The organism is Bifidobacterium sp. LH_743, assembly GCF_056355775.1.
In genome coordinates this window covers 57,672-115,342 of record NZ_JBKESZ010000005.1, presented here as the reverse complement: position 1 = coordinate 115,342, position 57,671 = coordinate 57,672, and the positions used below count along the sequence as shown (strand labels likewise).

The following is a 57,671-nucleotide window of genomic DNA, read 5'->3' as shown; positions in this document are numbered from 1 at the left end:
TTCCTGATCGGATGCTCGGAGGGATTGATGCCGTATGGCTCACCGCCCGCCGGCGAGCTTTTGGAAGAGGAACGCCGACTCATGTATGTGGCGATCACTCGTGCCGAGGATACGCTCGACGTGTCCTACGCGCGCACCCGCGAAGGCGACGAGGGCGAACGCTGGCGCAGGGAATCACGATTCTTCCGGTGACCGTGGGCTGTCGGCTCCGCCGTCCGTAACGTCGCCGTCGACATCGGAGGATCCGTCCGTTCCGTCGGGCCCGGCTGCATCTGTTGTGCCGTCGTGCTTGTGCTCCTCCTCGTCAAGCAGCTTGGTCAGCTCGGCGTCCCAATCAATGGAGCCGGAAGCTTCCTGCGATGCGGCGGAGTCCTGTCCGTCGGCCCCGGCGGCGTTCGTTGCATCGGCCGTGGCGGTTGCGGCATCGGCGTTGTCCTGCGATTGCTCGTCCGGCAGCTGCGGCAGCAAATCGGGATGCGACCACTTCGCGTCGCGTGCTTCGGGACCTTCCTTCGCTCCGATGCTTTCCCACAACGCGGCCGCCTCGCGCATGCGCTTCGGACGGAGCTGCATGCCCACCAGGCTTTCGAACGTGCGCTCCGCCGGTCCTCCGATGGCGCGTTCGCGGCGGAGCATCTCACGAAGCTGTTCGATATGCGGGATGTGCGCCATGCCGGCGCGCCACACGACGGCATCCACCCAGCCTTCGACCAACGCCAGCAGATTCTCCAGCGAGGCCATGGCCTGCTTCTGCTCCGGTGTGTCCGGGAACGCCACCTTGGTGATGTTCACCGCGCTGGCCATGGAATCCGGGTCGATGGATTCGGCCTCGCGGATCTGCTCCTCCATGGCGTCCATGTCGATGGCGATGCCACGCGCGTACTTGCCCAGCAACGCCTCGAAACGGGGCATCAGCCACGGCACGGAGGCGAACAGGCGCGCATGAGCGAGCTCTTGTAATGCGAGATACCCCATCACCTCGCTTACGTCGATGTCCAGCGACTTCGCGTATTCGACCACATTCTGCACGATGAGTCCGCCTGCTGGATTCTTGGACAATGCGATGCCCTGATCGAAGCTGCCACGCACCTCATGCGACAAATCACCGGCCGCGCGTCCCAGCTGCATGGCGAACGACGTGTTGCCGACAAAACGCATCAGCTTGGCCGGATCCTTCATATCGTCCGGAATCGGAATTTCGACCGGGCCTGCGAAAATCCCCGAAATCTCAGGCTGGATTTCGCCGTCGCCGAAACGCTGCGACAAAATCGAAGCCAACGCGTCGTTCATCGACTCGGCTACGGGAGAGGCGAACTGCGCCCAGGAATCGAGAGTGCTTTCCACCCATCCCGCGCGGGTAAGCAGCTGCGTCTCGCCCTGCGCCGGATTGAATTCGCAGGCGGTGTCAAGCCACAGATTCGCCTCGCTGATGGCACGTCTGGCGATTTCACCGTTTTCCGCGCTGACGCTGGCGTCCGAGCCGGTGCCATTGGCCTTTTGCAGGGCGAGCGATTTCGCCAGTTTGATGTTGATCGGCCCCTGCTCGGCGACATGCTGGATGTCGCCCACGGTGTTGAGTCCGCCCGCGGTAAACGCCTGCATCATGGATTTGACTTCTTCGGGCTTGGGCAACGTGCTTGGATCCTGACTCATCAGCTGGTCGCGCAAGGCTTCCGGCATATTGGAAAGCTGGTTCCACGCCATTTCGCCCTGAATCGGTCCGAAGCAATCGATAAGCCACTGGCGGATCGCATTCTCGTCCATACCGTCCCCTGTCCTTGTTCCAAGCGATTGTTAAGTTCGTTTGCTTTCCATAGTATGGGAGGCATGGCCGATATGCAGGAAACACAGCGAGTTCACGCCAAAAGCACACGTACGGGGAAATCCCAAGGCGTTCTGCCGCGTCTCAAACGATGGTGGTGGCGTGTCGGACGATGGTTTAATGTTCGCCCATGGCGATATCTCGCCGGTCTGTTCACGGCCGTGCTCTGCGTGGTGATTCTCTGCCTTCCCAGCGCGTATGTGGTGCAGAGGCCCGGGCCGACCCAGAATGTGCTGGGCACGGTAGGCGGCAAGCAGGTCATCTCGGTGTCGGGCGTGAAGACACACAAGGATTCCGGCGAACTGCTGCTTGTCACGGTCAACGCCTCCGGTGTGCCGGGCTATCCGGTGTCCAACGCGCAGGCCCTGCTGGCATGGGCGAACCCGAAATCCACGGTGCTTCCGCAGGAGGCGGTGTTCCCGGTCGGACAAAGCGCCAAGGATTACGAGAAGGAAAGCAGCAAGGAGATGGCGTCCTCCCAGGACGCGGCCACGGCGGCGGCGAGGAAATTCCTCAAATCGCACGGATATGATGTGTCGGGCATGAAGGTGACCATGCACGTCGATGACATCGGCGGGCCATCCGCGGGCATGATGTACACGCTTGGTTTGATAGACAAGGTGAGCGGGGAGAAGCTTTCGGGAGGAAGGACCATAGCCGGAACGGGCACGATGAACGCCAAAGGTGAGGTCGGCGCCATCGGAGGCATCCGATTGAAGATGATCGGCGCGAAACGCGATGGGGCCACATGGTTCCTCGCTCCGGAGTCCAACTGTTCCGACGTCGTCGGCCATGTTCCGCAAGGCCTGCATGTGGTGAAGGTCGGCACCTTGGACGAGGCGTACAAGGCGTTGGTCTCCATCCGCGACGGCAAAGGCGGATCTCTGCCGAAGTGCGTCGCCGGGAAGTGACTGTTCCATTGGCCATGATCGGCAGGGGGATGCGACGAGACGCTGCCGAAAATCGCCATGGAATCTCGAAACGTGAGCAATTCCAGCGTCTGTAACATGTATTTCGAGCTGTGTTGGTATATTGGCGAACGTGAATCAAACGGCATCTGATAACGCTGAAGAATTCGGTTTCCACGCCGGCGACCTGGTACAGGAATGGTTGTGGGACGATGATGTGGATGACTCGATCCGCGCCAAGATCGAGGAACTGACCGGCGAGGAACTGGTCGACGAGGACTATGATTCCGCCGTCGATGGCGTGATCATCTGGTGGCGTGACGGCGATGATGAGGACGAGTTGTCCGACACCATCGTGGACGCATACGCGGTTCTCGGCGACGATGGTCCGTTGTGGGTGCTGACCCCGAAGCCGGGACGTCCAGGGGCGGCAAGCTCCAGCACCGTGCAGTCCGCGGCCAAGACCGCCGGCATGAACGCGGCCACTCCGTTGACCGTCAGCGCCGATTGGAATGGCGTCCGCCTGCGCGCTTTCGGCAAGGGCAGGTAGATTCCTTTATTCGTGATTTTCAAATCCCCTGATTCTTTCGATCAGGGGATTTTTTATTTTCGTTATGCGGGCAGAACGTGGATGAAATACGTGGAACCACCGTCGGCTCGACTGGAAATCCTTGGATTCATGGGGGATAAAGAAAGTGGGCGATGAGGGATTCGAACCCCCGACATCCACCGTGTAAAGGTGGCGCTCTAACCAACTGAGCTAATCGCCCGCAGCAATCCACTGTACCGTATGTTCGTAATGTTGGTCGCGCGTGTCGGCGATCCGAGACGAAATCCATGCCGACGGAGGGGTTTCGAAGATGCGGATTGCGGCCGATTCTCGCCGATTCGGTCTTTTATGACGGCTGCGTCGAATCAATCACGTAAAGTAGTGACGTTAATACGTGTAGCAGGAGGTTGAACGCCAATGGCACAGGAACCTGAAACCGAGAGGAACGCATCGGGGATCGCACGCGCCGCGAAGCGGAAGTGGGGATATGATGCGGAACAGGTGGATGCTTTCCTTGAACGCGCGCATAGGCTGTACGAGGGCGAAGGCGCACAACTCACCCAGCATGACATTCAGAACGTTTCCTTCGAACTGGTCAAGGGCGGCTATGTGATCGCCCAGGTGGACGCGGCGTTGGCCCGTCTGGAACGCGCCGTGGTGGACAAGCAGACCACTTGGGAGATCTCCCAGCATGGCCGTGTCGCTTGGAAGGCACAGACAGAGGACCTGTTCAAGAAGCTTGATGCCCACGCCGAGCGTGAGCCGGGCGAGCGTTTCAAGCCGGGCGAAGGAAAGAATCCCAGCTATGACCGTAAGCAGGTGGATCGCGTCATCGACAAGTGCCTGACCAAAGCCGCCGGCGAATTGGGCCTTGAACAGATCAGCGAAGAGGATGCCAAGGCGATTGCCGACATGAATGCGCAGACCATTTCCAACGTGGTCTTCACCCAGCGCAAAGGCAAGAAAGGGTACGACGAGCGGCAGGTCGATTATTATCTGGCCGCCTGTGGCCAGTTGCTGACCCGACTGGAATCGTATGCGCGCGTTGCCGATTTCGTCGGAGAACCTTCTGAAGAATCACAATCCAACATCGCGTCGGCATCCGCTGATGGTGGTTCTCCGATGATCACGCCGTTGTTTGCAGCCCCGGCATCCGCCGCACCTGCCGCTGCAAGCGCGCCGTCCGTCCCATCCGCACCAGCCGTTACGGTCGCTGCGGCGGGCAATGAGAAGGATTCCTTCGATGCGCTGAACAAGGCGGAGCATGAGATTTTCACGTCAGCGGTAACGTCCCCGGTGAGCGCGCCCACGGCGAAGACGGATGCACCGGCCGTCCCGCCGGTGGTTCCGCCGGTGTTCCGTCCGCAGGCAACTACGTTGCCCGCCAAGCCGAAGGCATCCGAGGAAACCCAGGTGTTCGATCCGATTGCCGACAGCGCTCCGCAGGCTTCCGCGCCGCAGACTCCGACCGTCCAGCCTGTTCCGGCGGAATCCGGAACGGGATCCGATCCTTCGCTTGCCGCCTTGGCTCATTTGGCGCATGCGGTTAATGCGGCGAGCGTTACGGAGAACACGTTCACCCCGCAGGTGCCAAATCTGGCCATGTCCGAAACTCCGAAGCCCGCCGCCCCATCGAGTCCGGGTCCGCTTGCTGCTCCGGTTCCGCCGTCCTTTGCTCCTGAGCCTGCCACGTCCGCCACGCCAGTGGCGGCAACGTCGGCCGCGCCGTCCGCGCCGACGGCACCTGAGCCCGCCACGTCGGCCCTTCAACCGGAACCGAAGCCAGCCACATCCGCCGTTCCGACCGCCAAGCCTGTCGTTCCGGCGCCTGAGCCGCCGGCAAAGGCAAAGCAGGAACAGGAAAAGAAGCAGGAAACGGACAAGCCTGTCCAAGCGCTTTTCCCGACGAGCATCGACAGCGCGAATCTTGATATTCCGGATTTGTCGTTCCCGTCCTTCGACTGACGTACTTCCGACGAACAGGCTGGCGTGACCGCCGGCCTGTTCTCATGTTCCACATAATCGCAAAACCAATGCCGAGCCATCGGCAACATATACGGAGAGCAAACGCATAACCCATGCAACCATCAACCGTAGTAATCCTAGGTTCCACCGGATCCATCGGCACCCAAGGCCTTGACGTCATCTCGCGTCATCTCGACCGCTTCACCGTGACGGGACTCGCCGCCGGTGGAGCGCACGTCGAACTACTTGCCCGTCAAGCCGCGAAATTCCATGTACCGGCCATCGCGATTTTCCATAAGGAAGCCGTTCCCGCGCTCCGTGAGGCGCTGGAGCAGGCCGGAGCCGGCGAAGTCGAAGTGACCGCCGGCCCAGATGCCGTGATCGGCATGGCCGGCTCCGGCGCCGATGTGGTGCTCAACGGCATCACCGGTTCCATTGGTCTTGAACCATCCATCGCCGCTCTTCAGGCGGGATCGCAGTTGGCGTTGGCCAACAAGGAATCCGTGGTGGCCGGCGGCCATCTGCTGTTCGATTCGCAAGTGCGGGACAAGCAGATCAATCCGGTCGATTCCGAGCATTCGGCCATCTGGCAGTCGTTGCGTGCCGGCACGCATGGCGAGGTCTCCAAACTCATCGTCACCGCATCCGGCGGCCCATTCCGTGGCTGGAAACGCGAACAGATGACCGATATCACCCCCGAACAGGCCCTCAACCACCCCACGTGGAACATGGGGCCGGTCGTGACCATCAACTCGTCCACGCTGATGAACAAGGGACTTGAGGTCATCGAGGCAAGCCGACTGTTCAACGTGCCGCCGAGCTGCATCGATGTGACCGTCCATCCGCAATCCATCGTGCATTCCATGGTGGAATTCCGCGACGGTGCCACCATCGCGCAGGCATCGCCGCCGGACATGCGTCTGCCGATCGCTCTCGGCCTGTCCGCGCCGGAACGTCTGGGGAACGTCGCCGCGGCCTGCGATTGGACGAAGGCTGCCACATGGACGTTCGAGCCGCTTGACGACGAGGCCTTCCCCGCGGTGAGCCTTGCCCGGCACTGCCTCGAATCGTCTGAAAAGCATACCGCCGTGCTCAACGCGGCCAACGAGCAGGCCGTCCATGCGTTCCTCGAGCATCGTCTGCCGTATCTTGGCATCGTGGACACCGTGCGTGAGGTCCTCGACGAGATGGACGCCGAACTGCGCGGCAATCCGCTGTTCGCTTCCGTGGAGGAAATGAGCCAACTCGAGCGTGAGGCGCGTGACCGCGCCGACAGGCTGATAAACAGGTAAAGACGAAAGCAATCGCAAGAACCATAGCGGGGCGTGTGAAACGCTCCGCACATGTCAAGGATCACGTATGCCAGAAAACGAAAAACCGTTCCGCAAAACCGGCGATGCGGACATCAGCGAAAGTCCGCTGCATCCCCGCCGCAAATCCCGCCGTATCATGGTCGGACCGGTGCCGGTCGGTGGGGGAGCACCGATTTCGGTGCAGTCCATGACCAACACGGTGACGGCGGATGTGCCGGCGACCCTGCGTCAGATCGCGGAACTGACCGCCGCGGGATGCGACATCGTGCGCGTGGCCGTGCCAAGCCAGGATGATGCTGACGCGTTGCCGGAAATCGTAAGGAAATCGCCGATTCCGGTGATTGCTGACATCCACTTCCAAAGCAAGTACGTATTCCAGGCCATCGATGCCGGTTGCGCCGCCGTGCGCGTGAATCCGGGCAACATCCGTAAATTCGACGAGGTCGGCCCCTCGATCTGCAAAGCGGCCACGGATGCGGGCATTTCCCTGCGCATCGGCGTGAACGCCGGTTCGCTCGACAAGGAACTGTACGCCAAGTACGGCGGACCCACACCGGAGGCGCTGGTGGCGTCCGCGCTGAAGGAAGCGCGCATGTTTGAAGACGTCGGCTTCCACGATTTCAAGATTTCCGTCAAGCACCATGATGTGGTCACCATGGTGCAGACGTACCGTCTGCTGGCGTCCAAAGGCGATTGGCCGCTGCATTTGGGCGTCACCGAAGCCGGCCCGACTTGGCAGGGCACGATCAAAAGCTGTCTGGCGTTCGGCGCTCTGCTGGCCGAGGGCATTGGCGACACCATCCGCGTCTCGCTGTCCGCACCTCCGGTGGAAGAGGTGAAGGTCGGATGCAAGTTGCTGGAATACATGGGACTACGCCCGCGCAAATTCGACATCATCTCCTGCCCGAGCTGCGGCCGGTCCCAGGTGGATGTGATTCAACTGGCCAACGCCGTGACCGAAGGCTTGAAGGATGTGACGGCGCCGATCCGCGTGGCCGTGATGGGCTGCATCGTCAATGGTCCCGGTGAGGCCCGCGAAGCCGATCTGGGCGTGGCATCCGGCAATGGCAAAGGGCAGATTTTCATCAAGGGCAAAGTCATCCAGACCGTGCCGGAGGATCAGATTGTCGAGACTCTGCTCGCCAAGGCACAGGAGATTGCCGCGCAGATGGAAGCGGACGGCCAGGTGCCTCCCTCCGTGACCGGTCCGGTGGTCGTGCCGGTGACTCAGAACGGCAATTGCTGAAAACGCATCCCCGTGCTCCGTTGCGTTGACGGCGGGGCACGGGAACAGGTTTCTCAGCGCTGGTCGGTAGAATGAACGGCGTGTCAGAACAGGATCGTCAATCAGCAATCGCCAGTCAATCCCCTCAGCAAGGGGAGGAGTCTTCTCGCTTCGCGGAGCCATATCGTCCATGGACAAGCGGTCGGCGGCTGATGGTGAGCCTGCCCATTTTCATTATTCTGCTGGGCATCTTGGTTTCCGTGGCCAATCTGACGGCATCCTCATGGAATTATGAGCCGACCGAACAGACCATTGAGACGCTTGACTCAGACACGTCCGTGACCTTCAACAACACCACCGGCAAGGCTTTGGCGAAAAAGGGCGATTACGAGGTGACGAAACGGTATGTCGTCATCAACGCGAAACGGCCTTCCACCGGTGAGGTACAGCGGATCAAAGTGCTGATCCGCGAGCCGAAAGGGGCTGGTGGCAACCGGCCCGGCGTGGTCTTCATGCATGGGGCCGGTTACGGAACCTGCGACAACTCCTTCGGAGACATGGCCACTGACCTGTCCTCCGCAGGCTTCGTGACGGCGGTGCTTGACAAGCCGGTCTGGTCCACCAACGACGCCACACGTGACTATCCGGGATCGGCGGCCATCTATGACCAGGTCATCGACCTGTTGAGGGACATGGATACGGTGAACGCCTCCGAAGTGGGCATCTACGCCACTTCTGAAAGCACCTGGATATCCTCGTACCTGCTGCAGCGGGACCCCGACGTGGCCTTCCAGGTGCTGCTCAGCCCCATGGTCTACGAGCCCAGATATTCATTGGGATTCCTTGCCGCGCAGGACTTCGCGCTCGTCGGCGCGCACGACGGTTACCAGTCAATCGTCCGCCGTGTGTTCGGTATCGACGCCTCGCTGTTCGGTCTCACCAACCTCGATATCGATACGCTGACGCCGAAAGCCTACGCCATTCCCACATTGGTGGCGTACGGCACGAAGGACGTCATGACCGCGCAGGTGGAAGGCACTGAGAAAATCGTCGATTTGGCGCATAAGGCCGGCAACCGGAACGTCACCATACGCACGTATCCAATCGCCAACCATGTGCTTCGGCTCGGCGACGAAGCCAATTCCGGCACACCGTTCGCCGACGCGTATGAGGATGACGTGGTCGACTGGGCCGTCGGTACCACGCAGGGGCTTACGCAAACCAGCGAACGCGTCGCCGGCACCAGAATGTACCAATCGATCGCCGTTCCGTTGGAGCTCAAAGCGAATCGCGGTCTGACCATCTATCTGGTGGCGCTGCATGCCGGCATGGTGCTGTTGCTGCTTGTCGTGGGATTGTTGTGGCTCGTCGTGCTGGCGCGCAAGATCTGGGCGCGTGCACATGGACGACGATATCGGCTGGGAATGGCACGGGGCTTCAAGAATTCGCTGGTCACGCTGACGATCGCCACCATGGCCACGTTCGTACTGTTCTGCGCGGGACTCGGCGACGTGATCATGGGCGTCGTCAAGCTTGCATGGGGCAGTGCGCCCGCCGAGGATCCGGGCGTTATGTATTGGAGTTGGCCTGTCATCCAGGTGGTGTGCATCGCCGTGGTATGGGCGTGGTCTCGGGTGTTCATGCGCCTGATTGAAGAGGCGTCCCATCGTGGCATCGTGCAGTGGCCGCCGCGCAAGGGAGCCATCGGCGAAATCGTCAGCGGCCGCCAACCGGTGCTGGCCTCCACACGTTTCGGCCGTGTGATGTTCTGGCTGACGGTGATGGCCATGTTCTCCGTACTGCTCGTTTTCGCATTCTGGGGACTGTTCATTTACTAAAGGTTTCCTGGCGGACTCACGCCGTGGAATCGTGGAGCGATCGCAGGAAAGAAGGCATGTATTGCCGCTATATCAGGACGAAGGCGTGGTGCTGCGCACCGTCAAACTTGGCGAAGCCGACCGTATCGTCACCTTGTTGACGCGCGGTCATGGCAAAATCCGTGCCGTGGCTAAAGGCGTAAGACGGACCAAATCGCGATTCGGCGGCCGTCTCGAACCGTTCATACGCGTGTCCCTGCTGATCGCGGAAGGCAGATCGCTTGATGTCGTGTCCCAAGCCGAATCGATTTCCGCGTATGCCGGACCAATCTGCTCCGATTTCCAAGCATATACGGCGGCGAATGTGATCTGCGAGACCGCCGACAAGCTGGTCGTGGCGGAAAAGGAGCCTGCGGCCGCGCAATATCGGTTGGTATTGGGTGCGTTGAACGCGCTTGCCAAGCATGCGCATGATTCGTCCGCGATCGGCGATTCGTACGTGCTGCGTGCGCTGGCGATCGCCGGCTGGACTCCGCGATTGCGCGCCTGCGTGGTGTGCGGAGAACCGATCTCGTCCTCACTCGGTTGGTATTTCTCGATTCCCGCTGGAGGATTGATGTGCGTCGCCGACCATACGCCTGAATCCGAAGCGGTTTCGTGGGATGCGCTTTGCCGGCTTTCCGCTTTGGTGGAAGGCGATTGGGGGGAGTTGGATGGCGTTCCCGTCACTCCGGCGATTCAGCGGGAAACCCACCAAATGGTGGAAGAATGGGGTGAATACTATCTGGAACGGCCGATTCGTTCCATGCGCTTGCTAGATTAGCGGTATGGCTTTTGAGAACGTGGATTACAAATCCCTTGACATTCCGGCGGCACCATTCTCCGATCCGTCGATTATTCCCGATTTTCCGAAGAACAAGGTTCCGCGCCATGTAGGCGTGATCATGGACGGCAACGGCCGTTGGGCCCAGAAGCGTGGTCTGATCCGCACCGACGGGCATCAGGCCGCCGAACCGGTGGTGTTCGACACTATCGCCGGCGCCATCGAGGCGGGTGTGCGCTACTTGTCGCTGTACACGTTCTCCACCGAGAACTGGAAGCGCAGCCCGCAGGAAGTGCGGTTCCTGATGGGATTCTCGCGTGACATCATCCATCGCCGCGTCGATCAGATGAACGAGTGGGGTGTGCGCGTGCGCTGGTCGGGCCGCCGGCCGAAGCTGTGGAAGTCCGTGATTGATGAGCTGGAAGTGGCTCAGGAGAAGACGAAGAACAACAAGACCATTGATGTGGTGTTCTGTCTGAACTACGGCGGCCGTGCCGAGATCGCGGATGCATGCGCGGCTATTGCGCGTGAGGTGCGTGACGGCAAGATCTCCGGCGATCGCGTGACGGAGAAGATGATTGCCGAACATCTGTACAACCCGGATATTCCCGACTGCGATCTGGTGATTCGTACTTCCGGCGAGCAGCGTACCTCGAACTTCCTGCCGTGGGAGGCCGCCTACGCGGAGCTCGATTTCGTGCCTGAGCTGTTCCCGGATTGCGGCCGCGAGGTGCTGTGGCGTTCCATCGACCACTACGTCCACCGTGATCGCCGTTTCGGTGGCGTGAAGAAGTAGGAATACCTGTTCACGCTAATGTGTGCTTGTTTTGGACGAAATCCGGCTTGGTTCCGTCCAAAACAAGCACACATCAACGTTGGATTCCGGCGATTCTGCGGGTGAAGTCGGCTACGAAACAGTCGTGATCGACGGTCAACGCGACGTGCACGCGGGGTACGGTTGGGTCGATGAGACCGGCCGGATCGCCGATGGTGCGACCACGCGTGCCGTGGAAATCACCCGTTTGCGTCTCGACCTTCATCGGCAGGTCGAAGCATTCCACCAAACTCGGGTCCAATGCGACGGCCGCGGCAAGCGGGTCGTGCAACGGCATGCCTGTCGAGAAGAGACGCGCATCCGCATGAAGGTTCGCTGTGATTGAGAAATCGGCGATATCGGCAAGGAACGTCCGCACATCGGTCGGTGCGGCTTGGCGCCATTGCGTGGTCGCGTCGGTTCCCAGCAGACACTGGTGTGTGACATCCAGACCGACCATGGTCACGTCCGCACCGGAATGGAACACGCGATCCGCCGCTTCTGGATCCTGGATGATGTTCGTTTCGGCGGTCGCATCCCAACAGTTGCCCTCTTGGGTGAGCGTCCCGCCCATCATCACCAGCCGTAATCCGTCCGCGATGTCCGGTGCCGCAGTGAGTGCCGCGTCGATGTCGGTCAGCGGGCCGGTCGCCACCACCGTGACGTCCCTGCCATACCGGCGGACCATGTCGACGATGAACCGCACGCCCTCCGGCAAAGCGACGCTTGCGCCTGCCGCGCGATCGCATGTGGTAAACGAAAGCGTGAACGAATCGGTGGAGGGATTCGCATGGCGGTCATGCACGTCATAGCCGCCTACGGAAATCAGCCTACGCGATGCCGACGTGTACATTTTCACCGAAGCGGACGTGAGTGACATGGGTGGGTCCGTGGCCGGCCCGAAGCCGCCTAAGCCATCCGTTCCATGGAATTGCGCGCATCCCGCGTCTGCGATGAAGGAATCGGCCCATGATGGATGCGTGGAGCCCGCTAGGACCGGCACATGCCGCAATCCCAGCCGATCCAACACGTATCGTGTGTTGCGCACGGCCGTGCCTGCTGCCACGTTGCCGTATGTGCCGATGGCACCCAGCATTTCGACATCGTCAAACGTGGAGACATATGCCAAAGCCAGCGCGTCATCGATGCCGGTATCGACATCGAGAATCAGCTTGCGTTTGACGGAGGATGGTGTGGACGTCATCGGATTCACCCCAGGAACTCGTCGGTCGAGATGTCCTTGGCCACCGGTGCGGTGTGCACCGTCTTGCCGTGCGAATCGGTGTAGGCGTCCTCTTTGGCGAGGAAATCGAAATACTGTTGCGCGCCTTTTGCATCGTTGGTGCCGAATATGAACGAGCCATCCTTGATCTTGGCCGGATCACCCCAATACTGGCCGTTCACGATCGTTTTCATGCTCTGCTTGACGAAATCGAGTTTGAGATTCGCGTCGGGAGCCTCTTTGACGAGGATCGCCGCGGCGTCATCGGGATGCGCATAGGCGTATTCGTAACCCTTTTTGGTGGCCTGCACGAACTTCCTCACCAGATTCGGATTGGATGAGATCGTCTTGTCGCTGGTGATCACGCCGATGGTGTCGGCGTTGCCGGGCACACCATAGTCCGGCTCGGTGAAGCAGTTGAGCTTGGGGCCGTACATATCGGCCTGCACGCCTTCCCAAGTGGCGTAGAAGCCGCCGAAGTCAGCCTTCTTGCTGGACAGCGTCTGGAATGTGGACGTGCCGACGGTCACCTTGTCGAACGTGCCTTTGCCTCCGTCGGTCTGGATCATGCGGCGAATCACCGCGTCGGATTCGTTGGAACCGAACGTGGCGAAGGTCTTGCCGTCGAAATCCTTCGGGGATGTGATGGCTTTATTCGAGGCGAGCGAGCACCAGATGGCGCTTGGTTTCTGCTGCACCTGCATGACCTGCTTGATTTTCGCGCCTTTGGTGGCATACATGCCCACATTGGTGAGATTGGACAACGCGAAGTCGGCCACGCCGTTGTTCACGGCCTGTTCGGCGCCGGCCTGCGCCACCGCCACGATGTCAACATCGAGCCCGACCTGCTTGAAATAGCCTTTGTTCTTCGCCACGTATACGCCGATATGGTTGGTGTCGGGCGCCCATGACAGCATGAACGTCACTTTTTTGAGGCCGTCGCCGTCGGTGGCGGTTCCTGCGGTGTTGTTGCTGTGCCCGCATGCGGCTGTGCCGGCAAGCATGGCGATTGCGCCGAGAAGTGCGATTGCTTTGCGGAGGACTGTCTTCTTCATTCCTTGCGATTTCCCTTGAATCCTGTTGCCTTATCGTTTTCTAGGGATTGGCGCTGCGGACGGAGTTCGGGCAGAAAACGATACGAAGGGTCCAGCCCCCGTTCGTCCAATGCCCCCGGCGAACCGGTTTGCCACACATTGGCTAAACAGCGATTTTCATTATACGGGTTGCTCTGACGTGGCAGACAGTGGATGTACGGATGCTGTTGTATCGCAAGCGGGTGTTGATTTGGATGAAAACCTCCCTGATTTCATCCAAATCAACGCCCATTGGATTGCGTTCACTGTCCGGCATCCGGATCCTCGTCCTCGCCGACGGGTCCGAGCAGCATGCGTTCGCTCAGATTCACGAGGCACATGAGTATTCCGGTGATGACGATGATGACCAGCGTGGCGGAGAAGATGAGCGGCGTGCGGAACGAGTTGTAGGCCGCCTGCAGCCAGATGCCGAGGCCCTTGCGCGCGCCCAGGTATTCCGCGGTGGCGGCGGTGGCGAAGATGTAGGCTGCGGACACGCGGATGCCGCCGTAAATTTGTCGTGCGGCCACGCGCAACTTCACATGCCACAGCGTCCATGTACGGGTCGCGCCGCAGGTCAGCGCGACATCCGAATAGAACTGGGGGACCGCCTCAAGACCACGAATCGTCTGCACTGCGATTGGGAACAGGCCGAAAACGGCTACGATCACGATTTTGCCGGACACTTCGAAACCGAACCAAATCAGGAATAGCGGTGCGATTGAAATCAACGGCATCGTCTGCGCGGCCGACAGCAGCGGGAACAGCGCTGCGTTCGCAATACGGGAGCAGTACAGCAGAATCCCAATCAGAATGCCGCATGTCACGGCAAGCAGGAAACCGACGGTGCCTTCCAGCAATGTGACCTGTGTCGCGGGCCAGAGCGTCGGCCAGGTTTCGACGGTGGCCTGCGCGATTTCACTGGGGGAGGCAATCATCGTGGACGGCACGTGTCCCAAGCGCACCCATGCCTCCCATATGACAAGCAACAGTACTATTGCGATCACCGTCGGCAGACGTTTGATGCATGCCGTCTTCAGTTTGCGCATCATGTGTTTCGTCATAGATGGCCGTTGTTTTGCCGGAAGTTGTTGAACGTGCGATTCCGCCATCGTTCACCTTGCTTTCTGCGTCAAAGTGGACGCGCACGTGACCGACAACGGGAAACCAGTAAGGTGAGGAGCCTGCCCGCCGGACGGTCAGAAAAGTCTGTTACCGGCTCGACAGTATAGACGGTGGTGCGGGACGTTTGTCTTGCCATAGGTACGATGCGTGATTCCGTCCATATGGTTTATATATTCCGTATATATGAAAGGTGTCCCCTTCATCCTGCGATGTGAAGGGGACACCTCATGCTTTTGCTACTTGGTTGTTTTGCTGCCCGTCATTCAAGTCCGATGGACTTCAGATGATGCAGCTTGAGCGACTTGACGGCAAGCGTGCCGGATTCGGATTCGAGCTTGATGGCGCGCGGTCCTTCGGACGCGTAGCTGTATGAGCTCAGCACCTGACGGCCATCGTTCACATACACTTCCACGCAGCCACGATCCACGAACACGCGCAGCTTCAGCTCGCCGGAAGCGAGCTCGGCTTCGGAAAGCGGCGCGGCGCGGTAACCGCGGTCGCCTCGGGCATTGGCCTGACGGTCCACCACCACACGGCCAATCTGGTCGTCGTATGCAACATACGTGTAGGCGCCGTCCTCGGTGGCGTGGATCTTCAAGCCGGCACGCTCCGCGGTGGAGGAGGCCAGATCGATGGTCATTTCGATTTCCACGGCTTCGGCATCATCCATGATGACGCTTTCCTCGTTGATGTCGAGCGAGATCGCGCCACAATCGATCGTATCCTCCCGCAGATTCTCCATTTCGACCACCGGGGCGGTGTGCAGGTCGCCGTCCGTGCCCAGCGTGATCTCGCGCGGCAGGGTCATGTTGCCGCACCAGCCGTCGTCCTCCATGCAGATCGGAGCCACGAACGGGCTCATCCATCCGTAGACGATCTGGCGCTTGCCGTCGTTGAAGGACTGCGGCGCGTAGTAGTTGTGGCCGCAATCCCACAGACGGAATTCGGTTTCCGGTTTGAACTGCTCGCCTGGGGTCCAGGTGCCGATCATATAACCGGCGTTGTTGACGTTGCGGTTCATGAAGCCGCTGGGCTTGGCGCCCATGGCGGAGAAGCCGATGACCCACTTCTCGTTGCCCTGCGCGTCGCGGATCGGGAAGAAGTCCGGGCATTCGAGCATGAACACGTCCGGATCCGGATGCTCGAACAGCACCTGCTCGTAGGTCCAGCGGACCATGTCGTCGGAGGAGAACAGCCACATCTGGCCGCGCTTGGCTGCGGAGGAGACGCCGAAGGTCATGTACCACTTGTCTCCGGTCTTCCAGACCTTCGGATCGCGGTAGTGGTGGTTCACCTTGTCGGTCGGGCAGTCGATGACCATGCCGCGCTTGGTGGCGCTGGTCAGCTCGTCGTTGTCCGGCTCGGCGAGCATCTGCACCTGCCAGTCGCCGCCGGTGTTGTCACGGCCATTGGCCCAACGGTGGCCTGTGTAGTAGAACCTGAGCTTGCCGTCGTCGCCGATCACCGCGGAACCGGAGAACACGCCATCCTTCTCCTCTTCCAGCGAAGGGGCGAACATGATCGGCTCGCGCTTCCAGTTGACCATGTCGGTGGAGGAGACGTGGCCCCAATGCATCGGGCCCCACTGCGTGCCGTAGGGGTGCAGCTGGTAGAACACGTGCCAACGACCCTTGTAGTAGCACAGGCCGTTCGGATCGTTGATCCAGCCGCCATTGGAGGCGATATGGAATTTCGGATACCAGCGGTTGTCACGCTTGGCGGCCATGGCGGCAACGCCGGCCTCGGCCTTGGCGAGTTCCTCGTCGTGGTTCTTGATTTCGTGGAGGACGGGTGCGTCCGGAGTGAAGCCGGTCATCGTTGAACGCCTTTCTCTTAAGTTTCGATTGCTGTGGTTGCCGTGTCGTATCGCGGTATTCGCGATTGAAGTGTTTTTAAAGATGGTGCCCGAAGCGGAAAAGGGGGACGCTTCGGACACCAAGATTTGTTGTTGAGCTGTGCTCGGTGCCTAGGCCTTCGTTTCCGTTCCGGCCGCCTTCATGGCCTTGAGCTGCTTGTCGGTGTAGAACGGGTCGCCGCCGACCTCCTGGTCGTCCTTCTTGATCACGAAGATGCCGTAGATCAGAGCGGCCAGCACGATGCCCGAGATGGTGAAGAAGGTCGGGCGGTCACCGAGGTGATCGTGCAGGGAGCCCAGCGGGGTGGAGAAGATCACCTGACCGACCTGGGAAGCGATCTGGAAACCAACCATGTAGAGGGTGGCGGACAGCTTCGTGTCGAAGTGCAGGGTGAAGTAGCGGAACGCCGGCAGGCAGAACAGCGGGACCTCGATGGAGTGGAACAGCTTGACGATGGAGACGGAGACCGGGTCGTGGAATACGCCGCACAGGCCGATGCGCAGGAACATGACGGTCGCGCCGAGGAGCAGGGAGTTGCGCACGCCGATCTTCTTCATGATGATCGGGACGACGCCCATCATGGCGGACTCGAGGAACACTTGGAAGGAGTTCAGGGTGCCGTAGGTGGCGTTGCCGATCTCGGTGGTCGGGAACAGGGAGGCGTAGTAGTTCGGGAACATCTGCTGGTCGAACACGGTGTAGAAGGTGTTGGTCAGCAGCATGAAGACGATGAGCACCCACAGGGTCGGCATCTTGAGGACGGAGACCATTTCCTTGAAGGACGGGTTGGTCGGAGCCGCGTTCGGATCGGCTTCCTTCTTGAGCTCCTCCTTCTGCTCGGCCGGAACCCAGAAGGCGTAGACGCACAGCATGCCGAGGCCGCAGATGGAGCCGACCCAGAAGTTCAGCATCGGGTTGATGTTGAACAGGAAGCCTGCGCACAGAGCCACGATGGCATAGCCGAAGGAGCCCCAGGCGCGGGACTGGCCGTATTCGAAGCCGAACTTACGAGAATAGCGTTCGGTGACGGCCTCGAACAGGGAACAGCCGGCCATGAAGCCAGCGGACAGCACGATGGAACCGATGAGCACGCCGATGAAACGGGTGGTGCCGCCGGCCTGCAGCATCGGGGCGTACACGAACTGCACGAACGGGCCGACGCAGGCTGCCACGGCGGAGATGAAGATGACGAGCTTGCGCTTGATGCCCAGCTGATCCTGGATGGTGCCGTAGACGAACATGATGACCAGGGTGGCCAGCGAGTTGATGGAGTAGATCTGGCCCTGCTGGGCGGAGGTCATGCCCAGGCCGTGGGTCGGGTCGGTGAGCCACCTGGAGAAGAAGGACCACCAGATGCCCCACGAGCAGAAGAACATGAAGATGCCGAAAGAGCTCTGCAGGTAGGAAGGATTCTTCCAAGCAGAACGTGTGTTGCTTGCCATTTTGATTCTCTTTTTCTCTTCGCGGTGCCGCTGCCACGCGGCATCGATCGCTTCTGATGTTGGTGTGGCTTTCGCCGGTTCGTTTTCAGCTGCCGTGCCGAAAGCGAACATGGCTATAAGATAACACATCGAGAACGTTTCGTCAAACGTTTGACGTCAATCGATTGACGTCAATGATTGCAACGCCTGAAGAGGCGTTGCAATCACAGGGAATCACAAAATGGACAGAAGCGCGGAACTACCTTTCGGCATGTCGGGTGCATTCCACGACAAGCAGGAGAGCGACGGCGGCTGCGCACAAGGCGATCACCCAGCGAACCATAACGGCGGAGCCGGTATTTGCCATAACGATCGGTGTGTGCGTACCGGTCTGTGCCGCATCGGATGTCGGCCGCTTGGAAGCGTTGCCGGAATCGGCAGGCTTGGCAGGCGTGGACGGCTCTGCAGGTTCGGACGGGTCATCCTTCGTGCCCGGGGATGAGGGATCGCCGAATCGGCTGGTGACGGTGTAGTGTCGATGCACTGTGTCGGATTGGTCGATATCGGTGCCGATGCTCATCCAGCGTCCGTCGACCCAATCGCCCCAGTCGCTGGTCCAATCGCAAAGCGTTGAGAGCTTGTTGTGATTGTTGTCGAGGAACAGCGTGTTGTAGACGGATGCATCATCCAGCCTGGTGATGGCCACGGCGCCGGTCGGGGAGATGCGCAGCAGCGCCTCTTTGGTTCCGACGCTGGAATTGTCGGGAGTGATGAGTTCGCTGGAATCGACGGTGTCGGACGTGACATTGCCTTTGGCGTCGAAGGTCTGGATATGCCAAACGAATCTCACTGCGCCCGAAGGCAGAGTCTGCCATTGCTGGGCATAGATGGCGTATCTCGTGTCCTTGACGTTGGCATTCGTATCGACGGCGGCGACCTGGACCATGCCCTTGACATGAAGCGTCCGCGTCGGGTTGAGGGCATCGAAGAACGAGTCGTCTATGCTGGCGATGGCGGACTGGTCGTCAATCGGCGTCCCGACTTCGATGAGATGGCGCTCCACTTCGTTTCCGTCGTAGAAACGCACGTCCTGGTTGCCATCCGCATCGTCTTTCACGGTATAGACCTGATTATCGCTGGTGGTCTGCAGCGGATAATACTGCCGCATGGTCCGACGTACCGAGAACGTGCCGTCGCCCTTGGGCGTGACCAAAGTCTGCATATAGGCCGTGGTCTCACCTGTCATCTTCTTATTCTGGAGGAGAAGACTGTGACCGATGCGCAGGTAATGGTCGTTGGTGTTGTCCGTTTCTATTGGTGTGGTGGTTTGCGCCGTGACCGATCCGTTGCGCGTGTCGACGATCAGGAATCTCCGCTCGGTCCAGTTGACGGTCAGAATGATGAAGATATGGTTCGCGTCGTACGGGACTACCTGTGGCTTGACGATGTCGTCACTGCCGAAGGAGATATCACGCACCTGCGTGCCGTCGGTCTTCGAATAGTCCGTGGTATCCACCTTGTGGATAGTCACCAATCCGTTCGATGCAGTCACGTAATAGGAGCCGTTGCCGTCGATTGTGGCCACATTCGATATGCTTGTTCCTTCCGGGAAATCATAGTCGCCGGCAAAGTCGATTGAGGCCAGGAGCGTTGGATGCACCGGCACATGGATCTCCTTGGAATAGATGGGATTCCCGTTCTGATCGGTATCGATGATGAACATGCCTGCCGGGAAGACGAACTCGCAGTCCGATTTCGGACCGATTGTTCCCGCCTGGATGGAGATTCCGCTGATGGACAGCTGCTTCATGCCGGGTTTGGCCTGGACGGATACTTTGTATGATTTGCCATCGACGACGAGTTTCGCTTCAGAATCGTCTGTGATTTGCGCCCCGATCGACGTTGACAGCCGGTAACTGCCGATATTGGACAGTTTCCCTGGCATGACGTCGTCTTTGATGGTGAAGTTCACTGTCGGCTTCGTTGTGAAACCGATGTGGATGCTGCCTGATGTGGCTTTGCTGTCAAGCACCGTCAGATCGATACCGGTATAGCCGGACGCGATGTTTTCGTGGAAATTGGTCGAGGGGATGGTGCTCGGCGAGAGATGGTCGCCTGTCACGAAGAACGGGTTGGCTCGGTCGACCGGACCGGTGACCGATTCGATGAGCTGATCGGTCCATACGCCGTCGGAAGTCGAATGCTGGAAATCGTCGTTGGAATCATTCAACTCGGCTTGGATACGGAACACGCGGAATCCAGGTGCCTTCTTGGCGATGTTGCCGCATGTCTGCGCGCCGGCGACGGCGTCATATTGCACGAGATAATACGACGAGAAAATGCCGGAGGCCGTCAACAGTGTTCTGTCGTTGGATATGACGACGAACCCTCCATGATCTTTCATCTCATCGGTGGACAGGGCCGAGAGTGCCACATCGAGCGTTGCCGCATGATGCTCGGCATCGGCAAGACCTTTCTTCCAGGTGACGCCGTCGCTGCTTACCACTGCGCGGGTGATGAGGTCATCATCCATCCAGCCGAGCAGCCATTTGGAAAAACCGGTGAAATCGGAGGTGTTTGATTCCATCATCGCGAACGTGCCTATGCCGCCTTTGTTGTAATAGCCACCTGCCGCTTTACCATAAGGATAATAGTCCGGCAATCCCAATGCGTGGCCGGTTTCATGACACATGGTCGTCACCGCCTGCGTCGCCTTTTCCGAGATCAATATGGTGTTCCACAGCTGCTTGCCATCGAACCGGTCATCGGCATGTCCGGGTGAATCCGCGATACTTTCATTGGACCACCAGGCGCTTCCCCATCCCGTGTCCGGGCCGGCGAAATGTATATACACCGCATCGATCTTGCCGTCGTTGTTGCCGTCGAACTGGCTGTAATCGATTTGATCGTCAAGCGCATGCAACGCCTCGTAGAACAGGCTGCGTGTGTCGTCCGTGTAGGAGCTCCGGGGTTTCGAAGCGGTGTAGTTGTAGGCTTTGCCGTCGATGTGCAACTTGCCATAGGAGCTGCGTTCGTAGAATGCCTTGAGGCTTTCGAACGGCGCCGTGCCGGCGGAGCCGTCAATGTCGGCCTGCAACGCTTCCAACGTGTCATCCGAATCGAAATGCATATCGGGGAAATCGACGCGCAGCACCAGCACATGGGCGTTGCCCTCGGACGGCATGCCGCTCGACATCTGCCAATCGTCCGGGAACACCGAATGTGTATCGATTCCCGCGTTCCGCTGTTCGCGTGCGGCTGCCTGGGAAATCAGTCCGGCGGTGCTCTGCTTGTCGGAGTTGCTGTCGATGGGGGTGGTCGTGGCTGAGTCGGACATGTCCGTTGCGGACGTTTCCTGCGCGAGTGCCGGCTGGGTGCAGATCAAGCCTCCTGCCAGCGCGCATGTGGCGGCGGCCAGCATGGCCAGGCCTTTGACAAGAATGGGGTGATGGACGGATTTCCGTTGGGAATGCGTGATATGCATGGTGGCTCTCTTCTCGCTGGCGTCATATGGCAATCGTCTGTGATTGCCATATGACGCCAATTATAGTCAGTGGACCACGACTGACCCCTTCTCCAACAGCGCGCAGTGAATCTTCGCTGGAATCGACGCATCGAGGGGTGGTAGGGGAGCCCTGGTCTCCGGCCATATGCTGGTGTCCACGTCCTTGCCTTCGATCATGGAGATCAGCTTGCAGGCGGACCAGTATCCCATTTCGTAATGCGGCAGTTCCACGGTCGTCAATTGCGGTTCCAGCGTCTCCGCGAACACGCGGTGATTATCCACACCGACCACGGAAATATCCTTGCCGACCGTCAGTCCATGACGTGCCGCGCATTCGTACACGTACCAGGCTCGTGCGTCGTTGAAGCAGAAGAAGCCATCGGGGCGGGCGTCATCGAACAGTTTGCTGACCGCGCGTAGCGCTGGGCCGTTGTTCAGCACGTTGCAGATCAAAGAGGGGTCGAGAACACGGCCGGCATCGTGCAGCGCAGCCTGATATCCGGCCAGACGCCCATCCTGCGCGATCATACTTTCCGAGCATCCGATGTAGGCGATGCGCTCGCAGTCGGCTTTGATGAGCCTATTCGTGGCATCGTATGCGATCATGAACTCATCGGGTTCGACGCTGGGTATCTTGTTGTCGTGATCGGTGGCGTCCACCATCACGACGGGATAGTCGTCCAGCGATTTCGGCACTTTGGCGATGCGGTTGGACATCTTCGAATAGAAGAATCCGTCCACGCCGTATCTTTTCAGCGTGGCGATTTCGTTTTCCTCGCTCGCCTTGCCGTCGGTGCTGACGGTGAACAGCATGTAGCCGTAGGCGCTGGCCGCGTCCTGCGCGCCCAGAATGATGCCGCCTGCGTACGGCGTGGTGGCGACCTCCTCGCTGATGAAGCCGAGGATGCGGGTTTTGTTGGTGCGCAGGCTTCGTGCCAACGGGTTGATCTTGTACCCGAGTTCGGTCGCCTTGTCTCGCACCAGCGAAGCAAGTGTGGAATTCACCCTGCCCTCGTCACGTCCGTTGAGTACCAGGGACACCGTGGAAATGGATACCCCTGTCTGTTCGGCGATTTCCTTCATCGTGGTCATAATCGCAACACTATACCCAAACAAAAGCGAAAGGCGCGCTTTTCCCAGAAAAACGCGCCTTTCGTGTGGAATGTCTTGTCCCGTCAGGGGTTATTCCGACAGAATTTCGTTCACCAGTTCCTGCTTGGCGTGAATCTGCCCTTCGAAACCGGGGCGGATGTCAAGACGGATCACCACGTCGGTGCGGTAGCCTTGGCCGGCAAGCTTCATGGTGGCGTCGCGGATCACCTTGAGCACGTCGTCGATGTCGCCTTCGATATTGGTGAACATCGCGTTCGTCTCATTCGGCAGACCGGATTCGCGGATCACGTCCACGGCCTGCGCCACGTACGTGGACTTCTCCGGGCTTGCGCCGGCGGGGGAGATGGCCACCGCGGCGAGCGTGTTGATATACGGTTTGCCTGTTTTCGGGTCGACAGGCACTTCCTGCTTTTCGGCATTGCGATCGAGCGTCATGATGTTCCTTTCTTGCGGTTACGCACACTTGCCTTGTCTGCGATGGATTGCGTTGTCTAGCGCCACTTCCATGCGTGGTCCATCGGTCCGGAGCCGTGGCCGAGGTCGAGTTGCGCCTCCAAAGCACCGGTCAGATACAGCTTGGCATGGTCGACGGCCGTCGGCAGGTCCTCGCCGAGTGCCAGATGGCTTGCGATCGCGGAGGACAGCGTGCATCCGGTGCCATGCGTGTTCGGATTGTCGATACGACGGGAGCGGAACCATGTGATTTTGCCGCTCGGCTCGACGAGCACGTCACTGGCATCCTGTGTGCCATGACCGCCTTTGACGAGCACGGCACAGCCGAAATGGCCGGCGAGCAGATGGCCCGCGGTGACCATGTCGTTCTCGGTACGGATGGAACTGCCGTTTTCGTAATCGATTTCGCCTGCGCCCTGCTGAACCGCCAAATCGCACAATACTTGGGTTTCCGGCATGTTCGGCGTGATGACGGTAGCAAGGGGGAACAGCTTGGAAGTGAGCGCCGCGATGGCGTCGTCCTCGATGAGCTTCGCGCCGGACGTGGCCACCATCACCGGATCAAGAACCACGTTCCTCGCGCCATGTGCGGTCAGACGATCGGCGATCACGCCGATGAGTTCGGCGCTGGAGACCATGCCGATCTTCACCGCGACCGGAGGAATGTCCTCGAACACGGCGTCAATCTGCGCCGCCAGCATTTCCGGGGGCGTGTTGGTGACCATCGTCACGCCGGTGGTGTTCTGCGCGGTGAGCGCCGCGATGGCGGTCATACCGAACACGCCGTTGGCGAGCATGGTCTTCAGGTCGGCCTGGATACCGGCTCCGCCGGATGAATCCGATCCCGCGATGCTCAATACCGGTGGCAATGTGCTGGTCATATTGTTCCCTTCTTTGGTGCCTTCATCGGCGTCTGCTATACGAATCGCCATGCAAATCAGTATGCGAACTGGCGGATCTGCATGCATCGCATCACAGAACCGCCAGTTTACGCCGTGGATTCGTCAATGCACGGCACTAATCCACGAATACGTCTGCTCTCACTGATACAGCGTGGAGCCGCCTTCGCGGAATTTCTCGCTCATCGCCTGCATTCCGGCCGCGATCGTCTGCGCGTCCGCAACCAGCTTCTCCTGCGCCGCAGCGTCGCCGAACTTCTTGCGGATGTTCTGCGAAATGGCCATGGAGCAGAACTTCGGGCCGCACATGGAGCAGAAATGAGCCATCTTCGCAGGCTCGGCGGGCAACGTCTCGTCATGGAAGGCGATGGCGGTGTCCGGATCGTAGCTCAGGTTGAACTGGTCGAGCCAACGGAACTCGAAACGAGCCTTGCTCATCGCATTGTCGCGGTCCATGGCGTGCGGATGGTGCTTGGCGATATCGGCCGCATGGCAGGCGATCTTGTAGGCGATCACGCCCTGCTTGACATCATCCTTGTTCGGCAGGCCGAGGTGCTCCTTCGGCGTCACATAGCACAGCATGGCGGTGCCGTAACGCGCGATCTCCACGCCGCCGATGGCGGAGGTGATGTGGTCGTAGCCCGGCGCGGTATCCGTGGTGAGCGGCCCAAGGGTGTAGAACGGGGCGTCCTTGCAGATGGCCTTCTCCATCTCGATGTTCATGCGCACGGTGTCGAACGGAATATGGCCCGGGCCCTCGATCATCACCTGCACGTCATGCTGCCACGCGCGCTGGGTGAGCTCGCCCAGCGTCATGAGCTCGGCGAACTGCGCGGCGTCGTTGGCGTCCGCCAGCGAACCCGGGCGCAGGCCGTCGCCCAGCGAGAACGCCACATCGTACTTGGCGAAGATATCGCACAATTCGTCGAAATGCGTGTACAGGAAGCTTTCCTGATGATGCTGCAGGCACCATTCCGCCATGATCGAGCCGCCACGGGAGACGATGCCCGTCGTGCGGTTGGCGGTCAGCGGCACGAAACGCAGCAGCACGCCGGCATGGATGGTCATGTAGTCCACGCCCTGCTCGCACTGCTCGATCACGGTGTCGCGGAACAGCTCCCAGCTCAGCTTGGACGCATCGTCCTCGACCTTCTCCAGTGCCTGGTACATCGGCACGGTGCCAATCGGAACGGGGGAGTTGCGCAGAATCCACTCGCGTGTGGTGTGGATGTCATTGCCGGTGGACAGATCCATCACGGTGTCGGCGCCCCACTTGGTCGCCCACGTCAGCTTCTCCACCTCTTCATCGATGGACGAGGTGACGGCCGAATTGCCCATGTTCGCATTGAGCTTGGTGAGGAACTTCGAGCCGATGATCATCGGTTCGGCCTCAGGATGGTTGATATTGCACGGCATCACCGCGCGGCCGGCGGCCAGTTCGGAACGCACGAGCTCCACGCTGCAGTGCTCGCGTTCGGCCACATAACGCATCTCCGGGGTGATGATGTTGTGGCGCGCATACCACATCTGAGTCACCGGATGGTCCTTGGCGCGCAGCGGCTTGTGCTGGCGTCCACGCCATTCCTTGGAGGCCTTGCCACGCTTGATGGCGCGCTTACCGTCATCTTCGAGGTTGCGGCGGCGGCCTTCGTATTCCTCCACATCACCGCGGTCGCGAATCCAGTCGAGACGAAGCGGTGCCAGACCCTCCTTCGGATCGCACTTGGGGCCTTCCGTGTTGTAGTCCTTGAACGGTGCGTTCGGACCAACGCCGGGGGTGTCAGACAGCTTGATCTCGGTGTATGGCACTTCCAGATCGTAAGTGCCGAACTGGTTCTCGAAATGTACGGGCGTGGTCTTGCGGATGTGCGCCTTGTCACGTTGCTTGGAACCACGGGCGGCGATGTCCACACGCTGCTGCTTCGCCAGTTTGGATGCGGCCTTGGCCTCCTTGGCGTTTGTGAACTTCTTCTCGGTTGCTTCGACGGGCTTCTCGGCCGGGGTCGCAGCTTTCACACGCGGAGCATAGCCGTGCTTCCTGTCGCCGCGCACCGCCTTCCACCGCGTCACCATCTCACGGGTGGCTGCTTCCGGATCGTCCGCGCCCGCGATCGCGGACACCACGAACCAGCCGGCGGCCTTGGAGCGTGCCAGCATCTCCATATCATCGGCATGCACGCCGCCGCCGACGACCACGGGAAATTCGCTTGCCGTGCAAATCGTGTTGATCTGCTCCTCGTCGAGCGTATGTCCGGAACCGTCGTTGCCGCCCACGGAGGCCTCCGGCTTGGTGGTGGACACATGCAATGGGCCGGCGCCGATATAGTCGATGCAGCCGTCCGGCAGCTCGTTGATAAGCTTCACCAGGCTTTCGGTTTCCGCGGACAGGCCGACGATGGCGTCCTCGCCGAGCAGCGCGCGGGCCTCGCGTGGTTCCATATCGGTCTGGCCGATGTGCACGCCGTCCACCTTGATGCCCTTGTTGCGGGCCTGCCACACCACGTCCACGCGGTCGTCGATGACGAACGCCACGGAATCGGACTTGCCGTTGTCTTCGATGATCTGGGCGATGTCGCGGGCCATCTCGGTGATGTCCTTCGCGTCGGCATCCTTGGCACGCAGCTGGATGAACGTCGCGCCGCCGCGCAAAGCGTCATCGACCACGTCCGTCACCGGTCGGCCCTTGCAATCCTGAGGGCCGACCACGAAATATGCGCTCATGTCGAAACAGTCGCGCATGGATGCATATGGATAGTTATCCATTATTTTCCCCTTTTTATATTGAGTAAGTGCTCCAGAAGAAGTCTTATGATCATATGCAATCGTATATATTCCGTATATACGATTGTGGTTATGTGAAAATTAATCCCGAGAATCGGAATCAGACGGTTTCGTTGATTTCGGACGTGGCCACCTGATCGGCGGTGACGTTCCACAGTGCATCGAGCAACGCCACCTGGAACGAACCCGGACCGTTCGACTGCGTCTGCGCGATTTCGGACGCGCGGTCATACAGCAACGATGCGGCCAGCGCCGCGACAAGCGGTTCGGCCACGGCGAGATACGTTGCGGTCACGCCGCCGAGCGAGCAGCCGGCGCCGGTGATTTTCGTCATCATCGCGCTGCCGCCGGGCAGGCGGAAAGTATGGTCTCCGTCGGTCACCAGATCGACCGCGCCGGATACCGCGACCGCGCCCTTGCCGATGGGGGAGTGCTTCGCCAGATGACGGGCGATGCGCTTGGCCGCGTCGACAGCCGAATCAACCGCATCGACGGCTTCCACACCCGCGGGGCGGGTGGTCGGATTGTCCTGTTCGGCGTTGGCGAGACCCCACATCGCGTCGAGTGCGATGATCTCGCTGGCGTTGCCGCGCACGATGGTCGGCGGATATGTGCGGAACGATTCGAGAATGGCCGTGCGCGTCTCGCCGATGCCGGCCGCGACCGGGTCGAGCACCCACGTCTTACCGTTCTTATGCAGTTTGTATGCGATTTCGGGCAACGCGTCCTTGAAGAACGGCAGCAACGTGCCCACGTTGATGTAGTTGGATCCGGCGATTTCGGCGGTGGCGATCACGTCATCCGGCAGATAGCTCATGGCGGCCGTGCCGCCGGCGGCGAGCTGCGCGTTGGCCACCAAGTTGATGGTCACGAAATTGGTGAACGACTGCGCCAGCGGCGTCTGCTCGCGTACGTCGATGACGGCTTTCCTGATTGCCTCGCGGATTGGATCGGTGGCCGGAACGGATGTCACGCCATCGCTATGGTTGATTCCGTTGCCATCGGTGCCGTCGGCATATGAGTCAATGCTCATGATCTGCTCCCTACGTTGGTCCTAACCAACAGGTTCAAAGGGTCAGGCGTCGCGCCTATCTCAGCTTGCCGGACTTGGCCGTCAAGCACCCCCGCATGTTTACAACAGTGCTTAATCTATCTGCGTCCCTTGACAGGTGTAATTCCGTAGGTGTTTTTGGGCTTCCATAGGTGGTTGCTGCCGGATAAGCGCCGGCGAGATGCCTGGAATTAGGCGTTTGCTCGTGTCCGGATTCGAAGCTGACCGTCTACGGAACGCAAAAATCACCTACGAAATGCTGTCAGTCGCTCTGCGTTGTGTCTATGACGTTGCTGCAATATGCCGTCCTGCCGGCGGTCACGTCTTCGTAGAAGCGCTGTTTTTCGTCGATGTAGGCGATGGCTTTGCGCAGTCCCTCCAGTTGCGCTTCTAGGTGCTCGCGTTTTTCTGCAAGGATTTCCTGCCGTTCCGGTATCGACGACTCACCTTCAAGACAGAGCTGCGTGTAGTGTTGCATCTCTTTGATGCCTAGGCCACATCGTTTGAGACATGTCAGGCCGTTGATCCATGCGATGCATCGTTCATCGAAGACGCGTCGATTGTTGTGATCCCGCTTGAGACCCGGCACGAGCCCTGAATTGCAATAGAACTTCAATGCCTCGTAGTTCATGCCGGTCAGTTCGCAGGCCTGCTTCATCGTGTAGGTTTTCATGTTTTCGCGGAGTGGTATTGCCGTGATTGCCATACATGGCTCCTTTCGGATGCTGCGCGGTGGGACGTTCGGTGGGCGCCACCGGATGAGGTTGGGCTTGGGGCGCGCATTTTGTTTTTGCTTGCGCTCATCATGTCACGCTTCCGGTTGTACTTACCGGTAGATGGTACCGGCGAGTCGTAATTTGACCGGTAGCGACTACCGGATTCTATCGTTAGGGGCATCTCCGGCACATATACCGGTGTTTGATATCAGCGAACTTATGGAAGGAAAAACGATGGAGTATGTGAAACTTGCCAATGGCGTCGAAATCCCGAAGATAGGCTATGGCGTCTTCCAAATCGGCAAGGACGATGCCCCGCGTTGCGTGCGCGAGGCCATTGAGACCGGGTACCGTCATATCGACACCGCGCAGTCGTACTTCAACGAGGCCGAAGTCGGTCAAGGCATCAAGGATTCCGGCATCGACCGCAAGGAGCTGTTCCTCACCACCAAGATCTGGATCAGCAACTACGGTTATGAGAACACGCTGAAGTCTGTCGATGTGTCCTTGAAGAAGCTCGGCACCGACTATCTCGACCTAGTTTTGCTGCACCAGCCGTTCTCCGATACCTACGGCGCATGGCGAGCACTGGAAAAGCTTTACAAGGACGGCGTGATTCGTGCCATCGGCGTAAGCAACTTCTACCCGGACCGTCTGGCCGACATGGTCGCCTTCAACGAGATCGCCCCCATGGTCAACCAGGTCGAGACCAACCCGTTCAACCAGCAGATCGAAGCCCGCGAGAACATGGTCAAGCGTGGTGTGGCACAGGAGGCATGGGCGCCGTTCGGGGAGGGCATGCAGAACATGTTCTCCAATCCCACCCTGGCTAAGATTGGCGAGGCGCGCGGTAAGTCCGTCGCCCAGGTGATCCTGCGCTGGCTCACCCAGCGCGACATCGTCGCCCTGCCCAAGTCCACACACAAGGAGCGTATGGAGGAGAATCTGAACATCTTCGATTTCCGACTCTCCGACGACGAGATGGCAACCATCGCGGGACTCGACACCAAGACCAGCATGTTCTTCCGTCACGACACCCCCGAAGCGGTCGACCGCTTCGTCGGCTACGTCAAGGATCGCACCGGTCGCGAGTGATTCCGACCTCTGATTTTCCAGAGCGCCGGCCGGAACGGCGGGTGCTCGACGCCGACGTGCATCCGCCGAACGTTTTGCCGGAATATAACGGTATGGCCTATGAGGGGATGGCTACGCATCGTAGCAGGCGGGAGGTTGGCGAATGCATTGGAATTGGAAGGATAGAGCATGAGCAGCGGATGCATGGTGCAAGCGTATTGACCGAAAAGAATAGTCTTCTATGGAATCTCTTGCATTTGTGCTTTGACCGCGTTTTGGCTGCGGTGCAGCCTTGGGTGGGCTGCGATAGTTGGTTATTTTGTGGGCTCATTGCATCTGCCGCTTCTGTCGACGGGGTTGATGACAACAGAGGCGGCATGGATGGATGCGTTGTGGTTGGATTTTCCTTCGTCAAGATTGGGCGCTTTGCCTATTCTTCCCATTCCGTTCCGGACGGATTCCGGGATGGCTGTACGGACTGCGCGCCCAGTTTCGGTGCTGCGCTCGCCGTGGGCTGCGCCATGCCTTGCGGCGCGAACACGGTTCCGCCTCGTGGCGAATAAGCGGGTTGCGGCGCGGCGAAAATGTCCTCATTCCGGACTTCGGCGGAGGTGGAATCGCTCGTGAAATTGGAAGCCGCACTGTATCCGGAGGCTGTCTGCGGACGCCGACCGGCCCGCATGCTGGCCGCCATTTCCATACGTTCGATCGACATCTCGTCGAATCGTGCGCCTTCCGGATCGCTGGGCAAGGCCATGAATATAAGGTAGGCGATAGGTGCGGCGACGATGAGCAGCAAAGCGATGATCACCGCGCCAATACCGGTGCGGATGCCGTCCATCGATCCGTCTCCGCCGATCGCACGCAACGCGCCCATGCCGAGCGTCAACCCTCCGAACCGGCCGATGAGATTGCCTATGCCCGAAACGACGAGCAGCGCGACGAGGACCTTGCCATCCCTGCCGCTGTCATGCAGACGCCGTACGGAAAGGGTGATGAAGGGTACGAACAGCACCACTTTCACGATGGTCTCCACGATATTGGAGGTTCTGTCGTCGATGCTTGACAGTCCGATGAGCACGCCAAGCATGAAAAGCAGCAGCCAGTATGTCAGCAGACACCACCAGAATTCACTGCGCGACGCGCGTCCCTTGGTGTCGAGGAACTTCTTCCAGAATCGCACGTTGGCATCGGCGATATTGCAACCGTATGCAGGAAGATCGAGACTGTGAGCACGGCTGATTTCGGCGTAATCGATGGCGGGTGGTGCCACGGGTGTGCCGGATGCGGCGTAGTAGCTGTTATATTGTTGCGATTGCTGGTCTCCGCTCGTTGTGCCTGATGGTGATGTGTTCATATTGAGGGAGCCATAGGGGTTATATGGATTTTGGGAACCGTACTGGTCTGGTGCCGTCATTGGTTGCCTTTCGACTGGGAAAACGACTTCCGACACATGAATACAGTGAAAACGATAGCATAATCGGATATTTTCCGAGAATCCATATCACGAGCTGGAATATTCCGTATTAGCTCCTGAGATTGCCGCTCACCCACAATTGCCATCGTGGATGGAAGCTGCGATCTGGTCGCTTTGCTCATCCATCGCGTACTCGGCCAGACCTTGCTGTTGTTCGGCGATGCGTCCGCGGTCGGCTCCGAAATACAGCGCGGAATAGGAATTCGTCACCGCTTCCGTACGGTCACCGGCGATCGCGGGCTGTATGGTTCCGCAGGAGATCATGATTGAACGATGCGAAAGCTCATGTTTGACGACATCCACCAACCAGGGGCTTCGCGTGGTCTGCGTCCATGACGGATGTGTGGTGAGGATGTGTACGACGTTCCGTTGCGCACGATCCGATGTCTGACAGTAATACGCCACGGTGAGCTCCTGGGGGAGACCATCGGTCTGTCCGCCGCAGCTGTATTCCATGGTCTGCTCGATCTGCACGCCCATCGTTCCCGCCACGTTCGTAGCGAGCGTGTACCAACCGGCCGGATCAAGGTCGCCATTGAGCGTCGGTACGGCGATTGCCGCGGCGGAGCCTTCCGCGTCATGTAGGTTGGCCACCGCGTCCGACACCTGCTGTTTCACCGTCGAACGTAGCTTTTGCAGCGACTGCAGATCGGTGAGCAGTTCCCGCATGGATGAGTAATGACGGTCCTTCCCGTATCGGTCGATCAGCTCGTTCACCTGCGTCGGATCATCCACCTGCAACAGCCATTGGCCACCATGCTGGGTGAAATCGTCCGCCATGGTTTTGTCCACCGCATCGAGCAGCGTCTTGGTCTGCTTGTCGAGGTTACTCGCCGTGATCCGCATATTGGCAACGGCTTCCTGCTGACGATTGCGATTCAGCGAACCGAGCGCACGCTGCACTGGATCGCGCGTGGTGATCGACTGAATCTCCCTGGTTTTCGCCAACTGGTCGTAGTCGGTGATGTACTGCTGCACGGTTTCGATTTGCGCTGCGTATTCGTCCGGATTCTCCATGCCCTGCGCGAATGCGATACTGTCCTGCGCTGTCTGCCGAATACCCTGCATGGTTTCGATTTGCTGCGTAGCCCAATCGCTTTCGTCTGATGCGGTGCCTTTTTTGAAATACACAGCCGTGACGAATACCGCGCATATGATGACCACAATCAGAATATTTTTGGCGATTCGCAGACCGCGCGAATTCGAATCAGTCAACAGCATAACCTCAGTCTACTGGAGCGTGACGCATCTCGTCGCCGCTCATCTTTTCTATAAACGAATAAAAATCGGACATATGTCGAACACGGATGGCGGGTAATTACTTCCGTTTGGACCCGTCCGGCCAGGCGATGCCCGTATTGGGGGAGTGCATCACGTTCTCGTAGATGTCGTTGCGAACGTAGATGTCGTAGGAGTCGGTCGATCGCTGGTCTTTCCAAGGCGTGACGGTATCGGCGACGTGAACTTTGGTGTAGTCGTTGCGATCGTATCCCAGAACGGAAAAATAGAACGGCTGGTAGATGGTGTCGTAGACTTCCGGCTCGCCCCAGCTTTTCCAAGCGGCAAGATCCTTTTTGCTCTCGTAGGGGTGTTCTATCCAATCCCATGACGCAAAGCTGTGGCCTTTGTACGCGTTCGCCGCAAGATTGTGCTTGAAGTACGGGGCCATTTCCGTCTGTGTCCGTGGCAGCCAGGAAGTGTAATCGATGCAATCGTTTCCGCCGGCGCAGTAACCGCCTTTGTCGATCAATTCGGCGACGCTTGGCGTGGTGTCGGCCGTCTTGACGAGACGGGTCCATCCGGACATCCACCGGTACTTATCCAGATGATAGGTTTTGGCATAGTTCGCCATCGCCCTGGAAGGCGCGTAATCGTAACGGATGTCGCAGATGCTCGCGCTGACAGTCCAATACACGCTGACGAGCATGAGCGCCATTCCAAGTGCTTTCATCAGATTGAAATAGCGTAGCGAGGTTTTTTCTCCAAGCTTACCGATGAACCAATCAGCCAAAGCCAAGCACCGTTTCGGCCAGTCGTCGGCGCTTATGGGTTCCGTCTCGCAGTCGATGGCCAGAATCGCCATGAAGAATCCCAGCACGATGCCGTTGTGATGTGTGGAGAAGTGTTGCATGAACGCGATGCTTATCGCGAGATACGTGGTCAGCAGCAGCGCCATATGATTCCTGCGTCGGCTGATTTGGATGAGGAATGCCCACATCAGTCCGGAGAAAAGCCCCGCCTCGATGACTTGGTCCCATGAAAGCGTCACAAAGTTGAGGGAGGAGCTTGTCTGAATTGATGTGAACAGCGTTTCGGATGGCAGCAGGATCCAAGCGTTGAGGAACTGCTGCCAGATGGGGACCGGTTCGTAGATTCCGTGCATGTCGAAATTGCCGTGGAACACATCCTTCGCTGGAATGACGTCGAGGATCAGAATCACGGCGAACGCCAGCAATACAAGCAAAGCGAAGAACCTTCGCTTATTGTGGATCGGCGAATGGTCGGATTTCAGGAACCCGAGCACCCAGTTGGCTGCGAACATGCCGGCGATCACGATGCCGTACGAGCTGGTCAGGCACAGCAGCATCAGACTGAACACCTCGTGCCAAGGCTTCTTGTTGCGCGTCTTCCAATTGATGGCCACAAGCAGCATCGCGCAGATCATCAGCGCATACGGACGTGAGGTGACGCCGTACTGGTAGCACAGGAAGTAGGAGAACGGCAGTATCGTCTTGAACAGCTCCGGCAGCTTGGTCTTGAATTCGAGCAGCCAGACCATGAGCGTGGCGAAGATCAGGTTGACGCTCTTCAGACCGATTTCGTAGGGAACGCCCAGCTTGGCGGGCACGGCAAGAATCATCCACCACAGCGGCGGGTGCCCCTCGTAGTGGGGGCGTTCCAGAATCATCTCGCGCCATGAGCAGTCGCGCGCTATGAGCCATGCCTGGGCTTCGTCGAACCACGGCTCGTGGAAACACATCACCGTGGCCACCACGATGACATACACGGCGAGAACCACGCAATGCAAATGAAACGGCGTGATCCAATGCCTGGCTTTGCCGAATCGTGTTGTTTTCCCCGCGGCGGTTGCTGTTGCCGAACTCATTGTCGTTTCCTGTCGTTTACGGAATATGCATTACGATTTTTGGCGCACTGAAAAATGACGGGTCCGCCACGGTCTCGCCGCCACGAACCCGCCATTGGTCCAATCATTCGATGACGGTCAGAAGGATTTGCGTGCGCCGCAGAGCTTCTCGAATTCCTCGCGCACCTGCACCTTCACCATCGCATCCTCGAATGTGATGGTGCCCTTGTTCACCAGGCGCGCCAGATCCTGATCGAGCGTGTGCATGCCTTCCTTCTCGCCAGACTGCAGCACGGTGCGGATCTGATGCGCCTTGCCGCTTCGAATCAGTGATGCGACTGCCGGAGTGTTGATCATCACTTCGGTGGCCGGAGCGCGTCCATGTCCTGTGGCGCGTGGAATCAGCGTCTGCACGATGACGGCACGAAGGGTGGAGGCCACCTGCACGCGAATCTGCTGTTGCTGGTTCTCCGGGTACACGTCGATCAGACGGTCCACGGTGGAGCCTGCATCCTGCGTGTGCAGGGTGGCGAACACCAAATGGCCAGTCTCCACTGCGGTCAACGCGGTGGAGATGGTCTCCAGATCTCGCAATTCGCCGACTTCGATGATGTCCGGATCCTCACGCAGCGCGCGCTTCAACGCCTCCGCGAAGCTCTTCGTATCGGTACCCACCTCGCGCTGGCTCATCACGCACTTCTTATGTTGATGCACGAATTCGATCGGATCCTCGATGGTGATGATATGGTCGGCACGTTCCGCGTTCGCCTTATCCACGATCGCGGCCAACGTGGTCGACTTGCCGGATCCGGTAGGACCGCATACAAGCACCAGACCTCGTGGCAGTAGCGCCAGATCGGCGATACGCGGGTCAAGCCCCAGTTCCTGAGCGGTTTTGATGGTGGTCGGAATGGTACGGAGCGCGGCGCACACGCCCATACGGTCGTGGTACACGTTCACGCGGAAACGGAGCAGATCGCCGATCGCGAAGGAGACATCGAGCTCCCAATCCTCTTTGAACCGTTCAAGCTCCAATTCGTTGGTCATGACCTTCACGGCCTCGTATGTGCGGTTCTTATCCCACACGCTCAGGCCCTTGGCCGGTCTCAGCTTGCCATCCACGCGCAGCATCGGCGGATCGTTGACCACCAGATGCAAATCGGAGGCGTTGAGCTCCACCAGCTGGCGGATCGCGGCAACGAACTCGTCATCCGCCTCAGGATGCTCCGCGCGCAGTAGATCCTCCACCTGCTGGGCTTTGACCTTGCGTTCCTTCGGCACCGCATCCTCGTCGGAATCACTGGTTTCAGGCACCACGAAATCCGCGAAGGGCATGACCTGTGGCTGTCTCGGCACCTGATACATGGCGTTCTGCGGAATGTGGTTGATGACCAGCGGATTGCTCTGCACCGCGGTCTGCGTGACATCGGCCTGGGTCTTCGCAAAAGGCGTGTTGCCTGGCACGAATGCCGGAGGCTCGCTGTCTATCTGCTGAATGGGGCCGGATTCCACTCTTTTGGGAGTGGGTTCAGTGGCATCGACATCAGCGTCGAACTGCAGCTGGTCGGAATCGACCTGCTGGTTTTCGGGCGTCGACGGGAATATGTACGTGTCCTGCTTCGGTTGGACCGCATCCTGCTGCATGACGGGCTGCGTCTGGCTTTCGGACGATTGGAAGGTCTGCTCCACATTCTGCGGCTGCCGGTATTCCTGTTGTGGTGCGGGCTGCGCAACAGGCTGGGCGATTGGCTGCGCGGATGGCTGCTGTTGCACCGTCGGCTGTGATTGGGCAACAGCAGGTTGTTGCCCAATGGGCTGTGTGACGGCAGTCTGCTGCGTCTGTTGCACGGGCGGTTGCACTTGCGTCTGCTGCTTATCCGGCGCTGAACCGGGAATATCCACCTCATCCTGTTGCACCGCCGGCATGGAATCCATGGTGGAGAAAATGTTCCTTAGATCGCTGTCGCCCACTTGGATGGCGTCGTCGGTCGACCAATGACGCCCCTTGTTCGGATCGCCGCCGCCGAATGTCGGCGCCGTATTCGGAATGGTCACGCCCTTAAGCCCCGCAAGGGCGTTGGGGCCGTCCCACGTCGATTGTTCGTCGGTCATTGCCGTCCTTTGCTGTTGAGACTGCTGCGCCGGCTGCTGGGTCTTCTGCGACTTGCCTTCCTTGCCGAACACATTGAAAATGCTGATTGCGCTCATGATGCACGCTCACTTTCCTCACACCGTCACGCGGAGCACTTCCTCCACGGAGGTGATGCCTTGAAGGACCTTCTGCCAACCATCCTCACGAAGAGTGGTCATGCCTTGTTCCCTTGCGGCCTTGTCGATATCGATAGAAGTGGCGCCACGGGCGATGAGATCCTCCATAGTGGAATCCACGCCCATGACCTGCTGGATGGCCACACGCCCGCTATAGCCGGTGTTGGCGCATTCACGGCAACCTACCGGACGCCACACCGTGGGGAGAGGAGTTCCGGGCTTGCGGTCCACGCCCATCATCCTGAGCTCCACCTCAGTGGCGGTGTCCTGACGCTTGCACTTCTTGCACAGGCGTCGGGCGAGTCGTTGGGCCATGACCGCGGCGAGCGACGAGCTCAGCAGGAACGGTTCCACGCCCATTTCAGTCAAACGGGTGACGGCGCTTGGCGCATCGTTGGTATGCAGCGTGGACAGTACCAAGTGGCCCGTCAACGAAGCTTCGATGGCGATGTTGGCGGTCTCCTCGTCACGGATCTCACCGATGAGCACCACATCCGGATCGGCACGAAGAATCGAACGAAGGGCCGCGGCGAACGTCATGCCGGCCTTGTTGTTGACCTGCACCTGGTTGATGCCCTTCATGCGGAACTCCACCGGGTCCTCAACGGTGATGATGTTGATTTCCGGCTTCGCCACATCACCCAAAGTGGCGTACAGGGTGGTCGACTTACCAGAACCCGTAGGACCGGTGACCAGCACCAGACCATATGGACGGTTGTACGCTTTGGAGAACACGTCGAAATTGCGCTGGCTGAAGTTCAGATCCTCCACCTTGAGATTGCCGGAAGGCGTGCTCAGGATTCGCATGACGATCTTCTCGCCCCACACCGTAGGCAGCGCGGCCACACGAAGATCCACCTTTTTGCCGTTGTGCCTGACGGTGATACGGCCATCCTGCGGCTTGCGGCGCTCGCCGATGTCCATGTCGGACATGACCTTGATGCGGCTGATCACGCCCTGGGTCATGGCCTTCGGCGCCTTTTGGAACACGTGCAGCACGCCGTCGATACGGTAGCGTACCAGCAGGCCGTCTTCCTGCGGTTCGATGTGGATGTCGGAGCAGTGGTCGTCGATGGCCTGGTTGATGAGCAGGCTGACGAATCGTGCGACGGGGGAGGCATCCTCGGCGTTGTCCTCCTCGAGGTCGACCTCCTTCTTCGCGGTCGCCGCGATCTCCTGCGAAAGCTCGTTCAGCTCGGCGTTGGCTCGCAGATAGCGGTTGATGGATTCCCTGACCTGCGAAGGCATGGCGACCATGGGGATGACCGGCATGCCGGTGGTCGCGGAGACGTCGTCGATGGCGGCGAAGTTCTTCGGATCGGCCATGGCCACGGTGATGCGTCCATTGACGATGGACAGCGGCAGAAGCTGGTTGGTGCGGCACAGGTCGTCGGGCACCATATTGACGACTTCCTTGTCGATCTGGTACTCGTTAAGATCGACGAACGGCAGACTCATGCCTTGGGCCAGCGCCATGGCGTATTGGCGTTCGGTTTTTTCATCCATGCCGTTCTTCGGATCGGGCATGGCCGGGAAGTCGCCGGTGGCGTCGTTGGCCGAAGCGGCTGCGTGACGTGGTTGGCTTGGCGCGAAGATCTGGTTGATCTCACCCGTTGTCGGAACATGCGGATCCATACGCTGAGAGAAGCTGCTCGGCGTGTCTTCGTTTCGATTGCGTTTGAGGAAGGGGAAACGCCCTCCTGAACCAGCGTCGCTCATAATGACCTCCTGGACCGTGGACTGGTGTGCGCGGCATAAGAACAAGAACCCTTGCAAATGTTGGCATCCGCGGGCTCAAGAATGTTCAGTTTTCTAAGGTCATGTGAGCTGTGGCCACGCCTTGCGACGTGTCACTTCCACATATATTAGCGCGTCAGCCCGGCAAAATCGAGCCAGATGCATATTTGCCGGGGTATGCAATCGTTGGCATGGAATTCGTGATACAGTATCGGATATCTGTGAAGGACCGAAGCGTCTACGGTTCTGAGAAAATTCCTGTCACCTCCAAAGATGGGGTGATTTTCGCACTGAAGGAGCTGCTCATGGAGCGAGCGGGAAGCGGCAATGTGGCAGGGCTTGCGGCAGGTCGTGTCAAACGATTGACGAATCGGGGTGAGGCGGGCTTCACTTTGGTGGAGGTGCTGGTGGCCGTGGTGGTGCTGAGCGTCACCGGTCTGGCCGCGGCGCAGTTCGCCATCACGGCCATCCACACGTCATACGCCCAGCAGCAGCGGTCCACCGCCGTCTCATTGGGCAGTGACGGTATCGAACGTATGAGGGCGCAGATAGCGGACGACAAATCGAAGCCGGCTCAGTATTATGTCGATCTGCTGGCCGGCATGGGAGTGGATGGCGTCAATCAAGCGCAGGCTAATCTCGCCGCGGTGGGGGCTATAAGCTCCCAGCCTTCGGATCTGGCTGCGACGGATACGCCGGACACGGATGCCGGCAAATACATCCAGCCGGTGCGTGCCACCACAGGCAAAGATGCCAAACAGACCAAGTATACGGTGAACACCGTGGTGGAGAAATGCTATCGGCTGAGCGGAACCATGGATTGCAAAACCGCCTCGGCCCTCGGCATCAGCGGCGGCTCGAGCATCGCCGGATTGGACGGTACCGAGGACTCGTCGTTGAAATCCGCGATATTGAGCCGGAATTCCATTCCCACCAAGGGATTCATCTACGAATCGAAGACCTATATGCCCATGGTCCGCGTGGTGGTGGGCGTCACTTGGAAAGACGGCATGAACAACGGCAAGACGACGGCCGTCTACACCACCAACGAGCTGCTCAATGTGGTCGGAGACTAGGAATCGAGGCACATCATGGAAGAAAAGCATTCCGGATTCAGTCTGAACCGCCGGCTGTTGCGCGTATTGCGCAGACGTGCGGAGGGGCAGGGCGGCGTCACCTTGGTGGAGATGACGGTCTCGCTGTTCATCTTCGCGGTGGTGTCCACTTTGTTCACCATGTCTATCGTGCAGTATCTGCACACCACCAGTTCCGACACCATCCGCGCCAGATCATCTACGGAGATAGCCACGTCGGTGCGCAGCCTGGACCAATACATCCGCAACGCGGAAGGCGTCAAGGACGAGGGCGGCAAGATCACATTGGTCACCCATGACTCCGATGGGGTGAAGCAATGCGCGGTGATCGACTACACGGAAGCCACCTGGTCGGGCAAATCGGTGGACAGCTATGGGTCGGTGACGGTGAGAACCAGGCCATATGATGCCGGTTCCGGCGCATGGAGCAGACATGTGGTGCTTGGATCGGTGATGAACTCCGCCACAGCCACCACCACGGACGACGCATTATTCAACACGAGTCTTTTCACGGTGGACGCCAGCACCCGGGTGGTCCGGTATTCTCCGGTCACAGGTTCGTTCGTGGGCGGCAAGCCGGTCACATCGAACACGTCCACGTCGTTCACCGCGCGTAATGTCGCATCCGGCGCATCAGTCGATTTCAACAAGTGTGGATGAGCGCTTTCTGCTTAACGTTTTCATCTAAACGACCCTCTTTGGAGAGCCGTTTTTTGTATTGGTTATGTGACGTTTGTGAGATGGTTTTACGATTTATAACCCCCGACACGCCGATGTAATACGATTTTGTGATGATTTCAGTGATTTTTTTCTTCACGGATTTTGCAGTGTGGCTATGCAAATCTTGCAAACGATTTCAGTGGCTTTGCAAACGTTTCATAAGATTGGTTCAGCGCTGGACCAATTGTGTCGGTTGGGTCGCGGCATCCCGCTGATCCGCAGGTGAAGGTGGGGGTGATTGTCTGTGAAGAAAATGTGTATGAAACTGTGATGGAATTGTGATGCGTTGTTGCACGGGCGCTCATCGGGGAATGTGTTGATTCTGTGTTTGTGGCTGGTTTTTCTGCTCTATAGTTGAAGCCACCTGGTTATGTGAGCCAGAAAAAACAATAAAAAAGGGCGGTTCCGTCAGGGGCCGTGGAAGGCCGCTTCTCGGGTCCACCGTTGGAAGCGATGTGGTGGTCTTCGGGTTTTGGAAAGAAGGATTCATCATGAAGAGCGTGCGTGCTGCTTTGAACCGTCGTGCTAAGGGCGAGAAGGGCTTCACCCTGGTCGAGCTGCTGGTGGTCGTGATCATCATCGGCATCCTCGCCGCGGTGGCCGTGCCGATCTACCTGAACCAGCGCAAGTCCGCGTGGAACTCCACCATTGAGTCGGATGTGAAGAATGCCAGCTTGGTGGTCGAGACCGCCATGACTGCGAACAACGGCAAGTTCGATAGCGGCTGGGCTAAGACCTACAAGGAGGGCAAGACCACCCTGGGCAGCTCCGACCAGGAGATCACCGTCTCCAAGGGTGTGGAGATTACGATTTCGGCGAACGCGGGCGATGGCAACGCTTATACCATCAAGGGTCACGATGACAACACTGGTACGAAGGTGTACACGTACGATTCATCCCTGGGTTCGATGTCTGCTGATAATAAGAAGAAGTGACTTAGTGATGATTCACTGAGTCTAGTGTCGGGGATGGTTTTCCATCCCCGACACCTGCATATCCCATAAAAAACAAAGCACAAAAACATTCGGGGGCAACATGGCCGGCAATGACGCACAGGTTCAGATGGATGGCGGCACAAGGCAGTGGCGCTACAAGGGCGTCTCATTCGACGGTCAGCGCAAAGAGAAGGGCGTGGTCGAGGCGCAGACGCGCGACCAGGCCATCGAACGCATCAAAAAGCTTGGACTATATCCCACAGATCTGGTCGACACGGCGGCAGGCACCGGTCTCAACACGGAAATCAACATCAAAGCGTTCGAGAAATACCCCAGCAAAAAGGACTTCGCCGTCATGGCGCGCCAGCTCGCCACCATGGTGGCGGCCGGCGTCTCTCTGATCCGCGCGTTGAACATCGTCACCGATCAGGTCACCAATCCGAAACTGCGCAAGGCGTTGCAGGCGTGCGTGGCCCAGGTGGAAGGCGGCGCCTCGTTCTCCGAGGCCATGGCCGCCGACCCGGACACCCTGTTTCCGCCCATCATGGTGAACATGATCCGCGCGGGCGAAACCGGTGGCTTCCTGGACAAGTCTCTGATCACCGTGGCCGACAGCTTCGAAGCGGATGTGAGGCTTCAAGGACAGATTAAAGGCGCTCTGGCATATCCGGTCGTGGTGCTCTGCATCGCGTTGGTCCTAGTCGCCGCCATGCTGCTCACTATCGTGCCGACCTTCGCCAGCATGTATGATTCCATGGGCGCGCAGCTGCCTCTCATCACCCAGATCATGGTGGATATGGGCAAGGCGATGCCATACGCATTGCCGATCATCATTGTCGCGGCCATCGCTCTTGCTGTTTTCTGGAAGCGCAACCGCAACAAGGACATCATCCGCACATGGTGGGACCCGTTCACGTTGAAGGCCCCGGTGTTCGGCAAGCTCAGCACCAACGTGGCGCTTGCCCGCTTCTGCAATAACTTCTCATCCATGCTCGCCTCCGGCGTGCCCATTCTTCAGGCGCTCGACATCGTCGGCTCCACATCCGGCAACTACGTGATCGAAGGGGCGTCCAAGCGCGTCGGGCGGCTGGTGGAACGCGGCTACCGTCTTGCGGACAGCATGAGCACCGAGAAGATCTTCCCGAACATGATGGTGCAGATGGTGGCCATCGGCGAGGATTCCGGCGCCATCGACAAGATGCTCGCCAGCGCGGGCAGAGCGTATGACGAAGAGGCGCAATCCATGGCCAAGCAGCTCACCTCGCTGCTCGAACCTTTGATGATTCTTGTTCTGGGTGTGGTCGTCGGCTTCATGGTCGTGGCCCTGTACCTGCCGATGTTCTCCATGTTCGATGCCATCAACGGTCAGGCTGGCAACGCCTGATAGGCGCGATTAATCGTACTCATTCTTTATATAAGGTAGGAGCTGAAGATGAAGCAGACAGGCTTATGGTCGAGGCTGAATCGTAAGTACCGTGCGAAGCTCCGCGAACGTATGGGTGAGCGGGGAGCCGCCATGATGCTGGCCATCCTGTTCGTCATGGTGGTGCTCACCACCTCCGCGTTGGTCATGACCACCCTGTTCGCCCAGGCGATTCCCTACAAGAACAACAAGGAGAACTCCCAAGCCAACTACGCCGCCGAATCCGGCCTCGAAGTGGGCCTGAGCTATCTTCAGGAAACCTTGGAGAAGCTGCAGGGCGCCAGCAGCCTTGATGCGTTTGCGGGACTGCTCCCCGCAACCGCCGCCGATACGGGCAACAGCGCGAAGGATGGTACCTTCACCAAGTATGAGGGCGCATCGGTGCTGCTGAACCATGTCGCCCTCAACAAGGTCGGCTCCGCGACAGACACGGCATCCTACACGCCGGACGATCTGTCCTATCGTGTCCGCATCAATTTCTACAAGGATGACCCGGACGGCGCATCGGCCACCATGATCACCAATCCATCGGATTTGAAGGACACGCAATATGCGGAAATCATCGGAACCGGCTTTGTCAACAGATACAAGGACGGCCGTTCGTCAGGTGATGCCAGACAACCCCAGGCACTGAAACGCGCCATTTGCAAAATCGGGGCTTCGACGGATACGACCACTACGACGCATTCGACGGTGGCCGGTGGCGGTCGAATGGGCATGGGCTTCTATGCCGCGGCTCCCTACAATCGTTTGGACTCGCAGTTCGTGTGGGTTCCGGTCGACTATACCGGAGTGAATCTGGGTTCGGATCCGTCCGGGGAAGTGAAATTCTCCGCCGCGGTGAGTTCCGACAGGACCGATTTCGATGGCCTCAAAAAGGGTACCGCGACGCTGAATCCGGTGAACCGCACCTGCATGCTCGCCACCACGATTCCGGTCACCGACGAGAAGAAGACCATCGCGGAGAACCTTGACCTTTCGAAGACGCCCCAGGCTGGCTCCGGCCTGATCCTGCTCCCGGCTGCGTACAACGCCGGCGGCGACACCTACAAATACACCGAGGAATGCCGTACCGACGGCGCGTATTCCTCACTGAACACATGGGTGTACTACAAGGACAATTCCATCCGTCTCGCCTCGAATATGAATCTCTGCGTCACCGGCGTGAGCATTGAAGATGCGGACGGCAAAGCTCCGGCCACCCTGCAGAAGTGCGGCAAATCGTACGGCGCGCGTTACCAGACGGACTACTATACCGACGCGGCCGCACAGCAGGCCGAGAAATCCGATCCGGACAGCCTGCTCAACAAATACCAGAAGTGGATTTTCTACAACGGTTTCATCAATGCCGGATATTGGAATGAGATGACGGGGGAAGTCAGTTCGGAAGCCGCCAAATACAAATCCCCGCTTCCGGAAAGCAAAGGATACTCCGTCGCGGGCGTGCAGCAGGGCAAGAAGACCAGGTTCCAACGTCTGGAAGCCACCCATTACGGTGCCGACCCGAACAATGAGGGCGACCCCCACTTCGCGGGCGGCAACATCAAGGCGACTCCATATGAACAGGCTTATATGGTGACGAAGTGGACAAGCAATTTCAGCGACTCGTACTTCTCGAACGGCGCCGACATGGAGGATGCCACAGCATCATTCAGCCAGGCGGGTGAAGCGGGACGCCTCACACAGCAGATCGTGAATTCGTCATCCGGATTCTGCACGGTCCTGAGCGCCGACGGCAACAGCGTCTACACCGATACCTGCGATGTCCGCACCGGCGACTTCGACGCGAAATGCTATCAGAAGAGCATCATGGGACAAGGCTTCGATTTCGTCACCACGCATTTCTGCCCGACCGCCGATAAGGAGAATTTCAACTTCACATCCGATCGTGCCGACTATGACGAGGATTCCAGCGATGATGGATCCGGGACGACCACCACCATCAGACTGTACGACACGAATGGCGGCGTGCACTATCTGAAGGCCGAGGGCAGCGCCGTCGGATTGACGACCGATATCAACGACGCCACGAAATTCACCCGATACAACGAGAACAACAAATCCAAATCCGTCACGATCGACGGCAAGACCCAATATCCATGGGCCGGAACGTTCCAGACGGCAAGCAACCTGTGTCTGACTGAAATCTATCCCGGCGATTATGTGAAGAATGATGATACCGGAGCGATTGACCGCCAATACAATCGCAGCGATGGCCATGCCATGCTGAAGATGCTCGAATGCGGATCCAACCGTGACGTGCGCGGCCGCATCATCAAGTCCCAGGCATGGAACGCAGATGTGGATTATGGCCATAAAGGTGGTTTCGGCTCCTACACGTGGACCACGGAAACCACGACCGTCACCATTCCATCCAACACCAATCTTTCCGCGGTGGTGGATTCCAACATCTCCAAGACGAAGAACTGGTGATCGATGATGAGTGTTATCGACGACATTCCTACCGTGGTGGTTCTGTTGGTGGCGTCATTCGTCATTGGCTGCATCTTCGGATCGTTTCTGAACGTGGTGATCTGGCGCGTGCCGAACCACATCAGCATCACCAATCCGAAACGCAGCTTCTGCCCGAAATGCAAAGCGCAGATCGCATGGTACGACAACATCCCCATCATCTCCTGGCTGGTGCTCGGCGCGAAATGCCGGCATTGCAAAGAGCCGATCGCCGCGCGCTACCCGCTGGTCGAATCGCTTGGAGGCATCGCCTTCCTTGCCGTGACCATCGGCGGGCTGTCCGGCGCATACACGCCATGGGTGTTGCCGTTGCTGTATGTGTTCGCCTGCGTGTCCATCGTCATCGCGTTCATCGACCTGGACCACCATCTCATCCTCAACGTGGTGCTGCTGCCGACGTTCGTCGCCACCGTGGCGTTGTTGGCCTTGGCATCGCTCGGCACAGGGGAGTGGCTGCGCCTCGGACGCGGAGCGCTTTGCGCGTTGATACTGTTCGCGTTCTATTTCGTGCTTTCCCTCATCTGGAAAGGAGGTATGGGGGATGGTGACATCAAACTCGCGTTCATCCTCGGACTCGTGCTTGGATGGCTGGGCTGGCCGCAGTTCATCATCGGCGCGTTCGCCGCGTTCTTCATCGGAGGAGCGGTGAGTCTGGTTCTACTCGCCGGCAAGAAGGTAGGCCTGCACGGAGGCATTCCTTTCGGCCCTTCGATGCTGCTCGGCGCTTGGCTCGGCATCTTCGCCGGCGCACCGATCGCCACACTGTACCTGCAATTCACCGGACTCGCATAGCGCATCCGTGTTTCAGGACCTATATATAAGGAGAGACCATGAGAGCAATAACGGCGCTGTCGATTGGGAACGACGCCATACGGGCGGCGGTTATAGACGGCCCCTACACGGATTCGCCCACCATCAAGCATTTCCAAGCGATTCCACTTCCCACCGGAGCCGTTGTGGATGGCGAAGTGGTGGACGTCGACGTGGTCACCGGCATTTTGAAGACGCTGGTGGAACGGTTCAAGTTCCCGCGTGAGAACACCGCTCTCGTCTATTCGAGCCGTCGAATGGTGTTCCGTGAAGCGGATTTCCCGTTCATGCCCCTTGCGGACCTGCGGTCCACTTTGCCGTTCCAGGCCAAAGGCATGATTCCGCTGCCCATCGAGGAATCCGAATTGGACTTCGTGCCGATGTCCATCGTGAACAACGAACAGGAAGGCAAGCAGCTGCACGGCATTTTGGTGGCCACCCTGCGCAGCGGCTTGGAGAAGACCGCACGCACCGCCGAAGAAGCCGGTTTTGTCATCACCTCCATAGACGCCGGCCCATTCGCGTTGGCCCGACTGTTCGGAGACTCCAACCAGACGCAGACCGAAGCCGTGGTCAACGTCAGCGGCAACTGCACCGACGTCATCGTGCTCAAAGACGGCAAACCGGCATACATGCGAGTCGTGCCGTCCGGCGCCGATGACGTGAGCGACGGCATCGCCAGCGCGCTGAGCATCTCCTTCGACGATGCGGAACGGATCAAGAACCAGATCGGCCTGCAGAACGTGACCGGTGACGAGCGGCTCGAAAAAGCCGAAGAGGTGATCCGTGAAACTACGGCGCAGCTCATCGTCGGCATCCGCAACACGCTGAACATGTACGACATCGACCATGCGGACAGCCCTATCAGCGGTGTCATCCTCGCCGGCGCGGGCGCTCGACTCATCGGCCTGCCGCCGGTGCTGGCCAGCTCCATTAACAAGGTGGTGCGCATCGGCGATCCGTTCGTCCGCTTCAAACTGTCCAAGGAAGTGGAACGGCAGAACATCGTGGCACACGCGGTCGATCTGGGCGGTGTGCTTGGACTGGTGATCGGAAAGAAGCCGAGGTGAGCGCGATCATGAAGAAGAACAAAGACAAAGCCGTCAAGTCGCATCGTGGCCGCGGCAAGGAGATAACCAGTAGGAAAGCCTCCGAAGGGGGAGAGAAGACCTCGCTGCTGTCCATGCATATGTCGGACATCGGCAGCACGCTGAAGGGCAGCGCTCACAACAACACGGAGAATCCCGCCGATTGGGACACGCGAGCCAACCTGCTGCCGCGTTCCATCGTCAGCCTCAACCGGGACCGAGCCATCAAGTACCTGCTCACGTATGTGCTGATCTTCGTGGTCGCCATCGCGGTGATCGTCAGCGCTTTCATGGGATTGCAATCCTCCTGGGCCGATCATCGTGTGAACGTGGCGCAGCAGAAGACTCTGTCCCTGCAGCAGGAAAAGGCGCAGTTCAAGGACGTCGAGGCCACGTTGAATTCGCTGGACGATTCGCAGAAGGCCAAGATCTCCATGCTGTACGACGAAATGGACTGGATGCAGGTGGCCAATTCGTTGAATGGCGCGCTCCCGGCAGGCGGCCAGTACACGAGTCTGGAGCTCAAGAGCTACCAGCTTTCGGATTCGGACAGCGGCTCATCCTCCACCGATGACACCGCCACGGTCTGGTCCGGCAACGGCGTGATCACCGTGGACTTCAGCATCTTGTCCCCGAACTTCATCTCGGCCAAGGACTTCATCGCCAACTTCGCCGATATCCCCACGTACCAGACCGGCTACGTGAAGTCCATCACCAAGAATTCCAAGGAAGACGGCACCACCTACACGTATGAGGGCACCGTGTCCCTGAAGATGGACGGCAACACCACCTCACGAAGCGACAACTCCGCAGGTGCCGACAAGCAAAACCGCGCGCTGCTCGAGAAGCTGCGCAAGAGCCTCACCAAAGCCGCGCAGGGCACGTCGGAAGCCGATCAACAGGCTTCGGCCTCGTCCGGCACGTCCGACTCCGACGGTTCATCCAACTGATAAGCGGGAGGAAACATGAACAAGCATAGAATCGCATGGATAGCCCTGGCTCTCAGCATCGTGATCGTGATCATGTTCACATGGCTGGTGGGCGTTTCTCCTCGAATCACCCATATCAAGGATGCGAACGCGCAGACGGCGCAGATCGATGAGACCAACAAGAAACTGCGCGACCGCATCGAAGAGCTGCGAGTGGCCAGCGAGACGATTAGCCTGCAGAAGGACCGTCTGCGCCAGCTGCAGCGTCAGATTCCCGACGGCTACAACCAGAAAGAGTTCATCGACGCGTTGAATGGCGCGGCCGAAGCTGCCGGAGTCACCATCTCCTCAGTGTCTTTCAACGACGCCACGCTCGCTGTGATGCCTCCTGAAATGCAGGGAAGCATCAAAGCCGGCACATTGGTGCAGGTGCCGGTGACCATCACGGCGTCCGGCGACTACGATCCGATGCGCAACTTCGTGCAGGGCGTGCAGAACATCAATCGCGTCGCCGTGCCGGAGGACGTGCAGTACCAGATCAGCACCGACGGGGACGCCTCCAAGAACTCCGTGACGCTCAACTGCAAGATCTGGTCGCTGCTGCTCGACAACGATACCGTCGAGGACAAGAACGCCAGCAAGCAGTGACCCTGCCGGCGTGGCTTCCCACGGTTCCGCATAATCGGGACGGACCCGACTTTCCATTTCACCTCCAGGGCCTTTCCGTATTCGCGGGAGGCCCTTTTTCCGCATTCCGGTCCCTCCTCGCGCCGTGCATGCGCGTTCCGCCGCGGGTGTCAGCATGTGACGGTAGGCTGTGCGGATGTAAAGACCCCAAACCATTCACTCCAGAAGGTGCATTGTGGCTGTATCCAAACTCGATGAAGTCGTATCCCTTGCCAAGCGTCGTGGCTTTGTTTTCCCGGCCGGCGAAATCTACGGTGGAACCCGTTCCGCATGGGATTACGGTCCGCTCGGCGTCGCGCTGAAGGACAATATCAAGCGCGAATGGTGGCGTTCCATGGTCGTCACCCGTGGCGACGTGGTGGGCGTGGACACCTCCATCATCCTGCCGACCCCCGTGTGGGTCGCTTCCGGCCACGTGGCCGTCTTCAACGATCCGCTGGTGGAATGCCTCAACTGCCACAAGCGCCAGCGTTCCGACAAGCTTGAGGAATCCTACGCCGAAAAGCATGGTGACAAGCTGCCGGAGAACGGCATGGCCGACATCGTCTGCCCCGATTGCGGCACCCGTGGCAAGTGGACCGAACCGCGTGACTTCAACATGATGCTGCGCACCCATCTCGGACCGGTCGAGGACGAGAACTCCCTGCACTACCTGCGTCCTGAAACCGCGCAGGGCATCTTCGTGGACTTCAAGAACGTCATGACCTCGTCCCGCAAGAAGCCGCCGTTCGGCATCGCCAACATGGGCAAGTCCTTCCGTAACGAGATCACCCCGGGCAACTTCATCTTCCGCACCCGCGAGTTCGAGCAGATGGAGATGGAGTTCTTCGTCAAGCCGGGCGAGGACGAAGCATGGCACCAGTACTGGATCGACGCCCGCACCCAGTGGTACCTCGACCTCGGCGTTAAGCCTGAGAACCTGCGCCATTACGAGCACCCGAAGGAGAAGCTGGCCCACTATTCGAAGCGTACCGTCGACATCGAATACAAGTTCGGTTTCCAGGGCTCCGATTGGGGCGAGCTTGAAGGCATCGCCAACCGCACCGATTTCGACCTGTCTGCACATGCCAAGCATTCTGGTGAGGATCTGAGTTACTTCAACCAGGCCACCGGCGAGAAGTACGTGCCGTACGTCATCGAACCAGCCGCCGGTCTGACCCGTTCCCTCATGTGCTTCCTGGTCGACGCCTACGACGTCGACGAGGCTCCGAACACCAAGGGCGGCGTGGACAAGCGCACTGTGCTGCACCTCGACCCGCGTCTGGCTCCGGTCAAGGCCGCTGTGCTGCCGCTGAGCAAGAAGCCCGATCTGCAGAACGTGGCGCAGAAGTTCGCCGCCGACCTGCGTCAGAACGAGTGGATGATTGACTACGACGAGGCTGGCGCGATCGGTCGTCGTTACCGTCGTGAGGACGAGATTGGCACTCCGCTGTGCGTCACTGTCGACTTCGACACCCTGGACGATCAGGCCGTCACCATCCGCGAACGCGACACCATGAAGCAGGAACGCGTCAGCTTGGACAAGGTGGCCGACTACATCGCCGAGCGCATCGGTGAGAAGCGCGTCAGCGTGCCGCAGATGCCAGTCGAAATGGGTGGCGAGGCATGGCCTGAGTCCGTCAAGATCGCCGAAGCCGGTGGCCTGTACTGATCGGCCATGCCGAACGGTTGAACGGAACAAGTCTGACCTATGCCAGATAGCATTGTGAATGCCTACGAGGAATCCGACGTGCTCGACCCGCGTACCGACGCGGAACGACCGTCGGTTCCTCCCGTTATAAAGCCTGTCGATCTGGGCCCGGTCCACGTCGAAACCCCGGTGGTGCTCTCGCCGATGGCGGGCGTCACCAACTGGCCGTTCCGCGTGATTTGCGAAAGCTATGGACCTGACGGTCTGTACGTGGCGGAAATGATCACCGCCCGCGCGCTGGTCGCCCGGAACCCGAAAGCCCTCCGGCTATGCCGGTTCGCGCCGAGTGAGAAGATCCGCTCGCTGCAGTTGTACGGCGTCAATCCGGCGATCGTGGAGCAGGCGGCGAAAATCGTCATCGACGAGAACATGGCCGATCACGTCGACCTCAATTTCGGTTGCCCGGTTCCCAAGGTGACGCGTCGCGGCGGTGGCTCGGCACTGCCATGGAAGACGGACCTGTTCCGCGAGATCATCCAGCGTGTGGTCAAGGTCTGTGACAAGGCCAACGTGCCGGTCACCGCCAAAATCCGCGTCGGCATCGACCATGAGCATGAGACCTTCCTCGAGGCGGGGCATATCGCGCAGGAGGAGGGTTGCAAGGCCGTCACTCTGCACGCGCGCACTACGGCCGAATACTACGGTGGCCATTCCGATTGGTCCCGTATTGGCGAGCTGGTCTCCGAACTTGACATTCCGGTTTTCGGCAATGGCGATATCTGGGGCGCCAACGATGCTCTGGCGATGGTCTCCGAAACCGGTTGCGCAGGTGTGGCGATTGGCCGCGGCTGCCAGGGACGTCCATGGCTGTTCGCCGATATCAAGAACGCGTTCGCTGGCAGTGATGAACGTATCGATCCCACGTTGGGCGATGTGTGCCACGTGATCGAACGTCATGCCGAGCTGCTGACCGAATTCTACGATGGCGACGAGCAGATGGCCGTACACGACCTGCGCAAGCACATCGCGTGGTATCTGAAGGGCTTCCCCGTGGGTGGTTCCACACGCCGGGCTTTCATGGAATGTGAAAATCTTGGGGATGTGCGGCGGGAGATAGACAAGCTGGATCCCAGCATACGTTTCCCGGAACGAATCGCGGATAAACCAAGGGGCCGTGTTCGCTTTGCGAAGAAGGTGCATCTGCCCTACGGATGGTTGGAATCTAGGGAAACCACGCACGAGGAGCGCGAGGCTTTGTTCGGGGACGACCCGATGGATGCCAGCTACTGACGTTGGGGTTGCGGGTGCCTGAATCGACGATGTCGTGGTGGTGAAATCGTCCCGCACCCGGCGAAATCGACATAGCGACGGTAAAAAAGTGAAAAAACGGTGGTACACGCGTGGAAAAGTGCGTGTAGTATCGGCACGATTGCGATAGAGTTGTGCATGTACGTGAGTGAACAGGAGACTATGGTGAGCGAGATTGCCCAGACTGACAATTTCAACGACAAGACCAACATCAAGGTCGTCGGTGTCGGTGGAGCCGGCGGTAACGCCGTTAATCGCATGATTACTGAAGGTCTTCAGAACGTCGAATTCATTGCGATCAACACCGACGCGAAGGATCTGCTGCGATCCGACGCCGATGTCAAAATCTCGCTGAATGATGCTTCCAGCCGTGGTCTAGGCGCCGGTGCCGACCCGGAGAAGGGTGCCAAGGCGGCGCAGGACCATCAGTCCGATATCGAAGAGGCACTCAAGGGATCCGACATGGTGTTCGTCACCTGTGGCGAAGGCGGTGGCACCGGTACCGGCGCCAGCCCGATCGTGGCGCGTGCCGCTCACCAGCAGGGGGCATTGACCATCGCCGTGGTCACCCGCCCGTTCAGCTTCGAAGGGCCGCAGCGTTCCGCTTCCGCGGCGCTTGGCATCGAGAACCTGCGCAAGGAAGTCGACGCGCTGATCGTCATTCCGAACGATCGCCTGCTCGAGCTGTCCGACCGCACCATTGGCATCGTCGATGCCTTCAAGACTGCTGATACCGCATTGCTGGCTGGCGTGCAGGGCATCACCGACCTGATCACCTCGAATTCGTACATCCACGTTGATTTCAACGATGTCAACGCCATTCTCCGTGGCGCCGGCACCGCGCTGTTCGGCATCGGTTCCGCGCGGGGAGAGGACCGCGCCACTCAGGCCGCGGAAATCGCCATCAGCTCGCCGTTGCTGGAGGAAAGCATCGAAGGAGCCCATGGCGCGCTGATCAATATCGCGGGCCCGACCGACCTGAAGCTGCAGGAGGCTTCCGCCGCGGTCACACTGGTGCAGAAGGCCATTCACCCGGAAGCTCAGATCATCTGGGGTCTGTCCTTGGACGATGCCTATGGCGACGAGGTGCGCGTCACCGTCATCGCCGCGGGCTTCGATGCGACTTCCAAGAAGGCCGCCCAGTCCGCCGAAGAGAAGCAGGCTGAGGCCAAGAAGGAGGATACGGTGCCGTTGTCTGCGCTGTCCGCTGGCGTGCCGACGCCCGTCCAGCCGGTCCAGCAGCAGCCGGTGCAGCCCCAGGCGACTCCGGCCGTTCCCCAGGTGCAGCCGCTGTCCAGCTACATTCCGTCCAATCCGGCGCCAAGCGTTGCTTCGTTCGACCAGACCACCGAGCACGAAGTGGTTTCCGCGAATGACCCGGGCGACCTCGATATTCCGGATTTCCTGCGGTAAAGTCAGCGCGAAGACGCGAAAGGAAGATACATGGCTGGTTTCATGAAGAATGCGATGTCGTACTTGGGAATGTCCGACGTTGCCGAGGATGATGATTTCGATGATGAGGAGGTCGACGCCGGCAAGACTTCGTTCGATTCGGATCATTCCGTGACCCCGATGCCTTCTTCCTCGACAACCACTTCCGTCGCATCCGCTCCTCGGGAACAGTCCAATCCGTTCCAGGGTGGCAGGGTCAGCCGTATCACCACCATCCATCCGAAGACCTATGACGACGCGCAGATGGTCGGTCGCGCCATTCGTGATGGAATTCCGGTGGTTCTGAACCTGACCGGTGTGGCCGAGGCTGTCGCATATCGCATCGTCGACTTCTCCGCCGGCGTCGTGTTCGGCGTGCGGGGTTCCATCGAACGCGTGACCCCGCGGGTGTTCCTGCTGAGCCCCGCCCAGGTGAACATCAAGGTCGAGGAGCCCGAGGACAAGGGGCCTGCGCACGATTTGTTCGCTGACTGATCGGGTGCTTCCTTGCCGGTTGTTTTTGACGGTCTCCGATTGTTCGGAGGCCGTTTTCGTATCTGCTGCTGGCTGTAGTCAGGTGTAGAGTGAGCTCTCATGATTTTGACATTGATCAGATACATAGTCCACATACTGGTGAACGCCTACATCACGGTCCTGTTCATCCGCATGATTCTCGACTGGGTGTCGACGTTGGCTCCCAGATGGCGCCCCCGAGGTGTGGTGGCTTCTCTGATTGATGCCATTTATCAGCTTACCGAGCCTCCGCTACGATGGTTGAGGCAGTATATCCGTCCTATCCCGATGGGGCCGATTTACTTTGATGTGGCATTTATTGTTCTTTATTTTGTTCTTGTTGTCATCGATTTCCTCGTGTGATACGCATAAAAATCTGCTTTTTCCACAAAAACCCTGCTGTTTCGTGATAAAGTCAGACACGGAAAGCAACAACAGCAAGGCATCAAGCCCAAAGCGAGGTGTAAGGATTTATGGCTCTGTTGACGCCGAAAGATATTAGGGAGCATACCTTTCAGACCGTAAGGTTCAAGGAAGGCTATGATGTCGATGAGGTCGACGATTTCCTTGATCAGGTAACTGAGACGGTGGAAGCCCTTGGCAAGCAGGCGGTAGCCGGTGGCCAGGCCACGCAGTCTCTTGGCCCGGATGTCGCAGGGCTGAATTCCAAGATTTCCGAGCTGACCGCACAGGTGCAGTCCCTGCAGCAGGAGAACGAGACGCTGAAGTCCGCTTCTGCTCAGGCCGCCGGTGCAGGCGATCAGGCCGCTCAGGCGGCTCAGGTCGCGGCGACCAAGCTGTCCGAGGCGGAGGAAAGCAATCGTGCGCTGTCCTCCCAGAACGAGCAGCTCAAAGGACAGATTGATCGTCTGTCCGCCCAGGTCGACCAGCTTACCGCTCAGGCCGCTGAAGCCGCCGGTCAGGCCGATCTCGGCGAGCAGCTCACGTCGGTGCAGCGTGAACGTGACACGTTCCGCGCCCAGACCGAAGATCTGTCCCGTCAGCTGGCTTCTGCTCAGGAGCAAGTGGTCGTGGCCCAGCGTCAGCGTGAGCAGATCGAACAGCTCACCGCCAAGCTTGAGGAAGCTCAGGGCCAGGTCGCGCAGGCACAGCAGCTGACCCAGCAGCATGCGGCCGCATCGCAGCAGCAGGACAATCAGGTTCAGCAGCAGGCCGCGCAGATTCAGCAGCAGAACGCCCAGATTCAGCAGCTTGCCCAGCAGCTGCAGGAATCCCAGGAGCGCGAGGCTCAACTGCGTGAGCAGGTCTCCAAGTCCGAGCCGAGCACCGAAACCGGCAGCCTGCAGAAGATCGCGGGTGCCGCGGCCTCCGCGAACACCGAGCCGGAACGCGCCACCGCCATGCTGACGTTGGCCATGCAGCTGCACGACCAGTATGTCGACAAGGGCAAGGCGAAGGCGAAGGAAATCACCGAGGAAAGCCAGCGCAAGTACGAGGAGATCATCGGCAACGCCAACGATTACTCCAACCGTACCCGTTCCGAGGCTGACCAGTACTCCGCCGATACCCGCGCCAATGCCGATGGCTACATGGATCAGAAGACCCAGGATGGCGACAACTATCTGGCCCAGAAGCAGCAGGAAGGCGATGCCTACCTGAACCAGAAGACCCAGGATGGCGACGCGTATCTGGCTCAGAAGACCGAGGAGGGCAATACCTACCTCGCTCAGAAGACCCAGGAAGGCGACGACTATCTTGCTGGCAAGAAGCAGGATGGCGATAACTACCTGGCCGGCAGGCAGCAGGAAGGCGACGCGTATCTGGCCCAGAAGCAGCAGGATGGCGACAACTATCTTGCTCAGAAGACCCAGGACGCCGATACGTACTTCTCCAACAAGCACACTGAGGCCGACACCTACGAGGCAGAGGTTCAGAAGCGCGCGTTCGATTATGATTCGAAGACCCGTACCGCCGCCGATGACTACGCTCAGCAGGTTCGTGACAATCTCGAGACCCAGACCAAGGTTATCGAAGGCAACATCAAGGGCCTCAAGCAGTTCGAGACCGAATACCGTGCACGACTCACCGACTTCCTCGGTCAGCTCGTCAACCAGGTGTCCGACTCGAACAATTACGACCAGGATTCCCAGGACAACAACGACTGAGATTAGCCTGTGTCTGACATCATGAAGAATGGTCAAAGACGGCTGCGCAACCGCGTGGCCGTCTTTGCGTGTATTGCGATCGCGGCGATTGCGATTGATCAGCTTACCAAGTTGTGGGCGTTGTCCGCATTGTCCGACGGACGTACCATACGTGTGATTCCCGGACTGTTGTCGTTCACACTGGTACGCAATCCGGGAGCCTCCCTCGGTATGGGTTCCGGCATGACCTGGCTGATTTCCCTGCTGGCGATGGCGGCCTGTGTGGCGTTGGTGGTGCTGGTAGTACGCACCATCTCCATGAAATGGACGGTGGTGTTCGCCTTCGGTTTCGCAGGCGCGTTCGGCAATCTCATCGACCGCGTGGTCTACGCTCAGGGATTCCTCAACGGCAAGGTCGTGGACTTTCTGAACTATGGATGGTCCGTCGGCAATGTGGCTGACGTGTTCCTCATGTTTGCCGGCGTCGCCGCGGTATTGCTGTTGCTTTTCGGCGAACCGTATAGCCGTCAGGATCTTGACGAGCTTGAAGGCTCCAAGGAATCCAACGGAAACGTTGACGGGGCGAAGACAGCATGAGCCGGCTCGTACCTGCTCCCGACGCGCTCGTCGGCAGACGATTCGATGTTGCCGTCGCCAAAATGCTCGGCATCTCCCGTGCCAAAGCGGCGGATCTCATCGAGAGCGGACAGGCACGCGTGCTCGGCAGGGAGATCTCCAAATCGTCGAATCTGCAAGCGGGCGAAACCGTCGAATTCGACATCGTGGAGGAACGTGCCCAGCCTGAACCAATCGCCCATGATATGGCGGTCGTTTACGAGGATGACGACGTCGTCGTGGTGGACAAGCCGGTCGGCGTGGCCGCTCATGCGTCTGTGGGTTGGACCGGTCCGACCGTGCTTGGCAGCCTGATTGACAGGGGAGTGCACATCACATCGTACGGCGCCGCGGGACGCCAGGGCATCGTGTCAAGGCTTGACGTGGGCACGTCGGGTCTGATGCTCGTATGCAAGTCCGATTTGGCGTACGTGGAGATGCGTCGGCAGTTCTCCGAGCATGAGGTCGTCAAAACGTATCATGCGCTTGTGCAAGGCAACCTCAAGGAGGACAAGGCCACGATCGAGGCGCCGATCGGGCGTGCCAAAGTCTCCGACTTCCGTTTCTGCGTGACGCCGGCCGGCAAGGAGGCCATCACGCATTGGGACGTGATGGAGCGTTTCGGCGAAGCCACGCTCGTGTCCGTGAATCTGGAGACGGGGCGTACCCATCAGATTCGCGTGCATTTCTCATCCATCGGGCATCCATTGGCCGGGGACGCCATGTACGGCGCGAATCCGCAGTTGAGCGAGACGCTCGGACTTGATCGTCAGTGGCTGCATTCCATGCAGCTTGAGTTCCGTCATCCGCGAACACATGTGTGGACCACGGTCAAATCGCATTATCCGGCCGATTTGCAGCACGCGCTCGACGTGATGCGTGCACGGCACGCCGACCAGCCGCAATAGTTACGTGGCCGTACGGCACGGAATGAGGGTCTACGTCACCAATCGCAGGTAGATTGGAACGCATGGCTACTTCCGGAAATTTCGTGCAACTGCACAACCATACGCATTATTCGCTGCTTGATGGAGCGTCGAAAATACCGGACCTGGTCAAGCGTGCCAAGGAATTGGACATGCCGGCCATCGGCATCACCGACCACGGCAACATGCATGGCGCCTACGAGATGTGGAGCGACGCGGTCAACGCGGGAATCAAGCCCATCATCGGCATAGAAGCCTACGTGACGCCGGAAACCGCACGTCAGGACCCCACCCGTGTGAGCTGGGACACCAACTGGAATCCTGATCTCGACCCGTTGCACCGGCGTCGTAACCCGGATGACGTGTCGGGCGGTGGCGTCATCACCCATATGACCATGTGGGCGGAGAATGACGAAGGCCTGGTGAATCTCATGAAGGCCTCCACCGACGCGAATCTCGAGGGACGAGTCATGCGTTACCCTCGTATGGATAAGGAGGTTCTCGCCAAATATTCGAAAGGCGTCATCGCCTCATCCGGTTGTCCGTCGGGCATCATCCAGACGCGTCTGCGTCTGGGACAGTTCGATGACGCGTTGCGGGCCGCAGGCGAATTCCAAGATATTTTCGGCCGTGACAACTTCTACATCGAGTTCATGGACCATGGTCTGAAGATCGAAAAGCAGGTGACCGACGGCCTGCTCGACATCGCCAAAAAGCTCAATGCACCGCTGCTCGCCACCAACGACTCGCATTACACGCGTGCCGAGGACGCGGGCGCGCAGGACGCCATGCTGTGCATCAACTCTGGTTCCAAGTTGGATGAGCCAGGACGATTCAAGTTCGACGGCACCGGCTACTACCTGAAGTCCGCCGAGGAGATGCGCGAACTGTT

The 57,671-nt window shown here is 59.1% G+C and carries 46 protein-coding genes, 1 tRNA gene and 1 riboswitch (2 of these 48 cut by a window edge); of the genes, 28 read left to right on the top strand and 19 right to left on the bottom strand.

All coding sequences use genetic code 11. The features are described from left to right. Nucleotides 1-192, top strand: the 3' end of a protein-coding gene (locus AC1ATL_RS07880) for an ATP-dependent helicase (RefSeq protein WP_432624610.1). It extends 1,317 nt beyond the left edge of the window; the window shows 192 of its 1,509 coding nt (coding positions 1,318-1,509); its start codon lies beyond the left edge, outside the window; the stop codon is at nucleotides 190-192. On the opposite strand, the gene AC1ATL_RS07875 is transcribed toward AC1ATL_RS07880, so the two are convergent. Further along, nucleotides 175-1,764: a zinc-dependent metalloprotease gene (locus tag AC1ATL_RS07875; protein ID WP_476569797.1), complete on the bottom strand. Its 1,590-nt coding sequence runs from the start codon at nucleotides 1,762-1,764 to the stop codon at nucleotides 175-177. The two genes, AC1ATL_RS07880 and AC1ATL_RS07875, sit on opposite strands and share 18 nt — an antisense overlap. A 72-nt stretch (nucleotides 1,765-1,836) precedes the next feature. Here AC1ATL_RS07875 and AC1ATL_RS07870 point away from each other — a divergent pair, with 72 nt between their 5' ends. Both AC1ATL_RS07870 and AC1ATL_RS07865 read left to right on the top strand, forming a co-directional pair. Then, nucleotides 1,837-2,733, top strand: a complete 897-nt coding sequence (locus AC1ATL_RS07870; RefSeq protein WP_476569810.1) for a YlbL family protein — start codon at nucleotides 1,837-1,839, stop codon at nucleotides 2,731-2,733. A 121-nt stretch (nucleotides 2,734-2,854) separates the two neighbouring features. Further along, on the top strand, nucleotides 2,855-3,280 hold the full coding sequence (locus AC1ATL_RS07865; protein WP_033499097.1) for a DUF3052 domain-containing protein: 426 nt from the start codon (nucleotides 2,855-2,857) through the stop codon (nucleotides 3,278-3,280). A 146-nt stretch (nucleotides 3,281-3,426) separates the two neighbouring features. Here AC1ATL_RS07865 and AC1ATL_RS07860 read toward each other — a convergent pair. Continuing rightward, nucleotides 3,427-3,500 (bottom strand) — tRNA-Val (locus tag AC1ATL_RS07860). A 197-nt stretch (nucleotides 3,501-3,697) separates the two neighbouring features. Between AC1ATL_RS07860 and AC1ATL_RS07855 the strand changes: the two genes are divergently transcribed. The 6 genes from AC1ATL_RS07855 (at nucleotide 3,698) to AC1ATL_RS07830 (ending at nucleotide 11,219) form a co-directional block, all read left to right on the top strand. After that, complete coding sequence (locus AC1ATL_RS07855) at nucleotides 3,698-5,245, top strand: DivIVA domain-containing protein (RefSeq protein WP_476569796.1); 1,548 nt, start codon at nucleotides 3,698-3,700, stop codon at nucleotides 5,243-5,245. Between the two features lie 113 nt (nucleotides 5,246-5,358). Then, a complete protein-coding gene (gene dxr / locus AC1ATL_RS07850; protein WP_476569795.1) occupies nucleotides 5,359-6,537 on the top strand; it encodes a 1-deoxy-D-xylulose-5-phosphate reductoisomerase in 1,179 nt (392 codons plus the stop codon). Nucleotides 6,538-6,604: 67 nt separating this feature from the next. Next, nucleotides 6,605-7,804: a flavodoxin-dependent (E)-4-hydroxy-3-methylbut-2-enyl-diphosphate synthase gene (gene ispG, locus AC1ATL_RS07845; RefSeq protein ID WP_432622919.1), complete on the top strand. Its 1,200-nt coding sequence runs from the start codon at nucleotides 6,605-6,607 to the stop codon at nucleotides 7,802-7,804. A gap of 191 nt (nucleotides 7,805-7,995) precedes the next feature. Next, complete coding sequence (locus AC1ATL_RS07840; RefSeq protein ID WP_476569794.1) at nucleotides 7,996-9,621, top strand: alpha/beta hydrolase family protein; 1,626 nt, start codon at nucleotides 7,996-7,998, stop codon at nucleotides 9,619-9,621. 61 nt (nucleotides 9,622-9,682) lie between these two features. After that, nucleotides 9,683-10,423, top strand: a complete 741-nt coding sequence (gene recO, locus AC1ATL_RS07835; protein ID WP_476569793.1) for a DNA repair protein RecO — start codon at nucleotides 9,683-9,685, stop codon at nucleotides 10,421-10,423. A 4-nt stretch (nucleotides 10,424-10,427) separates the two neighbouring features. Then, nucleotides 10,428-11,219, top strand: coding sequence for an isoprenyl transferase (locus tag AC1ATL_RS07830; protein ID WP_432622913.1), 792 nt, complete (start codon nucleotides 10,428-10,430; stop codon nucleotides 11,217-11,219). 73 nt (nucleotides 11,220-11,292) lie between these two features. On the opposite strand, the gene AC1ATL_RS07825 is transcribed toward AC1ATL_RS07830, so the two are convergent. The 12 genes from AC1ATL_RS07825 to AC1ATL_RS07770 all read right to left on the bottom strand — a co-directional run bounded on the left by AC1ATL_RS07825 (nucleotide 11,293) and on the right by AC1ATL_RS07770 (nucleotide 28,442). After that, the gene (locus AC1ATL_RS07825; protein ID WP_476569792.1) at nucleotides 11,293-12,441 is read right to left on the bottom strand and encodes a nucleoside hydrolase; all 1,149 of its coding nucleotides are present in this window, start codon (nucleotides 12,439-12,441) and stop codon (nucleotides 11,293-11,295) included. 5 nt (nucleotides 12,442-12,446) lie between these two features. Further along, a complete protein-coding gene (locus AC1ATL_RS07820) occupies nucleotides 12,447-13,514 on the bottom strand; it encodes an ABC transporter substrate-binding protein (protein WP_432622909.1) in 1,068 nt (355 codons plus the stop codon). Nucleotides 13,515-13,795: 281 nt separating this feature from the next. Beyond that, on the bottom strand, nucleotides 13,796-14,584 hold the full coding sequence (locus AC1ATL_RS07815) for an ABC transporter permease (RefSeq protein ID WP_432622907.1): 789 nt from the start codon (nucleotides 14,582-14,584) through the stop codon (nucleotides 13,796-13,798). 332 nt (nucleotides 14,585-14,916) lie between these two features. Then, a complete protein-coding gene (locus AC1ATL_RS07810) occupies nucleotides 14,917-16,473 on the bottom strand; it encodes a glycoside hydrolase family 32 protein (protein ID WP_476569791.1) in 1,557 nt (518 codons plus the stop codon). Between the two features lie 150 nt (nucleotides 16,474-16,623). Continuing rightward, nucleotides 16,624-17,955 (bottom strand): oligosaccharide MFS transporter, encoded by a 1,332-nt coding sequence (locus AC1ATL_RS07805; protein WP_476569790.1) that lies wholly within the window; start codon nucleotides 17,953-17,955, stop codon nucleotides 16,624-16,626. Between the two features lie 238 nt (nucleotides 17,956-18,193). Continuing rightward, nucleotides 18,194-21,418 carry a metallopeptidase domain-containing protein gene (locus tag AC1ATL_RS07800; RefSeq protein ID WP_432622899.1) on the bottom strand — a complete coding sequence of 1,075 codons (3,225 nt, stop codon included), beginning with the start codon at nucleotides 21,416-21,418 and terminating at the stop codon, nucleotides 18,194-18,196. A 66-nt stretch (nucleotides 21,419-21,484) separates the two neighbouring features. Continuing rightward, the gene (locus tag AC1ATL_RS07795; RefSeq protein ID WP_432622897.1) at nucleotides 21,485-22,531 is read right to left on the bottom strand and encodes a LacI family DNA-binding transcriptional regulator; all 1,047 of its coding nucleotides are present in this window, start codon (nucleotides 22,529-22,531) and stop codon (nucleotides 21,485-21,487) included. 90 nt (nucleotides 22,532-22,621) lie between these two features. Beyond that, nucleotides 22,622-22,987, bottom strand: coding sequence for a thiamine-binding protein (locus tag AC1ATL_RS07790; RefSeq protein ID WP_432622895.1), 366 nt, complete (start codon nucleotides 22,985-22,987; stop codon nucleotides 22,622-22,624). A 56-nt stretch (nucleotides 22,988-23,043) separates the two neighbouring features. Next, on the bottom strand, nucleotides 23,044-23,886 hold the full coding sequence (thiD, locus tag AC1ATL_RS07785; RefSeq protein ID WP_476569789.1) for a bifunctional hydroxymethylpyrimidine kinase/phosphomethylpyrimidine kinase: 843 nt from the start codon (nucleotides 23,884-23,886) through the stop codon (nucleotides 23,044-23,046). Nucleotides 23,887-24,045: 159 nt separating this feature from the next. Continuing rightward, nucleotides 24,046-26,670 carry a phosphomethylpyrimidine synthase ThiC gene (thiC, locus tag AC1ATL_RS07780; RefSeq protein ID WP_432622921.1) on the bottom strand — a complete coding sequence of 875 codons (2,625 nt, stop codon included), beginning with the start codon at nucleotides 26,668-26,670 and terminating at the stop codon, nucleotides 24,046-24,048. 115 nt (nucleotides 26,671-26,785) lie between these two features. After that, a complete protein-coding gene (gene thiM, locus AC1ATL_RS07775; RefSeq protein WP_476569788.1) occupies nucleotides 26,786-27,718 on the bottom strand; it encodes a hydroxyethylthiazole kinase in 933 nt (310 codons plus the stop codon). Further along, a riboswitch (TPP riboswitch) is annotated at nucleotides 27,709-27,821 on the bottom strand. Its footprint overlaps the gene before it by 10 nt. Nucleotides 27,822-27,998: 177 nt before the next feature. Then, entirely contained in the window at nucleotides 27,999-28,442 is a 444-nt protein-coding gene (locus AC1ATL_RS07770) for a MerR family transcriptional regulator (RefSeq protein WP_476569787.1), read from the bottom strand. A gap of 244 nt (nucleotides 28,443-28,686) precedes the next feature. On the opposite strand from AC1ATL_RS07770, the gene AC1ATL_RS07765 reads away from it, so the two are divergent. Beyond that, a complete protein-coding gene (locus AC1ATL_RS07765; protein WP_476569786.1) occupies nucleotides 28,687-29,547 on the top strand; it encodes an aldo/keto reductase in 861 nt (286 codons plus the stop codon). A gap of 409 nt (nucleotides 29,548-29,956) precedes the next feature. Here AC1ATL_RS07765 and AC1ATL_RS07760 read toward each other — a convergent pair whose 3' ends face one another. The 5 genes from AC1ATL_RS07760 to AC1ATL_RS07740 all read right to left on the bottom strand — a co-directional run bounded on the left by AC1ATL_RS07760 (nucleotide 29,957) and on the right by AC1ATL_RS07740 (nucleotide 38,075). Continuing rightward, on the bottom strand, nucleotides 29,957-30,883 hold the full coding sequence (locus tag AC1ATL_RS07760) for a DUF805 domain-containing protein (RefSeq protein ID WP_476569785.1): 927 nt from the start codon (nucleotides 30,881-30,883) through the stop codon (nucleotides 29,957-29,959). Between the two features lie 189 nt (nucleotides 30,884-31,072). After that, entirely contained in the window at nucleotides 31,073-32,224 is a 1,152-nt protein-coding gene (locus AC1ATL_RS07755; protein WP_476569784.1) for a hypothetical protein, read from the bottom strand. 97 nt (nucleotides 32,225-32,321) lie between these two features. Next, on the bottom strand, nucleotides 32,322-34,109 hold the full coding sequence (locus tag AC1ATL_RS07750; RefSeq protein ID WP_476569783.1) for a hypothetical protein: 1,788 nt from the start codon (nucleotides 34,107-34,109) through the stop codon (nucleotides 32,322-32,324). Between the two features lie 117 nt (nucleotides 34,110-34,226). After that, nucleotides 34,227-36,296 carry a type IV pilus twitching motility protein PilT gene (locus AC1ATL_RS07745; RefSeq protein ID WP_476569782.1) on the bottom strand — a complete coding sequence of 690 codons (2,070 nt, stop codon included), beginning with the start codon at nucleotides 36,294-36,296 and terminating at the stop codon, nucleotides 34,227-34,229. A gap of 18 nt (nucleotides 36,297-36,314) precedes the next feature. Further along, nucleotides 36,315-38,075 (bottom strand): GspE/PulE family protein, encoded by a 1,761-nt coding sequence (locus AC1ATL_RS07740; protein ID WP_432622879.1) that lies wholly within the window; start codon nucleotides 38,073-38,075, stop codon nucleotides 36,315-36,317. Between the two features lie 296 nt (nucleotides 38,076-38,371). Between AC1ATL_RS07740 and AC1ATL_RS07735 the strand changes: the two genes are divergently transcribed. The 18 genes from AC1ATL_RS07735 to dnaE all read left to right on the top strand — a co-directional run. Continuing rightward, nucleotides 38,372-39,169, top strand: coding sequence for a prepilin-type N-terminal cleavage/methylation domain-containing protein (locus AC1ATL_RS07735; RefSeq protein ID WP_432622877.1), 798 nt, complete (start codon nucleotides 38,372-38,374; stop codon nucleotides 39,167-39,169). Nucleotides 39,170-39,184: 15 nt separating this feature from the next. Then, on the top strand, nucleotides 39,185-39,847 hold the full coding sequence (locus AC1ATL_RS07730; RefSeq protein WP_476569781.1) for a PulJ/GspJ family protein: 663 nt from the start codon (nucleotides 39,185-39,187) through the stop codon (nucleotides 39,845-39,847). A 551-nt stretch (nucleotides 39,848-40,398) separates the two neighbouring features. Further along, complete coding sequence (locus AC1ATL_RS07725) at nucleotides 40,399-40,842, top strand: type IV pilin protein (RefSeq protein WP_432622873.1); 444 nt, start codon at nucleotides 40,399-40,401, stop codon at nucleotides 40,840-40,842. 100 nt (nucleotides 40,843-40,942) lie between these two features. Then, nucleotides 40,943-42,226 carry a type II secretion system F family protein gene (locus AC1ATL_RS07720; protein WP_476569780.1) on the top strand — a complete coding sequence of 428 codons (1,284 nt, stop codon included), beginning with the start codon at nucleotides 40,943-40,945 and terminating at the stop codon, nucleotides 42,224-42,226. Nucleotides 42,227-42,274: 48 nt separating this feature from the next. Beyond that, nucleotides 42,275-44,698, top strand: coding sequence for a hypothetical protein (locus AC1ATL_RS07715; protein ID WP_476569779.1), 2,424 nt, complete (start codon nucleotides 42,275-42,277; stop codon nucleotides 44,696-44,698). 3 nt (nucleotides 44,699-44,701) lie between these two features. Continuing rightward, nucleotides 44,702-45,529: a prepilin peptidase gene (locus AC1ATL_RS07710; RefSeq protein ID WP_476569778.1), complete on the top strand. Its 828-nt coding sequence runs from the start codon at nucleotides 44,702-44,704 to the stop codon at nucleotides 45,527-45,529. A gap of 38 nt (nucleotides 45,530-45,567) precedes the next feature. After that, nucleotides 45,568-46,617, top strand: coding sequence for a type IV pilus assembly protein PilM (gene pilM / locus AC1ATL_RS07705; protein WP_476569777.1), 1,050 nt, complete (start codon nucleotides 45,568-45,570; stop codon nucleotides 46,615-46,617). A gap of 8 nt (nucleotides 46,618-46,625) precedes the next feature. Beyond that, nucleotides 46,626-47,585, top strand: coding sequence for a hypothetical protein (locus AC1ATL_RS07700; protein WP_476569776.1), 960 nt, complete (start codon nucleotides 46,626-46,628; stop codon nucleotides 47,583-47,585). 15 nt (nucleotides 47,586-47,600) lie between these two features. Further along, nucleotides 47,601-48,212, top strand: a complete 612-nt coding sequence (gene pilO / locus AC1ATL_RS07695; protein ID WP_476569775.1) for a type 4a pilus biogenesis protein PilO — start codon at nucleotides 47,601-47,603, stop codon at nucleotides 48,210-48,212. A 214-nt stretch (nucleotides 48,213-48,426) separates the two neighbouring features. Further along, nucleotides 48,427-49,902, top strand: coding sequence for a glycine--tRNA ligase (locus AC1ATL_RS07690; protein WP_476569774.1), 1,476 nt, complete (start codon nucleotides 48,427-48,429; stop codon nucleotides 49,900-49,902). A 39-nt stretch (nucleotides 49,903-49,941) separates the two neighbouring features. Beyond that, the gene (gene dusB, locus AC1ATL_RS07685; protein ID WP_476569773.1) at nucleotides 49,942-51,171 is read left to right on the top strand and encodes a tRNA dihydrouridine synthase DusB; all 1,230 of its coding nucleotides are present in this window, start codon (nucleotides 49,942-49,944) and stop codon (nucleotides 51,169-51,171) included. 180 nt (nucleotides 51,172-51,351) lie between these two features. Continuing rightward, on the top strand, nucleotides 51,352-52,602 hold the full coding sequence (ftsZ, locus tag AC1ATL_RS07680; RefSeq protein ID WP_476569772.1) for a cell division protein FtsZ: 1,251 nt from the start codon (nucleotides 51,352-51,354) through the stop codon (nucleotides 52,600-52,602). Nucleotides 52,603-52,632: 30 nt separating this feature from the next. Beyond that, entirely contained in the window at nucleotides 52,633-53,115 is a 483-nt protein-coding gene (locus AC1ATL_RS07675; protein ID WP_432622853.1) for a cell division protein SepF, read from the top strand. A 99-nt stretch (nucleotides 53,116-53,214) separates the two neighbouring features. Further along, complete coding sequence (locus tag AC1ATL_RS07670) at nucleotides 53,215-53,496, top strand: YggT family protein (protein WP_432622851.1); 282 nt, start codon at nucleotides 53,215-53,217, stop codon at nucleotides 53,494-53,496. Between the two features lie 110 nt (nucleotides 53,497-53,606). Then, on the top strand, nucleotides 53,607-55,259 hold the full coding sequence (locus tag AC1ATL_RS07665) for a DivIVA domain-containing protein (protein ID WP_476569771.1): 1,653 nt from the start codon (nucleotides 53,607-53,609) through the stop codon (nucleotides 55,257-55,259). Nucleotides 55,260-55,280: 21 nt separating this feature from the next. Beyond that, nucleotides 55,281-55,835 carry a signal peptidase II gene (gene lspA, locus AC1ATL_RS07660; protein WP_476569809.1) on the top strand — a complete coding sequence of 185 codons (555 nt, stop codon included), beginning with the start codon at nucleotides 55,281-55,283 and terminating at the stop codon, nucleotides 55,833-55,835. Then, nucleotides 55,832-56,761, top strand: a complete 930-nt coding sequence (locus tag AC1ATL_RS07655; RefSeq protein WP_476569770.1) for an RluA family pseudouridine synthase — start codon at nucleotides 55,832-55,834, stop codon at nucleotides 56,759-56,761. Before lspA ends, AC1ATL_RS07655 begins: the two co-directional genes overlap by 4 nt. Before the next feature lie 62 nt (nucleotides 56,762-56,823). Next, a protein-coding gene (dnaE, locus tag AC1ATL_RS07650) for a DNA polymerase III subunit alpha (protein ID WP_476569769.1) crosses the window boundary here: on the top strand, nucleotides 56,824-57,671 show its 5' portion. It continues 2,743 nt past the right edge of the window; only the first 848 of its 3,591 coding nucleotides appear in the window; its start codon is at nucleotides 56,824-56,826; its stop codon lies off the right edge, out of view.

What these genes read in the sequence shown, in the direction of transcription:
- AC1ATL_RS07670 (WP_432622851.1), top strand. Translation starts at nt 53,215, where the DNA reads ATGATTTTGACATTGATCAGATACATAGTCCACATACTGGTGAACGCC.
- AC1ATL_RS07760 (WP_476569785.1), bottom strand. Translation starts at nt 30,883, where the DNA reads ATGAACACATCACCATCAGGCACAACGAGCGGAGACCAGCAATCGCAA.
- AC1ATL_RS07665 (WP_476569771.1), top strand. Translation starts at nt 53,607, where the DNA reads ATGGCTCTGTTGACGCCGAAAGATATTAGGGAGCATACCTTTCAGACC.
- AC1ATL_RS07855 (WP_476569796.1), top strand. Translation starts at nt 3,698, where the DNA reads ATGGCACAGGAACCTGAAACCGAGAGGAACGCATCGGGGATCGCACGC.
- AC1ATL_RS07770 (WP_476569787.1), bottom strand. Translation starts at nt 28,442, where the DNA reads ATGGCAATCACGGCAATACCACTCCGCGAAAACATGAAAACCTACACG.
- AC1ATL_RS07790 (WP_432622895.1), bottom strand. Translation starts at nt 22,987, where the DNA reads ATGACGCTCGATCGCAATGCCGAAAAGCAGGAAGTGCCTGTCGACCCG.
- AC1ATL_RS07710 (WP_476569778.1), top strand. Translation starts at nt 44,702, where the DNA reads ATGATGAGTGTTATCGACGACATTCCTACCGTGGTGGTTCTGTTGGTG.
- AC1ATL_RS07840 (WP_476569794.1), top strand. Translation starts at nt 7,996, where the DNA reads ATGGTGAGCCTGCCCATTTTCATTATTCTGCTGGGCATCTTGGTTTCC.
- thiM (WP_476569788.1), bottom strand. Translation starts at nt 27,718, where the DNA reads ATGAGCATTGACTCATATGCCGACGGCACCGATGGCAACGGAATCAAC.
- thiD (WP_476569789.1), bottom strand. Translation starts at nt 23,886, where the DNA reads ATGACCAGCACATTGCCACCGGTATTGAGCATCGCGGGATCGGATTCA.
- AC1ATL_RS07750 (WP_476569783.1), bottom strand. Translation starts at nt 34,109, where the DNA reads ATGAGTTCGGCAACAGCAACCGCCGCGGGGAAAACAACACGATTCGGC.
- AC1ATL_RS07715 (WP_476569779.1), top strand. Translation starts at nt 42,275, where the DNA reads ATGAAGCAGACAGGCTTATGGTCGAGGCTGAATCGTAAGTACCGTGCG.
- dxr (WP_476569795.1), top strand. Translation starts at nt 5,359, where the DNA reads ATGCAACCATCAACCGTAGTAATCCTAGGTTCCACCGGATCCATCGGC.
- AC1ATL_RS07700 (WP_476569776.1), top strand. Translation starts at nt 46,626, where the DNA reads ATGAAGAAGAACAAAGACAAAGCCGTCAAGTCGCATCGTGGCCGCGGC.
- AC1ATL_RS07830 (WP_432622913.1), top strand. Translation starts at nt 10,428, where the DNA reads ATGGCTTTTGAGAACGTGGATTACAAATCCCTTGACATTCCGGCGGCA.
- AC1ATL_RS07730 (WP_476569781.1), top strand. Translation starts at nt 39,185, where the DNA reads ATGGAAGAAAAGCATTCCGGATTCAGTCTGAACCGCCGGCTGTTGCGC.
- AC1ATL_RS07820 (WP_432622909.1), bottom strand. Translation starts at nt 13,514, where the DNA reads ATGAAGAAGACAGTCCTCCGCAAAGCAATCGCACTTCTCGGCGCAATC.
- AC1ATL_RS07800 (WP_432622899.1), bottom strand. Translation starts at nt 21,418, where the DNA reads ATGCATATCACGCATTCCCAACGGAAATCCGTCCATCACCCCATTCTT.
- AC1ATL_RS07655 (WP_476569770.1), top strand. Translation starts at nt 55,832, where the DNA reads ATGAGCCGGCTCGTACCTGCTCCCGACGCGCTCGTCGGCAGACGATTC.
- AC1ATL_RS07825 (WP_476569792.1), bottom strand. Translation starts at nt 12,441, where the DNA reads ATGACGTCCACACCATCCTCCGTCAAACGCAAGCTGATTCTCGATGTC.
- pilM (WP_476569777.1), top strand. Translation starts at nt 45,568, where the DNA reads ATGAGAGCAATAACGGCGCTGTCGATTGGGAACGACGCCATACGGGCG.
- AC1ATL_RS07810 (WP_476569791.1), bottom strand. Translation starts at nt 16,473, where the DNA reads ATGACCGGCTTCACTCCGGACGCACCCGTCCTCCACGAAATCAAGAAC.
- AC1ATL_RS07815 (WP_432622907.1), bottom strand. Translation starts at nt 14,584, where the DNA reads ATGATGCGCAAACTGAAGACGGCATGCATCAAACGTCTGCCGACGGTG.
- AC1ATL_RS07740 (WP_432622879.1), bottom strand. Translation starts at nt 38,075, where the DNA reads ATGAGCGACGCTGGTTCAGGAGGGCGTTTCCCCTTCCTCAAACGCAAT.
- dusB (WP_476569773.1), top strand. Translation starts at nt 49,942, where the DNA reads ATGCCAGATAGCATTGTGAATGCCTACGAGGAATCCGACGTGCTCGAC.
- AC1ATL_RS07745 (WP_476569782.1), bottom strand. Translation starts at nt 36,296, where the DNA reads ATGAGCGCAATCAGCATTTTCAATGTGTTCGGCAAGGAAGGCAAGTCG.
- AC1ATL_RS07875 (WP_476569797.1), bottom strand. Translation starts at nt 1,764, where the DNA reads ATGGACGAGAATGCGATCCGCCAGTGGCTTATCGATTGCTTCGGACCG.
- AC1ATL_RS07725 (WP_432622873.1), top strand. Translation starts at nt 40,399, where the DNA reads ATGAAGAGCGTGCGTGCTGCTTTGAACCGTCGTGCTAAGGGCGAGAAG.
- AC1ATL_RS07765 (WP_476569786.1), top strand. Translation starts at nt 28,687, where the DNA reads ATGGAGTATGTGAAACTTGCCAATGGCGTCGAAATCCCGAAGATAGGC.
- ispG (WP_432622919.1), top strand. Translation starts at nt 6,605, where the DNA reads ATGCCAGAAAACGAAAAACCGTTCCGCAAAACCGGCGATGCGGACATC.
- pilO (WP_476569775.1), top strand. Translation starts at nt 47,601, where the DNA reads ATGAACAAGCATAGAATCGCATGGATAGCCCTGGCTCTCAGCATCGTG.
- AC1ATL_RS07870 (WP_476569810.1), top strand. Translation starts at nt 1,837, where the DNA reads ATGCAGGAAACACAGCGAGTTCACGCCAAAAGCACACGTACGGGGAAA.
- ftsZ (WP_476569772.1), top strand. Translation starts at nt 51,352, where the DNA reads ATGGTGAGCGAGATTGCCCAGACTGACAATTTCAACGACAAGACCAAC.
- AC1ATL_RS07675 (WP_432622853.1), top strand. Translation starts at nt 52,633, where the DNA reads ATGGCTGGTTTCATGAAGAATGCGATGTCGTACTTGGGAATGTCCGAC.
- AC1ATL_RS07720 (WP_476569780.1), top strand. Translation starts at nt 40,943, where the DNA reads ATGGCCGGCAATGACGCACAGGTTCAGATGGATGGCGGCACAAGGCAG.
- AC1ATL_RS07755 (WP_476569784.1), bottom strand. Translation starts at nt 32,224, where the DNA reads ATGCTGTTGACTGATTCGAATTCGCGCGGTCTGCGAATCGCCAAAAAT.
- AC1ATL_RS07805 (WP_476569790.1), bottom strand. Translation starts at nt 17,955, where the DNA reads ATGGCAAGCAACACACGTTCTGCTTGGAAGAATCCTTCCTACCTGCAG.
- lspA (WP_476569809.1), top strand. Translation starts at nt 55,281, where the DNA reads ATGAAGAATGGTCAAAGACGGCTGCGCAACCGCGTGGCCGTCTTTGCG.
- AC1ATL_RS07795 (WP_432622897.1), bottom strand. Translation starts at nt 22,531, where the DNA reads ATGACCACGATGAAGGAAATCGCCGAACAGACAGGGGTATCCATTTCC.